45 protein-coding genes (1 of these 45 cut by a window edge) are annotated in these 45,527 nt (G+C 71.0%); 22 read left to right on the top strand and 23 right to left on the bottom strand.

Translation table 11 applies throughout. The features are described from left to right. Window positions 1-78 precede the first annotated feature (78 nt). The gene (locus tag ACTMTU_RS27560) at window positions 79-651 is read right to left on the bottom strand and encodes a cob(I)yrinic acid a,c-diamide adenosyltransferase (protein ID WP_441266148.1); all 573 of its coding nucleotides are present in this window, start codon (window positions 649-651) and stop codon (window positions 79-81) included. A gap of 243 nt (window positions 652-894) precedes the next feature. Here ACTMTU_RS27560 and ACTMTU_RS27555 point away from each other — a divergent pair, with 243 nt between their 5' ends. From ACTMTU_RS27555 to ACTMTU_RS27545, 3 genes are all read left to right on the top strand, one after another. Continuing rightward, on the top strand, window positions 895-1,743 hold the full coding sequence (locus tag ACTMTU_RS27555; protein WP_441266147.1) for a 3-hydroxyacyl-CoA dehydrogenase family protein: 849 nt from the start codon (window positions 895-897) through the stop codon (window positions 1,741-1,743). 194 nt (window positions 1,744-1,937) lie between these two features. Beyond that, window positions 1,938-2,261, top strand: coding sequence for an STAS domain-containing protein (locus tag ACTMTU_RS27550; RefSeq protein WP_018845393.1), 324 nt, complete (start codon window positions 1,938-1,940; stop codon window positions 2,259-2,261). 387 nt (window positions 2,262-2,648) lie between these two features. Next, a complete protein-coding gene (locus ACTMTU_RS27545; RefSeq protein WP_441266146.1) occupies window positions 2,649-5,075 on the top strand; it encodes an ATP-binding protein in 2,427 nt (808 codons plus the stop codon). 332 nt (window positions 5,076-5,407) lie between these two features. On the opposite strand, the gene nucS is transcribed toward ACTMTU_RS27545, so the two are convergent. Next, entirely contained in the window at window positions 5,408-6,070 is a 663-nt protein-coding gene (gene nucS / locus ACTMTU_RS27540) for an endonuclease NucS (RefSeq protein ID WP_037773735.1), read from the bottom strand. A 244-nt stretch (window positions 6,071-6,314) separates the two neighbouring features. Here nucS and ACTMTU_RS27535 point away from each other — a divergent pair, with 244 nt between their 5' ends. Further along, window positions 6,315-6,707, top strand: coding sequence for an SCO5389 family protein (locus tag ACTMTU_RS27535; RefSeq protein WP_005311822.1), 393 nt, complete (start codon window positions 6,315-6,317; stop codon window positions 6,705-6,707). Between the two features lie 98 nt (window positions 6,708-6,805). Here the strand turns inward: ACTMTU_RS27535 and ACTMTU_RS27530 are convergent, their stop codons facing one another. Next, on the bottom strand, window positions 6,806-7,837 hold the full coding sequence (locus tag ACTMTU_RS27530) for an LLM class flavin-dependent oxidoreductase (RefSeq protein WP_441266145.1): 1,032 nt from the start codon (window positions 7,835-7,837) through the stop codon (window positions 6,806-6,808). Window positions 7,838-8,051: 214 nt separating this feature from the next. On the opposite strand from ACTMTU_RS27530, the gene ACTMTU_RS27525 reads away from it, so the two are divergent. Next, entirely contained in the window at window positions 8,052-8,381 is a 330-nt protein-coding gene (locus ACTMTU_RS27525; RefSeq protein WP_441266144.1) for an ATP/GTP-binding protein, read from the top strand. An 8-nt stretch (window positions 8,382-8,389) separates the two neighbouring features. On the opposite strand, the gene ACTMTU_RS27520 is transcribed toward ACTMTU_RS27525, so the two are convergent. The 7 genes from ACTMTU_RS27520 to mce all read right to left on the bottom strand — a co-directional run bounded on the left by ACTMTU_RS27520 (window position 8,390) and on the right by mce (window position 18,120). Continuing rightward, window positions 8,390-9,217 carry an ABC transporter permease gene (locus tag ACTMTU_RS27520; protein ID WP_441266143.1) on the bottom strand — a complete coding sequence of 276 codons (828 nt, stop codon included), beginning with the start codon at window positions 9,215-9,217 and terminating at the stop codon, window positions 8,390-8,392. Continuing rightward, window positions 9,214-10,356 (bottom strand): ABC transporter ATP-binding protein, encoded by a 1,143-nt coding sequence (locus tag ACTMTU_RS27515; protein WP_441266142.1) that lies wholly within the window; start codon window positions 10,354-10,356, stop codon window positions 9,214-9,216. The genes ACTMTU_RS27520 and ACTMTU_RS27515 overlap by 4 nt, the downstream gene beginning before the upstream one ends. 124 nt (window positions 10,357-10,480) lie before the next feature. After that, entirely contained in the window at window positions 10,481-11,260 is a 780-nt protein-coding gene (locus ACTMTU_RS27510) for an ABC transporter permease (protein WP_441266141.1), read from the bottom strand. Window positions 11,261-11,263: 3 nt separating this feature from the next. Beyond that, window positions 11,264-12,259 carry an ABC transporter ATP-binding protein gene (locus tag ACTMTU_RS27505; protein ID WP_441266140.1) on the bottom strand — a complete coding sequence of 332 codons (996 nt, stop codon included), beginning with the start codon at window positions 12,257-12,259 and terminating at the stop codon, window positions 11,264-11,266. A 175-nt stretch (window positions 12,260-12,434) separates the two neighbouring features. Then, on the bottom strand, window positions 12,435-13,373 hold the full coding sequence (locus ACTMTU_RS27500; protein WP_005311808.1) for a cellulose-binding protein: 939 nt from the start codon (window positions 13,371-13,373) through the stop codon (window positions 12,435-12,437). Between the two features lie 113 nt (window positions 13,374-13,486). Beyond that, on the bottom strand, window positions 13,487-17,524 hold the full coding sequence (scy, locus tag ACTMTU_RS27495; protein WP_441266139.1) for a polarized growth protein Scy: 4,038 nt from the start codon (window positions 17,522-17,524) through the stop codon (window positions 13,487-13,489). 167 nt (window positions 17,525-17,691) lie between these two features. After that, window positions 17,692-18,120: a methylmalonyl-CoA epimerase gene (gene mce / locus ACTMTU_RS27490; protein ID WP_441266138.1), complete on the bottom strand. Its 429-nt coding sequence runs from the start codon at window positions 18,118-18,120 to the stop codon at window positions 17,692-17,694. A gap of 143 nt (window positions 18,121-18,263) precedes the next feature. On the opposite strand from mce, the gene ACTMTU_RS27485 reads away from it, so the two are divergent. Next, complete coding sequence (locus tag ACTMTU_RS27485; RefSeq protein WP_441266137.1) at window positions 18,264-19,466, top strand: acetyl-CoA C-acetyltransferase; 1,203 nt, start codon at window positions 18,264-18,266, stop codon at window positions 19,464-19,466. Between the two features lie 61 nt (window positions 19,467-19,527). After that, complete coding sequence (gene meaB / locus ACTMTU_RS27480) at window positions 19,528-20,484, top strand: methylmalonyl Co-A mutase-associated GTPase MeaB (protein WP_441266136.1); 957 nt, start codon at window positions 19,528-19,530, stop codon at window positions 20,482-20,484. Window positions 20,485-21,149: 665 nt separating this feature from the next. On the opposite strand, the gene ACTMTU_RS27475 is transcribed toward meaB, so the two are convergent. Next, window positions 21,150-21,773, bottom strand: a complete 624-nt coding sequence (locus tag ACTMTU_RS27475) for a PepSY domain-containing protein (RefSeq protein WP_441266135.1) — start codon at window positions 21,771-21,773, stop codon at window positions 21,150-21,152. Between the two features lie 132 nt (window positions 21,774-21,905). Here ACTMTU_RS27475 and ACTMTU_RS27470 point away from each other — a divergent pair, with 132 nt between their 5' ends. Together ACTMTU_RS27470 and ACTMTU_RS27465 are read left to right on the top strand one after the other, a co-directional pair. Continuing rightward, complete coding sequence (locus ACTMTU_RS27470; RefSeq protein ID WP_441266134.1) at window positions 21,906-22,574, top strand: response regulator transcription factor; 669 nt, start codon at window positions 21,906-21,908, stop codon at window positions 22,572-22,574. Then, window positions 22,571-24,040, top strand: a complete 1,470-nt coding sequence (locus ACTMTU_RS27465) for an ATP-binding protein (protein ID WP_441266133.1) — start codon at window positions 22,571-22,573, stop codon at window positions 24,038-24,040. Before ACTMTU_RS27470 ends, ACTMTU_RS27465 begins: the two co-directional genes overlap by 4 nt. On the opposite strand, the gene ACTMTU_RS27460 is transcribed toward ACTMTU_RS27465, so the two are convergent. From ACTMTU_RS27460 to ACTMTU_RS27445, 4 genes are all read right to left on the bottom strand, one after another. Beyond that, the gene (locus ACTMTU_RS27460) at window positions 24,037-24,513 is read right to left on the bottom strand and encodes a MarR family winged helix-turn-helix transcriptional regulator (RefSeq protein WP_159687071.1); all 477 of its coding nucleotides are present in this window, start codon (window positions 24,511-24,513) and stop codon (window positions 24,037-24,039) included. The two genes, ACTMTU_RS27465 and ACTMTU_RS27460, sit on opposite strands and share 4 nt — an antisense overlap. Before the next feature lie 123 nt (window positions 24,514-24,636). Further along, complete coding sequence (locus tag ACTMTU_RS27455) at window positions 24,637-25,419, bottom strand: AIM24 family protein (RefSeq protein ID WP_441266132.1); 783 nt, start codon at window positions 25,417-25,419, stop codon at window positions 24,637-24,639. Then, on the bottom strand, window positions 25,416-26,066 hold the full coding sequence (locus tag ACTMTU_RS27450) for an AIM24 family protein (RefSeq protein WP_441266131.1): 651 nt from the start codon (window positions 26,064-26,066) through the stop codon (window positions 25,416-25,418). The genes ACTMTU_RS27455 and ACTMTU_RS27450 overlap by 4 nt, the downstream gene beginning before the upstream one ends. After that, window positions 26,066-26,704 (bottom strand): AIM24 family protein, encoded by a 639-nt coding sequence (locus tag ACTMTU_RS27445; RefSeq protein WP_441266130.1) that lies wholly within the window; start codon window positions 26,702-26,704, stop codon window positions 26,066-26,068. The genes ACTMTU_RS27450 and ACTMTU_RS27445 overlap by 1 nt, the downstream gene beginning before the upstream one ends. A 166-nt stretch (window positions 26,705-26,870) precedes the next feature. On the opposite strand from ACTMTU_RS27445, the gene ACTMTU_RS27440 reads away from it, so the two are divergent. From ACTMTU_RS27440 to ACTMTU_RS27405, 8 genes are all read left to right on the top strand, one after another. After that, window positions 26,871-27,215, top strand: coding sequence for a DUF3817 domain-containing protein (locus ACTMTU_RS27440; RefSeq protein ID WP_159687063.1), 345 nt, complete (start codon window positions 26,871-26,873; stop codon window positions 27,213-27,215). Then, a complete protein-coding gene (locus tag ACTMTU_RS27435; RefSeq protein WP_441266129.1) occupies window positions 27,212-27,505 on the top strand; it encodes an MTH1187 family thiamine-binding protein in 294 nt (97 codons plus the stop codon). The genes ACTMTU_RS27440 and ACTMTU_RS27435 overlap by 4 nt, the downstream gene beginning before the upstream one ends. Window positions 27,506-27,640: 135 nt before the next feature. After that, window positions 27,641-28,330, top strand: coding sequence for a hypothetical protein (locus ACTMTU_RS27430; protein ID WP_441266128.1), 690 nt, complete (start codon window positions 27,641-27,643; stop codon window positions 28,328-28,330). Then, window positions 28,327-29,007, top strand: a complete 681-nt coding sequence (locus ACTMTU_RS27425; RefSeq protein ID WP_441266127.1) for a DUF4166 domain-containing protein — start codon at window positions 28,327-28,329, stop codon at window positions 29,005-29,007. Before ACTMTU_RS27430 ends, ACTMTU_RS27425 begins: the two co-directional genes overlap by 4 nt. Continuing rightward, window positions 29,004-29,636, top strand: coding sequence for a TetR/AcrR family transcriptional regulator (locus ACTMTU_RS27420; RefSeq protein WP_441266126.1), 633 nt, complete (start codon window positions 29,004-29,006; stop codon window positions 29,634-29,636). The genes ACTMTU_RS27425 and ACTMTU_RS27420 overlap by 4 nt, the downstream gene beginning before the upstream one ends. A 104-nt stretch (window positions 29,637-29,740) precedes the next feature. Next, complete coding sequence (locus ACTMTU_RS27415) at window positions 29,741-30,250, top strand: MarR family winged helix-turn-helix transcriptional regulator (protein WP_441266125.1); 510 nt, start codon at window positions 29,741-29,743, stop codon at window positions 30,248-30,250. Window positions 30,251-30,302: 52 nt separating this feature from the next. Beyond that, window positions 30,303-30,632 (top strand): DUF3817 domain-containing protein, encoded by a 330-nt coding sequence (locus ACTMTU_RS27410; RefSeq protein ID WP_441266124.1) that lies wholly within the window; start codon window positions 30,303-30,305, stop codon window positions 30,630-30,632. Between the two features lie 78 nt (window positions 30,633-30,710). Then, complete coding sequence (locus ACTMTU_RS27405; protein ID WP_441266123.1) at window positions 30,711-32,411, top strand: acyl-CoA mutase large subunit family protein; 1,701 nt, start codon at window positions 30,711-30,713, stop codon at window positions 32,409-32,411. Window positions 32,412-32,439: 28 nt separating this feature from the next. On the opposite strand, the gene ACTMTU_RS27400 is transcribed toward ACTMTU_RS27405, so the two are convergent. Then, complete coding sequence (locus tag ACTMTU_RS27400) at window positions 32,440-33,087, bottom strand: TetR/AcrR family transcriptional regulator (protein ID WP_441266122.1); 648 nt, start codon at window positions 33,085-33,087, stop codon at window positions 32,440-32,442. A 283-nt stretch (window positions 33,088-33,370) separates the two neighbouring features. Here ACTMTU_RS27400 and ACTMTU_RS27395 point away from each other — a divergent pair, with 283 nt between their 5' ends. The 5 genes from ACTMTU_RS27395 (at window position 33,371) to ACTMTU_RS27375 (ending at window position 38,046) form a co-directional block, all read left to right on the top strand. Beyond that, on the top strand, window positions 33,371-34,339 hold the full coding sequence (locus ACTMTU_RS27395; protein WP_441266121.1) for a tetratricopeptide repeat protein: 969 nt from the start codon (window positions 33,371-33,373) through the stop codon (window positions 34,337-34,339). A gap of 717 nt (window positions 34,340-35,056) precedes the next feature. Continuing rightward, a complete protein-coding gene (locus tag ACTMTU_RS27390; protein ID WP_441266120.1) occupies window positions 35,057-35,713 on the top strand; it encodes a DUF6230 family protein in 657 nt (218 codons plus the stop codon). Between the two features lie 97 nt (window positions 35,714-35,810). After that, the gene (locus ACTMTU_RS27385) at window positions 35,811-36,356 is read left to right on the top strand and encodes a DUF6114 domain-containing protein (protein ID WP_441266119.1); all 546 of its coding nucleotides are present in this window, start codon (window positions 35,811-35,813) and stop codon (window positions 36,354-36,356) included. Further along, window positions 36,346-37,677 (top strand): hypothetical protein, encoded by a 1,332-nt coding sequence (locus ACTMTU_RS27380; protein WP_441266118.1) that lies wholly within the window; start codon window positions 36,346-36,348, stop codon window positions 37,675-37,677. Before ACTMTU_RS27385 ends, ACTMTU_RS27380 begins: the two co-directional genes overlap by 11 nt. Before the next feature lie 138 nt (window positions 37,678-37,815). Next, window positions 37,816-38,046 (top strand): hypothetical protein, encoded by a 231-nt coding sequence (locus tag ACTMTU_RS27375; RefSeq protein WP_441266117.1) that lies wholly within the window; start codon window positions 37,816-37,818, stop codon window positions 38,044-38,046. A 225-nt stretch (window positions 38,047-38,271) separates the two neighbouring features. Here ACTMTU_RS27375 and ACTMTU_RS27370 read toward each other — a convergent pair whose 3' ends face one another. The 7 genes from ACTMTU_RS27370 to pta all read right to left on the bottom strand — a co-directional run. Continuing rightward, the gene (locus ACTMTU_RS27370; RefSeq protein ID WP_441266116.1) at window positions 38,272-38,448 is read right to left on the bottom strand and encodes a hypothetical protein; all 177 of its coding nucleotides are present in this window, start codon (window positions 38,446-38,448) and stop codon (window positions 38,272-38,274) included. 234 nt (window positions 38,449-38,682) lie between these two features. Continuing rightward, complete coding sequence (locus ACTMTU_RS27365; protein ID WP_441266115.1) at window positions 38,683-39,333, bottom strand: hypothetical protein; 651 nt, start codon at window positions 39,331-39,333, stop codon at window positions 38,683-38,685. Window positions 39,334-39,360: 27 nt separating this feature from the next. Further along, a complete protein-coding gene (locus ACTMTU_RS27360; protein ID WP_441266114.1) occupies window positions 39,361-39,750 on the bottom strand; it encodes a GntR family transcriptional regulator in 390 nt (129 codons plus the stop codon). Next, window positions 39,747-40,505 (bottom strand): hypothetical protein, encoded by a 759-nt coding sequence (locus ACTMTU_RS27355; RefSeq protein ID WP_441266113.1) that lies wholly within the window; start codon window positions 40,503-40,505, stop codon window positions 39,747-39,749. The genes ACTMTU_RS27360 and ACTMTU_RS27355 overlap by 4 nt, the downstream gene beginning before the upstream one ends. 183 nt (window positions 40,506-40,688) lie before the next feature. Next, window positions 40,689-42,119 (bottom strand): pyruvate kinase, encoded by a 1,431-nt coding sequence (pyk, locus tag ACTMTU_RS27350; RefSeq protein ID WP_441266112.1) that lies wholly within the window; start codon window positions 42,117-42,119, stop codon window positions 40,689-40,691. A gap of 106 nt (window positions 42,120-42,225) precedes the next feature. Next, window positions 42,226-43,479, bottom strand: coding sequence for an acetate kinase (locus ACTMTU_RS27345; RefSeq protein WP_441266111.1), 1,254 nt, complete (start codon window positions 43,477-43,479; stop codon window positions 42,226-42,228). Then, window positions 43,476-45,527: the 3' portion of a phosphate acetyltransferase gene (gene pta, locus ACTMTU_RS27340; RefSeq protein ID WP_441266110.1), read on the bottom strand. It continues 30 nt past the right edge of the window; the window shows 2,052 of its 2,082 coding nt (coding positions 31-2,082); the start codon falls outside the window, past its right edge; it ends in the stop codon at window positions 43,476-43,478. Before pta ends, ACTMTU_RS27345 begins: the two co-directional genes overlap by 4 nt.

Here is a 45,527-nt window from a genome sequence, read left to right as displayed (position 1 = left end):
CAACCACCACCGCGGACACACCGCACTGAAAGGCCACCCACCCGCCAGCCGCGTCCCCAACCTCACGGGTCAATACAGCTAGCGCTCCCCGCCCGGCACCCACAGCACGTCTCCGACCTCCTTGTTCGCCACCCTGGCGAGAATGAACAGGAGGTCGGAGAGGCGGTTGAGGTACGTCGCCGTCAGCGCGTTCATCGTCTCGCCGTGCACTTCCATCGCCGCCCACGTCGAGCGCTCCGCCCGCCGTACGACCGTGCACGCCTGGTGCAGCAGTGCCGCGCCCGGCGTGCCGCCCGGAAGGATGAAGCTGCGCAGCTTCTCCAGTTCCTCGAGGAAGCGGTCGCAGTCCGCCTCCAGCTTGTCGATGTACGACTGCTCCACCCGCAGCGGCGGGTACTTCGGATTCTCGACGACCGGCGTGGAGAGGTCCGCCCCCACGTCGAAGAGGTCGTTCTGCACCCGGACGAGGACCTTCACGACCTCCTCGTCCAGCTTCCCCAGTGCGATGGCCGAGCCGATGACCGCGTTGGCCTCGTTGGCGTCGGCGTACGCGGAGATGCGCAGATCGGTCTTGGCGGTGCGGCTCATGTCGCCGAGGGCTGTGGTGCCCTGGTCGCCGGTGCGGGTGTAGATGCGTGTCAGATTGACCATGTGGCCAGCCTAGTTAGGCACCGGGCCGGCGGCAGGTCCGTGTGCCCACCGTCACGGCCGGCGCCGCCGGCCCGCGGCGCCGAGGCCGCCCGGAGCGCGGTCCGGGAAGCGGGAGGGGCCGTCCCGGTGTGATGTCCGTCATCTGAGACGTGACGCGCATCTCTTCACGGTCACAGGGGCCCCTCACGACCGCTAATCTCCGGCAGAGAGCGCACATGTAAACAGTCGTTAAGGAGTGCCGCAGTGGCCAGGAAGCTCGCCGTCATCGGTGCCGGACTCATGGGTTCCGGAATCGCGCAGGTCTCTGCCCAGGCAGGCTGGGACGTCGTTCTGCGTGACGTCACCGACGAGGCACTGACCCGCGGCAGGGACGGCATCAAGGCGTCGTACGACAGGTTCGTCTCCAAGGGCAAGCTCGAAGCGGCCGACGCCGACGCGGCGTTGGCACGCATCACCACCACCACCGACCTCGACGCCGTCGCCGACGCGGACATCGTCGTCGAGGCGGTGTTCGAGAAGCTCGAGGTCAAGCACGAGATCTTCCGCGCGCTCGACAAGCTCGTACGGGACGACGCCGTCCTCGCCTCCAACACCTCCGCCATCCCGATCACCAAGATCGCGGCGGTGACGGAACGCCCGGAGCGCGTCGTCGGCGCCCACTTCTTCTCGCCCGTCCCGATGATGCAGCTGTGCGAGCTGGTGCGCGGCTACAAGACGAGCGACGAAACCCTCGCCACCACGCGTGAGTTCGCCGAGTCGGTCGGCAAGACGTGCATCGTCGTCAACCGCGACGTCGCCGGCTTCGTCACCACCCGACTCATCTCGGCGCTCGTCGTCGAGGCCGCGAAGCTGTACGAATCGGGCGTGGCGAGCGCCGAGGACATCGACATCGCCTGCAAGCTCGGCTTCGGACACGCCATGGGGCCGCTCGCCACGGCCGATCTGACCGGTGTCGACATCCTGCTCCACGCCACGAGCAACATCTACACCGAGTCGCAGGACGAGAAGTTCGCGCCGCCGGAGCTGATGCGCCGGATGGTGGATGCCGGTGACATCGGCCGCAAGAGCGGGCAGGGCTTCTACAAGCACTGACGCCGAAGAGGCGTTATCGACCGGTTCGACATCACCCGGCGGGGTGAATTCGGTATCGGTTCGCTTACAAGTAGCAACCCCTGCGCCTACGCGGCAGTCAGTTGTTGCAGGACAGAGAAGAACCGAAGAACAGTCAGCCGCACAGTCGACACGGGGCCAACACGGGGCACTGTAAGGAAACTCGGGGAGCGCATATGCACATCAGGGGCGACCACGCCGAGCTGGTCGTCGGGGGCCGCCTCGACGTCCGCAGCGCGGCGGACGCCCGTACGGTCCTGCACTCGGCCGTCGACGACGGAGCCGGCGACCTGGTGCTCGACCTGACCCACCTCGATTCCTGGGACGCCACAGGGCTCGGGGTCATCATGGGGGCGCACCGGCGGGCCGGCAGATGCGGTCGCCGGCTGGTGCTCCGTGGTGTGCCGCCGCAGATGCAGCGACTGCTCGTGGCGACGAGGCTGCACCGCATCCTCGCCATCGAGGGCGGCCTCGCTGCGGAATCGCTTCCTCGGGTGTGATCCCCGCCGCCGGTGGTGACCGGCGCGAGGCCGGCCACGGCGGCGGGGTGGGTACGGGTACGGCGACGCGGCCACGCGGCCGGCCGGCGGTCGGGGCCGCCGCGGAGGAAACGTCCCGTCATGTGTGACGGGGGCACGAACGGGGCGAGCAGCGCAATCCTCCTGAGACCGTGACGTCGGGGACGTGCGGCACCCCGAAGGTTTCGCGATGCGCGGCGAACGTCTAGGGTTCGATCGCCTGCCCTTTCGACGGACCCATGAGGCGGGCTCCGGACCGAGGCGACAAGACGTGCAGGAAGGCCGGGAGGCACCGCACGCGGCTTCGGCCCCAAGACAGTGATCTTGGCGGCGACAAGGCCGGGCGAACCTGATCTGGGAGCTTTGACCATGGACAACGACAGCTTCGGCGAGGGCGCCGGACCGGTGCGACCGCCGCGCGACGCCATCACGCCCGGACAGTCGACGCCCACGCCCCGGCGCACGGTCCAGCTCGTCTCCGGCGACTTCCTGCTCACGATCAACCCGGTCGACGGCAGCGAGATCGAACCCTGCCCGCCCGGAGGGCCCGTCCGGGCCGACGGCCAAGGGGGCGAGCAGCCCGGCCGGCCGACCCGCCGCAGCACCGCGCAACGCGCGGAGCTCCTCCGCGCCGCGCAGCCCCCCGTGCCGCCCGGCCCCGCCGCCCCCCGCCCGCCGCTGCTCGAACGCGACGAGGAACTCGCGCGGCTCGTACGACTCCTCGGCAGCGGCCGGTCCGTCCGGCTCACCGGCCCGGCGGGCTCCGGCCGCAGCTCGCTGCTCGACGCCGTCGCCGCGAAGTGCGGCGCCTTCGCACCCGACGGGGTCGTACGTCTCAACGGCCACCGCCGTACGCCCGCTGAGCTGCTCCACGAACTCTTCACGGTCGTCTACGACTCGCCAGGGATGCGCCCCGACCGGAACGCGCTCGCCGGCTTCGTGCGCGACATCGGAGCCGTCGTCATTCTCGACGACCTCGAGTTCGGCGGTGCGTCCCTCGACGAGCTGCTCGACGCCGCACCGGAATGCGCGTTCCTCGTCGCGGCCACCCCGGACATCGCCGCACCCGGCGCGGGCTCGCACCTCGAAGAGGTCTTCCTCGGCGGCCTCGGCCGCGCCGCCGCCCTCGAACTGCTGCGCAAGGCCGTGGACCGGCCGCTGACAGAAGAGGAGTCCAACTGGGCGGGCGACCTCTGGTTCGAGTCGGAGGGCCTGCCCCTGCGGTTCGTCCAGGCCGCCGCCCTGCTGCGCCAGTGCGACGAGCTGCGGGCCGATCCGGAGGCCTTCGAGGAGTTCGCCCCCTTCGCGGCCGCCGGCGGCAAGGACGTACCCCTGCCGTCGCTCGGCGAGGGTGCCGCGCCCGCCTCACTGCTCGCCTCACGGCTCAGCGACTCGGCCAGGCAGACCCTGCGCTTCGCGGTCGCCCTCGGCGGCGAGGTACCGCACCAGGCACACCTGCCGGCCCTCGTCGGGGACACCCACGCCGACGCCGCACTCGGCGAACTGATGAACTGCGGACTGCTCTCCCCGGCCGGCCCGCGCTACCGGCTGGCGGCCGGTGTGCTCGCCCAGCTCCGCGAGAAGGGCTACGACGAGGACGCCGTCGGCCACGCGCACACCGCCGCGCAGCACTACGCCTGGTGGGCCGGACACCCCTCCGTCAGCCCCGAGCGGGCCGTGGCGGAGGCGGACGCCGTGCTGGCCGCCCTGAGCGCCCTGGTGCCCGGCCGGGACGCCGGACACCCCAGCACGGCCGTCCTGCTCGCCCGCAGCGCCGCGCCGGCGTTCGCCGCGGGACGGCAGTGGGCCGCCTGGGAGCGGGCCCTGCGGATGGGCTCAGAGGCCGCGCGCATCGCCGGTGAGGTCGCGGAAGAGGCCTACTTCCACCACGAGTTGGGCGTCCTCGCGCTGTGCACCGGGAACGTGGACCGGGCCAGGGCCGAGCTCGAGGCGTCGATCGGTATGCGCGGCGCGCTCGCCGACAAGAGCGGCACCGTCGCCGGACGCCGGGCCCTCGCGCTCGTCGCCGACCGCGAGTCCGGACCGGCGCCGGCCGCCCCGGGCGAGGCGGGACCCGTGTCGCCCCCGAGGGGCGTGCCCGGCTCGGCGCTGACGAAGCGGCTGCCGCGGACCGGGTCGCAGGACCGCGGGACCAGCGCGCCGGTGACGGGGCACCAGCAGGAGACCCCGGCGGACGGCCCCGGCCGCCCGGCGGGCCGGGGCGCGGCCATTCTCATGGGCGCCCGCCGCAACCTCGTCGCCACGGGAGCGGGTGCGCTGCTCGCGGTGGTCCTCGGCACGGTGGTCACCCTGGGCATGACCTCCGACCAGGAGGAGCCGCCCGGGAGCGACGTACGCAACGGGCAGCCGGTGAACGAGGACGACGTCGACGACGACTGGACGGCCGAGGACCCGACGGCAGACGTCTCCGACGATCCGTCGGACGACAAGGACGACGCCAAGCCGACGGGCTCGTCCACGTCGGCCACGACGCCCGCGTCGACGGGCCGCCCGTCGGTACCGGGGGAGACCCCGTCGCCGAGCTCGTCGCGGCCGGAGAGCCCTTCGGACTCGCGCCCGCCGTCGAGTCCGAAGCCGCCGTCGAGCCCCAAGCCGCCGCCGGTCGCGACGCCGCCGACGGTCTCGTCCTCGCCGACGAAGACCCCGACCCCGACCCCGACTCCGACGCCCTCCCAGACGTCCACGGCCCCGGGCGGCAGCGCGTCCGCGAGCGAGCCGAGCGAAGCGACGATGACGAGCGACGGGCCGGCTTCCGCGTCGCCGCCGATCATCTGACGGGTCGCGTCTCGTCGGCGCGGCCCCTTTCCCCCACCCCGCCCCTCCCCGAAACGGGACCGGGCCTGCGCCCGCACATCGGGGCCAGGGCTGCGCCCCGAACCGCTGAGGGATTGGGCCTGAGGACCCCTGACGGAGCTGGGCCTGCGTCGCAAAGCCGGGCCGGGCTACGCCCGAAACCCCGGCGCAGCGGACCGGGCCCCGCACCGCTGAGGGGCTGGCCCGGGGTCCCTGGAGGGCTGCGCCCCGAACCGCGGCCCGGCCCGGGGAAGCGGCGCCACCGCGCGGGGTGCCGTCGGGCGGTGTGAAACGCGCCGGCGGGGGCGGCGGCGTCAGAACAGGCGGAGTTTGTCGTCCTCGATGCCGCGCATCGCGTCGTAGTCCAGGACCACGCAGCCGATGCCGCGGTCCGTCGCCAGGACCCGGGCCTGGGGCTTGATCTCCTGGGCCGCGAAGACGCCCTTCACCGGTGCCAGGTGCGGGTCGCGGTTGAGGAGTTCCAGGTAGCGGGTGAGCTGCTCCACGCCGTCGATCTCGCCCCGGCGCTTGATCTCCACCGCCACCGTCGCGCCGTCGGCGTCGCGGCAGAGGATGTCCACCGGGCCGATGGCCGTGGGGTATTCACGGCGGATGAGGCTGTACCCCTCGCCAAGTGTCTCGATCCGGTCGGCAAGGAGCTCCTGGAGGTGCGCTTCCACGCCGTCCTTGATGAGGCCGGGGTCGACACCGAGCTCGTGCGACGAATCGTGGAGGATTTCCTCCATCGTAATGATCAGTTTCTCGCCCGCTTTGTTCACGACGGTCCAGACGCTGTCGTCGCCCTCCTTCAATGTGCAGGGAGGGGACATCCAGTTCAGCGGTTTGTACGCCCTGTCGTCGGCGTGGATGGAGACACTGCCGTCCGCCTTGACCAGGATCAAACGGGGGGCGGAGGGCAGGTGGGCGGTGAGCCGGCCGGCGTAGTCCACGGAGCAGCGGGCGATGACGAGACGCATGGTCCGCAACGCTACTCGAAGGACGCCGCGCTGCGCGATTCGCCCCGGAAGCGCCCTTCGTTATTTGGCCGGTTGTGTGCCCAATCTCCTGGTGCGCTCAAGTCGGCGCACTTACCGTGGAAGACAGGAGGTCGTCGGCCGTGCACTCTGCGTCGCCGTACAGCATTGGTATGCCGTCGTTCGGTCCGCTTCCTCCTTCCCTGCCCGTAAGGCCCCGTTTTGCGGGGTCGCGAGAGGAGAACCCATGTCGCTCGACGTCTCACCGGCGCTGTTGGAACAGGCCGAGCGAGGCGAGGTCGACGAAGCAGCTTTCGTCGACTGCGTCCGGACCTCCCTGCCCTACGCATGGGAGATGATCAGTTCTCTGGTGGCTCAGCTGAAGGTGGACGGCGGCGAGTTCGCCGACAACCAGACGCCTCCGCCGGACGAGCAGGCACGTGGTCAGCTGCTGCGCGCGCTCGCGAGTGACGCGATTCGCGGCGCGCTCCAGCGGCACTTCGGAGTGCGACTGGCATTCCAGAACTGCCACCGCGTCGCGGTGTTCCCGCTGGACCCCTCGGTCGACGAGCGGCTCGCCCGCTTCACCTCGATCCGGGGTCAGTTGCTCAATCAGTCGCCCGAACTGCGCGACTGCTGAAGTCTTTTGCTGCCGCTCCGCATCATTGGAGGTGCACAGATGTCGGAGCGGCGGCACCGTCGGACCCGGAACCTCGCAACCATGGACACGGACGAGCGTCAGTCGAGCAGGGGCAGCACGTCCGTGCCCAGCCGCCGGACGTTCTCCTCGGTGGTGGCGAGGTCGCCGGAGCCCTCCGCGAGCAGCGCGAAACGTGTGATGCCGGTGCGCTCCGCGGTCGCCGCAAGGCGGTCCGCGGCCAGGCGCGGCGGCCCCACCGGATGCAAGGAACAGAGCAGCTCCGTGTACGCGACGGGGTCGCGCATCGCGCGGTGCCGTCCGTCGACCGTCACATGCGCGTCCAGGCCCTGCTTGAGCCAGCCGGGCATCGCCTTGACGAGGGTCTCCGCCGCCTCGTCCGCGCGGTCGGCGATCTGGACGACGCCGGCCGACACATGCCCGGCCGCCGCGACCTTCGCGGCCGGGTGTCCGGAGGAGAGGGCGTGCGTACGCCACAGGGCGACCATGTCCGCCTTCTCCTGGTCGCCGCAGTGCATGCCCAGCAGCATCGGCAGGCCTCGCTCCGCCGCGAGCCTGACGCTCTGCGGGGACGTGCACGCGACGACCACCTCGGGGCCTTCCGACGGCCCGTCGATCAGCTCGTCGGGACGGGGGACCACCGCGACCTCGCGGAAGGCGAACCGTTCGCCCTGCGCGCCGACGCGGGGTTCGCGCAGCCAGCGCAGCAGCAGGTCGAGGGATTCGGGGAAGCCCTGTTCGTACGCGGCCAGGCCGGCGCCGAACACCTCCAGGTCGACCCAGGGCCCGCCGCGTCCCACTCCGAGGGTGAACCGCCCGTCGGACGTGAGATGCAGCAGTGCGGCCTGCTCGCCCAGCGCCACGGGATGCGCGCTCGGCAGCACGCTCACCGCCGTGCCCACACGGATACGGCGGGTGCGGCCGAGCAGCAGCGCCGCGAGGGTCACTGCGGACGGGCACACCCCGTACGGTACGAAGTGGTGCTCGGCCAGCCACACGGCGTCGAGGCCCGCTTCCTCCGCCACCTCGGCGGAACGCACCGCCCGGTGCAGTGCCTCCCCCTGTCCTTGGCCCGGGAACTGGGCCGCCAGTACGAACGTTCCAACGCGCATCGCCTTCTGCCTCCTTGCGGCCGACGCGTCACTCCCCCTACAGGCAACAACGCCTGACACGTGCCAAAGGCACGGGCAGACGGGAAGTTGTTGCGATTTTCCGGTAACTGGCCCTGATGCAGGACGTGCGCGCACCCGTCGGAGGGACGGGCGCCGCGGCCCGGGCCCGTACGCTGTACGGGCAACTGTCCTGACTTGCCCCGTGAGGTGTCACGTGTCCCCGCGCCGCAACCGCCCCCGAGGCGGCGAGAAGCCCACCGAGCGAGCGAGCGACCCCGCAGGCCGGTACGGCGGCTTCGGCAGCAGCGAGTCCTGGCAGGGCGAGGAGTGGTCGGTGCGCCACGTCGCGGGTGCAAGTGCCGCCGGCAAGCGGTACCGCTGCCCCGGATGCGACCAGGAGATCGCCTCCGGCATGCCCCACGTGGTGGCCTGGCCCGAGCACGGCGGCGTGGACGACCGCCGTCACTGGCACAAGGCGTGCTGGAACGCGAAGGACCGCCGCACCTCGAAGGTGCAGCGGTCCAGGAACGCGCCGAGGTACTGAGCGCGCGGTCAGACGTCCCGGCTGCTCATCGTCGCGTACGCGCCGCCGAGCGCCACGACCGCGAGACCGAGCATGATCCACACCGGCTCCCAGCCGAGGGGACCGGAGGACCCGCCCGACGCAGCCTCCCCGTAGATGCCGATGAGCTGGCTCGGGATGGCCCACTCCAGCAGGAACTTCTGCAGGTCCTGCAGCGACTCGGAGAACATGAACATGGCCGCCACCAGCGGCAGCAGCATCACGCCGATCATGGTGGTGATCGCACCGGCCGAGTGCCGGATCATGGCGCCCACGGCCAGAGACAGCAGCCCGAGCGAGGCGATGTAGAGACCCACGCCGACGGAGGCGCGCAGCCATTCGTCACCGGTGGGCTCGGCCGCCTCCACCATCGCGTTCTGGATGACCGCGACGACGCCCGCTACCAGAGTCGTGATCGTGAGGACCAGGAGGAAGAAGACGGCGGCCTTGGCCGCCAGCACCCGGCCGCGGCTCGGGCAGGCCGTCAGCGTCGTCCGGATCATGCCGGTGCTGTACTCGGACGCGATGGTGAGCACGCCCAGGGTCATCACGCAGATCGAGCCGGGCAGGACGCCGAAGAAGCCCATGCCGAGGGCGGACGAGTCACCGATGTCGGCCGATTCGCCGGCGGCGGACACGAGCGCGGCGACACCGAGACCGATGCCGAGCATCAGCACGATCATCACGCCCAGCGTCCACATCGTGGAGCGCACGGAACGGATCTTCGTCCACTCGGACAGGAGCGCGTCACCGAGACTGGCCCCGCGCACCGGGATCGGGGAGGCGTACGAGCCGGGCTGCTGGTAGGGAGTGGTCATCGTGCGTCCTCGGGCTTGGTCAGGTCGGCGGGGGCGGCAGCCGGGGGAGCGGGGGCCTCGGCCGGGGCGGCGGCGGGCGGCGCGGCCGGCGCCGCGTACGGGTTCTGGCCGGGCTGGGGCGGCGGCGGGGCGTAGAAGCCCTGCTGCGGCACCTCGGGGACGTGCGGCTGCGGCGGGACGTGTCCCATCGGCGGCTGCTGCATGAGCCCGGACTTCTCGTCCGCCGTCGAGCGGTAGTCCACCGCGCCCTGCGTCATCCGCATGTACGCCTCCTCCAGGGAGGCCTGGTGCGGCGACAGCTCCCACAGCCGCACGTCGGCGCCGTGCGCCAGGTCGCTGATGCGGGGCAGCGGCAGGCCGGTCACCCGCAGCGCGCCGTCCGGCTCCGGCATCACCTGGCCGCCCGCCTCGGTCAGAGCGGCGAGGAGCTTCTCGCGCTGCTCGGGCTCCGTCTGCGGGGTACGGACCCGGGCGAAGTCCGCCGAGTTGTGGGAGATGAAGTCCTTCACGCTCATGTCCGCCATGAGCTGACCGCGTCCGATCACGATCAGATGGTCGGCCGTGAGGGCCATCTCGCTCATCAGGTGCGAGGAGACGAAGACCGTACGGCCCTCGGCGGCAAGCTGCTTCATCAGGTTGCGCACCCAGAGGATGCCCTCGGGGTCGAGGCCGTTGACCGGCTCGTCGAAGAGCAGCACCTGAGGGTCGCCCAGCAGCGCGGCGGCGATGCCGAGCCGCTGACCCATGCCGAGCGAGAAGCCCTTGGAACGCCTCTTCGCCACGCCCTGAAGGCCCACGACGCCGAGCACCTCGTCGACCCGGCGGTCCGGGATGCCGGAGAGCTGCGCGAGCGACAGCAGGTGGTTGCGGGCGGTGCGTCCGCCGTGCACCGCCTTGGCGTCGAGCAGCGCGCCGACCTGGCGGGGCGCGTTCGGCAGCTGCCGGAACGGGAGCCCGCCGATGGTGACCTGGCCCGACGTCGGCCGGTCGAGGCCGAGGATCATGCGCATCGTCGTGGACTTGCCCGCGCCGTTGGGGCCGAGGAATCCGGTGACGGCGCCCGGCCGCACCTGGAAGGAAAGGTTGTACACGGCTGTCTTGGCGCCATAGCGCTTCGTCAGGCCGACTGCCTCGATCATTCTCCAGCCCCATCGACTTTCGGGTCGTCGGGGCACAGGCGGTGCAGCCGTACGCCCCCGTAAGTGCTAGGAGGATAGCCGGGCCCCGATGGTTCCGCCCAAGCAGATACGGCTACGGGTCCGTTCAGGCGTCCCGCTTCTTCAGCACGAGGAAGCCGCCGAGGAGCGCCGCGGCCACCCACAGCAGCATGATGCCCAGGCCGCCCCAAGGGCCGTAAGGGGATTCCCCGCTGTTCATGGCGTTCGGGACCACCTGCATGATCTTCGCGCCGGCCTGGTCGGGGAAGTAGCGCGCGACGTCCTTGGCGCCCGGTACCGCGGAGAGGATCTGGGAGACCAGGAAGAAGAACGGCATCAGGATGCCCAGCGAGAGCATCGAGCTGCGCAGCATCGTGGCGACGCCCATCGAGAAGACCGCGATCAGGCCCATGTAGATGCCGCCGCCGATGACGGCCCGCAGCACGTTCTCCTCGCCGATCGTGGTGCGGTGCTCGCCGAGCAGTGCCTGGCCGAGGAAGAACGTGAGGAAGCTGGTCGCCATCCCGACCACGAGGGCCAGCAACCCGGCCACCGCGATCTTGCTGAAGATGAACGTGCCGCGCTGCGGTACGGCGGCGAGCGAGGTGCGGATCATGCCCGAGCTGTACTCGGTGCCGACGACGAGGACGCCGAAGACGACCATCGCGAGCTGCCCGAGCACCATCCCGGAGAAGCTGATGAGGGTCGGGTCGAACGTCAGCCGCTCGGCGTCCGGCAGATCGTCGAACGTGGCGTTCATCAGGGCGCACAGGGCCGCACCCATCGCGACGGTAACGGCGAGCGCGCTGATCAGCGTCCAGCGGGTGGAGGAGACCGTACGGATCTTGGTCCACTCGGACTGGATGACGGCGGGTACGGATGCCATCGGTCAGGCTCCCTCTTTGCGCGGGGCCCACTGCGGGGCGCCGTGGCCGGACGGCGGGGCTTCGACGCCGGGCGGTGGTGGTGCGCCCGCGCCGGTGGAGTGCGCGTGGTACTCCACCGAGCCGGCGGTCATCTGCATGAACGCCTCCTCGAGCGAGGCGCGTTGGGCACTGAGCTCGTGGAGCACGATCCGGTGCTCGGCCGCGAGCTCGCCGAGCTGCTCGGTGCTCCCGCCGTCGACCTCCAGCGTGCCGTTGTCCGTCTCGACGACCGTCATGCCCGCCCGGTGCACGGCGTCCCGCAGTTCCTCCTGCTGAGGGGAGCGGAGCCGCACATAACTGCGGGAGTTCTGCTGGATGAAATCGGCCATCGATGTGTCGGCCAGCAGCTTGCCCTGGCCGATCACGATCAAGTGATCGGCGGTCAGGGCCATTTCACTCATGAGATGAGAAGAAACGAAGATCGTCCGGCCCTCTTGCGCAAGGGCTTTCATCAGATTACGGATCCAGTGAATTCCCTCGGGGTCCAGACCATTGACCGGTTCGTCGAACATCAGGATCTCGGGATCACCGAGCAGTGCCGACGCGATTCCGAGCCGCTGGCCCATACCCATGGAGAAGCCCTTCGACTTCTTCCGGGCGACCGGCGTCAGTCCCACCACGTCGAGGACCTCGGCGACCCGGCTCCGCGGGATGCGGTTCGCCTGGGCCAGACACAGCAGGTTGTTGTACGCGCTGCGGCCGCCGTGCATCGCCTTGGCGTCGAGCAGCGCCCCGATGTACTTCAGCGGCTCTTCGAGCTCGCGGTAGTGCCGGCCGTCGATCCTCACGGTGCCGCTGGTGGGATTGTCGAGATCGAGCATCATCCGCATCGTCGTCGACTTGCCCGCCCCGTTGGGGCCGAGGAAGCCGGTCACCACCCCGGGGCGCACCTTGAAGGAGAGATGGTCGACCGCGACCTTGCTGCCGAAGTGTTTGGTGAGACCCTCGAGCTCGATCATGCGTTCACGCTACGGGGGCCGGGAAGCGTCCGCCACCGGGTTCCGGGAAGGGATGGAGTCCCTTCCGCATCAGGGTGACACCGGCGGGCAACAGGGTGAGGGGGGACGGGCCGGACGCACAGGTGCCCGGTGCCTGAACGGCACCGGGCACCTGTCGAAATCACCGGAGGGAGCGTCAGCGGGACTGCTGCGCCGGGACTCCACGGGAGATCGGCTCGTCGTCGGCGGGCGTGCCCGCCGCGGCGACCGCGGCACCGGTCAGCGTGGCCAGCATCTCGCGGACGTTGGTCAGCTGGGCGTTGATCGAGTCGCGGCGGTTGGTGAGCGCCGCCAGCTCGCGCTCCGATTCGCTGCGGATACGGTCGGCCTTGGCGTTCGCGTCGGCCACGATGTCCTCGGCCTGGCGCTGCGCGGTCTCCACCGTCTGGCGGGCACGGCGCTCCGCGTCCGTACGCAGCTTCTCCGCCTCGAGGCGCAGCTGCTCGGCACGGTGCTCGATCTCCGCGAGACGCTTCTCCGCCTTCGCCTGACGGGACGCCAGGTCCCGCTCCGACTGCTCCCGGCGCTTGGCGAGGTTGGTCTCGAAGTCCGCGGCGGCCTGGGCGGCCTTGGCGCGGGTCTCCTCGAAGAGCGCGTCCGCCTCCTCCCGCTTGGACTGCGCGTCCTTCTGGGCCTCGCTGCGCAGCGTCTGGGCGTCGCCCTTCGCCTTCTCGACGATGCGGATGCCCTCGTCCTCCGCCTTCGCCTTGCGCTCGGAGGCGAACGACTCGGCGTCGTTGCGCACCTGCTGGGCGGCGGACTCGGCGAGCTCACGGTGCTGCTCGGCGGCGCGACGGGCCTCCTCGCGCAGGTCCTTCGCCTCCTCCTCGGCGAGGCGGAGGATCTTCTCGACACGCGCACCGAGACCCGCGTACGACGGCTCGGCGTCGTTGACCTGGGCCTGGGCATTCTGCGTCTCGAGGTGGAGCTCCTCGATGCGCTTTTCCAGAGAGGTGATTCGGGCCAGAGCACTATCACGGTCGGCGACGAGTTTGGTAATGCGGTCGTCCACCTGACCGCGGTCGTAACCACGCCGCACGAGCTCGAAGCCGAAGGGGGAGGAAGTGTCGCTCATGGGGTTCCTGTCAATGAGACCGGTGAGGTGTTAGAGGGAATCCTAGGGGCCCGAGCGGCGTGTCATCGAGCGGATGCCGGTTTGATCTGGAGAATGTCCAGCCTTTTGAGTGGCTAGCCGTCGGATGACTTGCCACTCGAACGGGTAACCCCTGCTGTCGCACCGGCCTTGACGCCGCCGGAGCCGCCGCTCGCCCCGGACTTGCCGGCGGACGGGGCCTCGAACGACTCCAACGCCTCGAGCACGTCCTGAACACGGGAGATCTCCGCCTGGATGTCCTCGCGCCTGCGCACCAGTACGTCCAGCTCCCGCTTGCCCTCGTCGACCGTCCGTCCGGCCTCCCGGTCGGCCTCCGCCTTGGCGCGCTCGCCCTCGCGGATCAGCTCGGCCTTCTTCTGCTCGGCCTCCTTCAGGAGACCCTCCGCCTTCTTCACGGCGGCGATCCTGACCTTGCTCGCCTCCGAATTGGCCTCGGCGAGGAGCTCCTTGGCCTTCGCCTCCGCCTCCGCGCGCTGCTCCTCGGCGGCCTTCACCAGATTGTCGACACGCTCGCCGGCCGTCTTCATCTGCTCCGCGGTCTCCCGGCGGGCCCGCTCGTGCAGCTCCTCGATCTCGCTCTCCACCCGGGCCCGCAGCTCCTCGCCGCGTTCCCTTATGGCGGTCGCGTCCCGGCGGGCGCCGACAAGGAGCTCGTCGGCGTCCGTACGGGCCTTCTCCACCAGCGAGTTGCCCTCGACGGTGGCCTCGGAGACCAGCCGCTCCGCCTCGTTGCGGGCGGCGCCCACCATCGCGTCGGCCTGCGCCTCGGCCTCGGTGGCCGCGCGCAGCGCCTCCTCCTGGGCCTTGCCGATGAGCTGGTCGGCCTGCTCGGCGGCGTCCGCACGGCGCCTCGCGGCGGCCTCGCGTGCCTCGTCGAGCAACTGGTCGGCCTCCGCGCGGGCCTCGGCCCGCAGCCGCTCCGCCGCGGCCTCCGTCTCCGCCTTGAAGCGCTCGGCCTCCGCCCGGATCCGCTCCGCCGCCTGCTGGGCGGAACCGACCGTCTCCGCGGCCTCCGCACGCAGCCGCTCGGCGTCGCTGCTCGCCTCCGACCGCAGGCGTTCCGTCTCCGCGGCGGTCTCCGCCGTGATCCGCTCGGCCTCGCCCCTGGCCTCGCCGATGAGCTGGTCCGCCTGGGAGGCCGCGTCGGCCCGCCGCTTGTCGGCGGCCTGCCTCGCCTCGTCCAGCACCTGCTCGCGGTCGGCCCGCACGGCCGCCCGCATCTGCTCGACCTCGGCCTCGCCGTCGACCTTGATCTGCTCGGCCTCTGTGAGCAGCCGCGTCGCCTCGGCGTCCGCCGACGCGCGCAGTTCCGCGGCCTCGCCGCGCAGCCGCTCGCTCTCGCTCGTCGCCTCGTTGATCAGCAGGTCCGCCTGTGCGGCCGCCTCCGAACGGATGCGGTTGGCGTCCTCGCGGGCCTCCGCGCGGGTCCGTGCCGCGTCCTGCTCGGCGGTGGCGACGGCGTCCGAAGCCTCCGTGCGCATCCGCTGCACGTACTCGGCGGTGTCCGCCCGCAGCCGGTCCGCCTCCGCGATGGCCTCGGCGACGGTCCGTTCGGCGAGCGCCTGCGCCGCCTCCGTCTCCTCCTGGGCCCTGGACCGCAGCCGGGCGGCGTCCTCCGCCGCCCGCTCCCGCTCCGCGTACGCGTCGGCGCGGACCCGGTCCGCCTCCTCCTGCGCCTCGGTCCTGGTGCGCTCCGCCGAGTGCTCGGCGGCGCTGCGCAGCCCGGCGATCTCCTGCTCGGCCTGCTCCTGGAGCCCGCTGACGGCGTCCCGGACCTGCTGGGCCGTCTGCTCCGCGGAGGACACCATCTCGGTGGCACGCCGGTCGGCCTCCTCGACCAGCCGGTGCGCCTCGGTCTGCGCCTCTTCGACACGGTTGCGGGCGGACGCGAGGAGTTCCTCGCTCTGCTCGCGGGCCCTCTCGCGTTCCTGGCCGGCCTCTGCGCGCGCGGAGCCGAGGATCTCCTCCGCCTCGCGACGGCGGCGTACCGCCTCCTCCTGCGCGGCCGCCAGGGCCTCCGCGGCCTCCGTGCCCACGCGCTCGGCGGCGGCCGCCGCCTCCGCGCGTACCCGGTCGGCCGTCTCCTGGGCCTCCGTCCGCAGCCGCTCCGCCTCCGCGGCGGCGTCGCTCTGCAGCCGTACGGCGAGGGCCTCCGCCTCCGCGCGGGACGCGGAGGCGTCGGACGCGGCCTCGGTGCGCAGCCGGTCCGCCTCCGTCTCCGCCTGCTCCTGGAGCGCTCGCAGCCGCTCGCCGGCCTCCGCGCGCAGCCGCTCCGTCTCCTCCGCCGCCTCGCGGCGGATCCGCTCGCCCTCGGCGCGGGCCTCGGCCAGCCGCTCCTCGGCGGCGGTGAGCCGTGCCTCGGCCTCGGTGTGAAGGCGGGTCAGCTCCTCGGCCGCCTCCGCCTGGCGGGCCGCTATGCCGCGTTCGGTCTCCTCGCGCAGCTCGGCCGCGGCGGCCTCCGCCGCCGTCCGTACGCCGTCGGCCTGCTCCTCGGCCTCCGCGCGCAGTCGTTCGGCCTCCGCGCGGGTGCGCTCGAGGGTCTCCTCGGCCTGCTTGCGCAGAGTCGTGGCGCGCTCGATGGCCTCGGTACGGACCTTCTCGCTGTCGCTGCTCGCCCGGGAGCGCAGTTCGTCGGCATCGGTGCGCGCCTTGGTCAGCAGCTCCTCAGCGGTGCTCGCCGCCTCCTCGATCTGCTGGACGGCCTCGCGGCGGGCCTCGCCGCGGATCCGCTCGCCCTCGGCGACGGCCTCGGCGCGCAGCTGCTCGGCCTCCCCGCGCAGCCGGCGGGCCTCCTCCTGGAGCTCGACCGTCTTGGCGCGGTACTCCTTGGTGTCGTCCTTCGCGGCGCCCTTGAGCTGGTCGGCCTGCTCCGCGGCCTCGCCGCGCAGCCGGTCGGCCTCCGCCTCGGCCTCGCGCTTGATCCGCTCGGCCTCCTCGCTCGCCGCGCGGGTGGTGGCCTTGGCGTCCTCGGACGCCTTGGTCAGCACCTCCTCGGCGGTGCGGGCGGCCTTGGCAAGCGCGGCGGCAGAGTCCTCTGCGACGGCCGCACGGGCCTTCTCGGCCGCGGCCTCGACGAGCTTCTCCGCCTCGGCGCGGGCGTCGGCGAGCGCCTGCTCCGCCTCCGACTTGAGGGTCTCCGACTCCTTGGTCGCCTCTTCGACGAGCCGGGCGATCTGCGCCTTGGCGGTGCGGGTGCGCTGCTCGTTGACCGATTCGGCCGACGACAGCTGCTTGGCGGCGGACTCCTTCGCCTCCGAGAGCAGCTTCTCCGACTCGGCACGGGCCTCGCGGAGCTTCTCCTCCGCCTGCTGGAGCCGCTGTTCGGCGGCGCGGCTGAGCTCCGCGGCCTGCTGGCGGGCCTGGTCGGACTCGGCGGTGGTCGTCGAGCGCAGCTGCTCGGCGTGGGTGGTGGCCTCGTGCGCCTGGCTCGACGCGGCGTTCAGCAGCCGCTCGGCGTCCTTGCGGGCGCGCAGCAGGATCGCCTCGGCCTCCGCGCGTGCGGTCTCCGCCTCGCTGCCGAGCCGCCTGCGGGCCTCCTCCGCGATGCGGGCGGCCTCGGCGCGGGCGGCGGCCAGTGCCTGCTCCGCCTCCGCGCGGGACTCCTCGAGGAGCCGGTGGGCCTGCGACTCGGTGCGGGCCCGCAGCTGCTCGGCCCATGCGACGTTCTCGTTGACGTGCGACTCGACGGTCTGGCGGCGCTCGGCCAGCTCCTGGTCCAGACGCTGCCTGCGCTGGACGGCCTCGGCGTGCAGTTCCGCCTGGAGCCGGGCCTGGTGCTCCGCGTGCTCCTGCAGGATGCGCTGGGTCTGCGCGCGGGCCTCGCGCAGCTCGCGCTCGGCGTCCTGCCGGAGCTGATCGGCCTGGATCTGCGCGTTCCGCAGCAACTGCTCGGCCTGGTAGCCGATGTCGGCGCTGTCGTAAGCCGGACGGGAGGCGAGATTGCGCCGCGCCTCGTGAAGTTTGGCGCGCAATACCTCGACCTGGTAGCCGAGGTCCTCGGCATGCTGGACGGCCTTCTCCCGGTCGGTCTTCAGCCGGTCCATCTCGGCTTCGAACCGCGAGAGGTGGTCGTCGTCAGCTCGGTGGCTCTCCTGGCGTTCGTAGCCCCGCACTGCGCGGTCCCATCCGTCCCCTGGTCGCAACTGTCTCCAAACGAGCACCGTTCGCCGGCGAACGGCCCCCCGGGGAATGGTGACAGATCAACGACGGAGACGCGGCACGGCCCCGACCCGGCCCCGGCCCGGAACGGCCCACTCTACCGGGCCGGGAATCCTTAGGGTCAGTGCTCCGTTGCAGACGTGACGAGTTCGGTGAGTACGCCGTGGCAGTCCTTCGGGTGGAGGAAGGTGATCCGCGAGCCCATCGAGCCGATACGCGGCTCGTCGTACAGCACACGCACGCCCTTGTCGCGGATGTTCTGCGCGTCCGCGTCCACGTCAGCCGTTCCGAATGCGATGTGGTGAACACCTTCACCGTTCTTGGCCAGCCACTTTCCGACCGCGGAGTCCTCCCGGGTCGGCTCCAGGAGCTGGAGGTAGGAGGCGCCGCCGTCGGACGTCTCATTGATCTTGAGCATGGCTTCCCGTACGCCCTGCTCCTCGTTGACCTCGGAGTGGAACACCTCGAAGCCGTACGTGGCCCGGTAGAACTCGACAGTCTTGTCGAGGTCGAAGCAGGCGATCCCGATGTGGTCGATTCGCGTCAGCATTTGACCAGTGCAGCGCCCGGCGGCCGGTTACGCAACGTGCGCGCGATCACACCGGCGGCACGGTGACCCGGAGCCGTACCGCTCAGTACATTTGAGTAAACCCTCGTTCACTCCTCAGCTGCGGCTGGAAGGGGATCGTGCTCATGTCTGGAAAGACCGGCAACACCTCCGTGATCGTCGCGGGAGCCCGCACGCCCATGGGCCGCCTGCTCGGCTCGCTCAAGTCCTTCTCCGGCGCCGACCTCGGCGGCTTCGCCATCAAGGCGGCGCTCGACCGGGCGGGCATCGGCGGAGATCAGGTGCAGTATGTGATCATGGGCCAGGTGCTCCAGGCCGGCGCGGGCCAGATCCCCGCCCGCCAGGCCGCCGTCAAGGCGGGCATCCCGATGAACGTCCCCGCGCTCACCATCAACAAGGTCTGTCTGTCCGGCCTCGACGCCATCGCGCTCGCCGACCAGCTGATCCGCGCCGGCGAGTTCGACGTGGTCGTCGCCGGCGGCCAGGAGTCGATGACCAACGCGCCGCACCTGCTGCCGAAGTCCCGTGAGGGCTACAAGTACGGTGCGATCGAGATGCTCGACTCGATGGCGCACGACGGCCTGACCGACTCCTTCGAGAATGTCGCCATGGGCGAATCGACGGAGAAGCACAACACCCGCCTCGGCATCCCGCGCGGAGTGCAGGACGAGATCGCCGCGCTCTCCCACCAGCGGGCCGCGGCCGCCCAGAAGAACGGCCTCTTCGAGGCGGAGATCACGCCCGTCGAGATCCCGCAGCGCAAGGGCGACCCGGTCCTGTTCTCCAAGGACGAGGGCATCCGCCCGGAGACGACGGCCGAGTCGCTCGGCCGGCTGCGCCCCGCGTTCGCCAAGGACGGCACCATCACCGCCGGCACGTCCTCGCAGATCTCGGACGGCGCCGCCGCCGTCGTCGTGATGAGCAAGGCCAAGGCGGAGGAGCTGGGCCTGGAGTGGATCGCGGAGATCGGCGCCCACGGCAACGTGGCGGGCCCCGACAACTCGCTCCAGTCCCAGCCGTCCAACGCCATCAGGCACGCCCTGAAGAAGGAGGGCCTGGAGGTCTCGGACCTGGACCTCATCGAGATCAACGAGGCGTTCGCGGCCGTCGCCCACCAGTCAATGAAGGACCTCGGCGTCACCCCGGAAAAGGTGAACGTGAACGGTGGCGCGATCGCGCTCGGCCACCCGATCGGCATGTCCGGCGCCCGTGTGGTGCTCCACCTGGCGCTGGAGCTCAAGCGCCGCGGCGGCGGCGTCGGTGCGGCGGCGCTGTGCGGCGGCGGCGGCCAGGGCGACGCTCTCATCGTCCGCGTCCCCGCGAAGTAAGCAGGCGTAGCAGCAATCCGGGCGCCGAAGCCCGTACGCGCAGAACGATCGGAGCAGCACGATGGTGGACGTAGCCCAACTGGTCGCCCAGGCGAGAGAGGGCCGGCCGCGCGCCGTGGCCCGGCTGATCTCACTCGTGGAGGGGGCGTCGCCGCAGCTCCGTGAGGTCATGGCGGCGCTGGCCCCGCTGACCGGCGGCGCGTACGTGGTGGGCCTGACGGGCTCGCCGGGCGTCGGCAAGTCCACGTCCACCTCGGCGCTCGTCACCGCCTACCGGAAGGCCGGGAAGCGGGTCGGCGTCCTCGCCGTCGACCCGTCCTCGCCCTTCTCGGGCGGGGCGCTGCTCGGTGACCGGGTCCGTATGTCGGAACACGCCTCCGACCCCGGCGTCTACATCCGCTCCATGGCCACCCGGGGCCACCTGGGTGGCCTCGCTTGGGCGGCGCCGCAGGCGATCCGCGTCCTGGACGCGGCCGGCTGCGACGTCGTCCTGGTCGAGACGGTCGGCGTCGGCCAGTCGGAGGTGGAGATCGCCTCCCAGGCCGACACGTCGGTCGTGCTCCTCGCGCCCGGCATGGGCGACGGCATCCAGGCCGCGAAGGCGGGCATCCTCGAGATCGGCGACGTCTACGTCGTCAACAAGGCGGACCGCGACGGGGCCGACGCGACGGCCCGCGAGCTCAACCACATGCTTGGCCTCGGCGAGTCCCGGGGGCCGGGGGACTGGCGCCCGCCGATCGTGAAGACGGTCGCCGCGCGGGGCGAGGGCATCGACGAGGTCGTCGAGGCGCTGGAGAAGCACCGGGCGTGGATGGAGGAGCACGGCGTCCTCTCCGAGCGCCGCGCCCGCCGGGCGGCGACCGAGGTCGAGACGATCGCCGTCACGGCACTGCGGGAACGCATCGGCGACCTGCACGGCGACCGGCGCTTGGGCGCGCTGGCGGAGCGCATCGTCGCGGGCGAACTGGACCCGTACCGGGCGGCGGACGAACTGGTGGCGGGGCTGACGCAGTCGTAGCCGGGGTTTCCCGGGCCGCGCGCGGCGCGCTCCCGTCCGGCTCCGCCCGCCCGGTCCCGTCCGGCTCCGCCCGGCCCGGCCCGGGCGCGGTGCGGTCTCTTCCGGCCTCGGTCCGGCCGGCATGGCCCGGCCACGCGGCCGGTGCAGCATGCACCGGCCCAGGCGCGGCCCGGTCTCTTCCGGTCTTGGGCCGCCCGGCCCGGCCCGGCTCGGCATTCCCCGGCCGGGCGCGGCCCGGTCTCTTCCGGCCTCGGTCCGGCCGGCCTGGACCGGCGGCGCGGCCCGGCTCGGCCCCGGGGGTGCTGGCTGCGCCCGGGGGCGTCTTGCGGTGTGGCCGCTGTGCGGGGCGTTTCCCCTCCCCGACCCTTCCCGCTGTACCGATGTGCGGCTCCGCCGCGTGGCGGGGCGGCCCCGGGCCCCGTACCGCCTTGCGGGCGGCGTTACCGCGCTTCGCGCGGTGCGCTCAAACTCCCCCTACGGCCTGGCGGCCGTGGGAGGTGCCCCCAGGCGGGCTGGATTTCGCTCCGCGGAACCAGCCCCGCCGGCGGAGGCAACTCCAGCCTCGCCGGCGTTTGAGCCGCGGGGGTCCGGTGGGGGTCCCCCCACGCCGCCAGGCGTAGGGGGAGGATCCCCCGTTTTCGGGAAGGGGCGGGGTGGGGGAAAGGTCAGTCGTCCGCGGGCTCGGGCGTGACCGACGCCGTCTTCGCGTCGACCGTCAGGTCGCGCTCGCGCTCGTCGGCACCGTCCTCGCCGAGTTCGACCTCCCAGCGGCCCGCCCCGTCGTCCTCGAAGTCGACCGACGTCACCGTCGCCCCCGGGTGGGACCTGAGCGCAGCCTCCACCGCCTCGCGGGCGTCCACCGACGCGCCGCGCAGGGCGTCGCGGTCGTCGTCGCGGTCGTCGTTCTCCGCCTCGGCCTTGTCCTCCCGTACGGCGCCGGTCCGCACGTCGACGTGCAGTTCGTGCTCGCGGTCGTCCTTGCCGAGGACGTCCACCTCCCAGTGACGGTCCCCCTCGTCATCGAGTTCGACGGAGCTCACCGCGCCCTGCGTGTGCTCGAGGGCCGCGGCCACGGCCTGCGCCGCGGTGACGGACCCGGCGGGGGCCGCGGACCTGTCCTCGGACGCGTCGTCGCGGTCGTCACGGTCGTCACGGTCGTGGACCGTGACGGGCTCCGAGCCCGCCGCGGCGGGCGAAACGTCGTCGTCCGACACCGCCGCGGCCGTGTACGTACCGCCGCCGATCAGCACCGCCGCCGCGAGGGTCGCGATGACAAGCTTGCGCTTCATGAGGTTCTCCCGAGTCGTTGTGCCGAGTCGTGCTGCTGCGTCAGCAACGGGATCCACTCTTGCCGCGTCATGCTGAACGCAGCCTGAAGCCGCCTGAAGAGTTCTTCAGCTTCCGTTTGCGACCCTGGGCGCATGAGGTTGCTGATCGTGGAGGACGAGAGGCGGCTCGCGCTCTCCCTCGCCGCGGGCCTGACCGCCGAGGGTTATGCCGTGGATGTCGTCCACGACGGACTCGAGGGCCTGCACCGTGCCACCGAGGGCGTCCATGACCTGGTCCTGCTCGACATCATGCTGCCGGGCATGAACGGCTACCGGGTCTGCGCCGCTTTGCGCGCCGCCGGCCACGACGTGCCGGTCCTGATGCTGACCGCCAAGGACGGCGAGTACGACGAGGCGGAGGGTCTCGACACCGGCGCGGACGACTACTTGACCAAGCCCTTCTCGTACGTCGTCCTCGTCGCCCGGGTCAAGGCGCTGCTCCGGCGGCGCGGCAGGGCGGCCGGCTCGCCCGTGCTGACGGCGGGCGACCTGCGCGTGGACACCGCCACCCGCCGTGTCCACGCGGGCGGTGAGGAAGTCGCCCTCACCGCCAAGGAGTTCTCGGTGCTGGAGCACCTCGCGACGCGTACCGGCGAGGTCGTGGGCAAGCCCGAGATCCTCGAGCACGTGTGGGACTTCGCCTACGAGGGCGATCCGAACATCGTCGAGGTCTACATCAGCGCCCTGCGCCGCAAGCTCGGCGCGGACCGCATCCTGACCGTGCGCGGCGCCGGATACCGGTTGGTGGCGGTGGAGTCGTGAGGTCGGTCCGGGCCAGGGCCGCGCTGGGCGCCGGCCTGGTGGTCGCCGTGGCGCTGATCGCCGCCGGGACCGCCGTCCTGCTCTCCCTGCGGGCGAACCTGATCGACAGCACGGATCTTCAGGCCGAGGTCGCCGCCCGTGACGTGGCGTCCCAGATCGCACTCGGTGTGCCCTACGAAAAGCTGGAACTGCCCGACGAGGACGACGAACGCCCCGTCCAGGTCGTCGGCGACGACGGCCGGGTGCTGGCCGTCAGCGAGCATCTTCAGGCCGTCTCCGGGACCGGCAGCGCGGACGTCCGGGCCCAGGCGCCGCCGCGTGACGGCGACGGCGACGATGACGACGACCCCGGCCGGGGAGAGGTCTCCTCCGACGATCCGGGGTTCGCCTCCGGAACCGCCACCGTGGACGGCGACAGCGCCGATTACCGCTTCGCCTCCGTCGAGGTCCGCCTCGACGACGACCGGATGGCGACGGTGTACGCGGGAGCGCCGCTGACCACCGAGCAGGACGCGGTCACCACCGTGCGCGACGCGATGCTCATCGGCCTGCCGCTCCTGCTCGCCGTGGTCGGCTCGGTGACTTGGCTGGTGACCCGCCGTGCGCTCGGGCCCGTCGAGGGCATCAGGCGCGAGATGGCGGCCATCACCCGCTCCGAGGACCTTTCGCGGCGTGTGCCTGAGCCGGACTCGGGGGACGAGGTCGCGAGGCTCGCCCGTACGACGAACGAGACCCTGGCCGCCCTGGAGGCGTCCGTGGAGCGGCAGCGCCGTTTCGTCGCGGATGCCTCGCACGAACTGCGCAGCCCCATCGCGTCGCTGCGCACACAGCTCGAAGTGGGCGCGGCGCACCCGGAGTTGCTGGATGTGCCCGGCGCGGTGGAGGACACCGTGCGGCTCCAGCAGCTGGCGGCGGACCTGCTGCTGCTGGCGCGGCTGGACGCGGGGGAGCGGCCGGGATCGGCGGCCCTGGATCCGGCGCAGCTGCTGACGGAGGAGGTGGCGCGCAGGTCCGGCGACCGCGTGCCGGTCGAGCTGGCGGTGACACAGGGGTTGCAGGTGGCCGGTTCCCGCGCCCAGCTGGGCCGGGTGATCGGCAATCTGCTCGACAACGCCCAGCGTCACGCCGTCGCCTCGGTCACCGCTTCCGTCCGTCGGGAGGGTGGCCGGATCGTGCTGGCCGTCGCCGACGACGGCGCGGGCGTGCCGGAGGAACAGCGTGAGCGGATCTTCGAACGGTTCGTACGGCTGGACGACGCACGGACCAGGGACGAGGGCGGTGCCGGCCTCGGCCTGGCCATCGCCCGCGATGTGGCACACCGCCACGGCGGGACCCTCACCGTCGGCCGTTCACCGGCCGGCGGGGCGGTGTTCGAACTGGCCCTGCCGGACGCGGCCCGCGGTCAGCGTCGCCGGCCGGCCCGGCGCGAGGACGCGCGGGGCTCTGCCGCCGGACGCTTCCGCTAGAGCTTGCCGCGCCGTCCGCGCAGGTGCTCGGCGACCGGGGTCAGGGACTCCCGCAGTTCGGCGAGTGCCTCCGGCGACAGCAGGTCGATGAAGTGCTTGCGGACGGAGGCGACGTGGTGCGGCGCCACCTTCTGCATGGTCGCGACGCCTTCGTCGGTGAGCACGGCGTACAGCCCGCGCCGGTCGGACTCGCAGTTCTCCCGCCGGACGAGGCCGGCGCTCTCCATACGGGTGACCTGGTGCGACAGGCGGCTCTTGGACTGCAGCGTGGCCGCCGCGAGGTCGCTCATCCGCATCCGCCGGTCCGGGGACTCCGAGAGGTTCACCAGGATCTCGTAGTCGTTGTTGGTCAGGCCGAACGGCTGGAGGTCCTTCTCGAGCTGGTGCATCAGCAGCTTGTTGACTTCCAGATGCGTGCGCCAGGTGCACTGCTCGTCATCGGTAAGCCAGCGAGTGGCCGTCTCGGTCTCCATATATGGATTCTACCTAAGAAGTTGAAAAGCGGACGAAGTCGGGGGGTGTGACGCCTGGCACCCTGCGCACCAGGGAGTGCACAGGGGCGCAGACGTTCGACGTCACACTCCGCAGACTACCGCTCACAGCCCGAAGCGACGCTGGAGGTCCCCCAGCTGGCCGGGAAGGCGCGGTGCGGAACCGTGCTGGCCGGCGCCCCCGGCCGGCCCGTGACCGCCCGGAACGCCGGGCTCCGCCCCGACCACGCCGGTCGCCTGCTCCGGCATCAGCGCCTCGCTCGACTGCAGGAGCACCGTGCCCGCCCCGACGAACTCGAACTGGTGCTCCTCGCCCGACGCGCCGCCGATGCCCGTCAGCGCCCGGACGCCGCCCATGACGCCGGTCATGTAGCCGTGGTCGTAGTGGTGGCAGGGCGACGGGCAGTCCGCCCACCCCACCAGTGCCTGCGGATCCACGCGGACCGGCGGCTCCATGAACACCACGGGCCCGTTCGACGCGGCCACGAACTTCCCGGTGCCGATCAGGGTCAGGAAGCCCGGCACGATCGACTGCTTCAGCGCCAGCGAGGGCTGGTACGCCAGCAGGTTGCCCGCGCGGATCGTGAGGTTGCCGTCGTCCAGGTCGAAGGAGTTCACGTCGAAGGCGCGGTCGGCGAGCAGCATCTTGCCGCTGCCCTCCGCCACCACCCAGTCGCTCGCGTGCAGCGGGGAGTGGAACGACGTCCGCAGCAGCCGGTCGAGGCGGCCGTGGCCGATTCCGTTGAAGTCGATGCGCCCGTAGTAGGCGATCATCTTGCCCTTCTGGAGGAACCACTGGGAGCCCTTGAGTTCCACGCAGAAGGTGTACGCGTTGACGTTGTCGTCGCTCGGCAGCGTCGTCGGGTCGAAAACCGGGGGCGTGCTCACAGCTTCTCCTCCGACGCCTGGACGTACACCGCACCGCTGCCGCTGAGCTCCAGCTGGAAAGCCTCACCGGAGCCGCGCCCCACCATGTCGCGCCAGCCGAGCGCCGTGGAGAGCTTGTTCCGTACGTCGCCGTGGTGGGCGACGTACGCCTGCGGGTCCACATGGACCGGCCGGGCGGGGGTGATCGGCAGCTCGATCACACCGCCGTGCGCCATCACCGCTACCGCGCCGTGGCCCTTGAGGGTCGTGGTGAACAGGCCCTGGCCCGTCACCTGGCCGCGGACCATGCCCATGACCCCGCCCTGTGAGCCCATGAACATCGTGCCCTGCTGGAGTGTGCCGTCGAAGGCGAGCAGCCGGTCGGCCTCGACGTAGAGCGTCTCGCCGGTCAGATGTACGACCTGGATGTGGTGCCCGCCGTGGCCGAACATCACCGTGCCGTTGCCCTCGACGGTCATCAGCGGCGTCGCCTCGTTCGCCACGCGGCGCCCGATCATCGACGCGAGCCCGCCCTGGCCGCCGGTGATGTTCGGCGTGAAGCTGACGTCGCCCCGGTAGGCGAGCATCGCGCCGCGCTGGCTGAACATCTTCTGGCCGGGCGTCACGGTCGCCTCGACCATCTTGGAGTTGATCTCACGGAACGGCATCAGACGTCCCCTCCGACGGTGTTGCGCTCGCTCGGCTGCACGTAGACCAGCCCGTCACCCTCGAAGCGGATCTGGAACGCCTCGCCGCCGCCCTCGCCGAGGAAGGTCCGGAACGTCACGCCGGACTGGAAGTCCTGGCGCAGATTTCCCTGGTGGGCGATGTAGGCCCCCGGATCGACCGAGAGCGGGTACTGGGGCGTCACGCGCAGCGCCACGGCGGTGCCGTCCGACATGATGGCCGCCTGGCCGGTGCCCTCGACGGTGGTCGTGAAGAGGCCGTTGCCGCTCGCGCCCCCGCGCAGTCCGGTGAAGGTCGTGCCGGTGCGCAGTCCGCCGTCGGTGCACAGCAGATTGCTCGACTCGACGTAGAGCTTGTCGCCGTGCAGTTGCACGAGGTTGATCTCGCTCGCGCGGTCGGCGAAGTAACAGGTGCCCTGCCCCTTCACCTCCATCATGGTCATCTGCTCGCCGGTGAGCCGGCGGGTGACCATCCCCCGGATGCCCTCACCGCCGCCGGACATCTTCTTGAAGGCCATCTGGCCGTCGTACGCGACCATCGACCCGTTCTTCGCTCTGACGGCGTCACCGGTCATCTCGACCGCGAGCACCTTGCTCCCCTGGAGCCGAAACGTTGCCACGGGCCGACGTTATCCGGTGAAACCTGCCCCGAACAGCGTCCTAGGGGATGATCCGGACCCTGACAAAGACTTCGCAAAGTGGCCTGCCACAATGGTCCGCGAGCTTGTGCATGCGTTCACAAGATCCATGCCCCCCGACCATCCCCCTCGCCACCGAAGGTGACCCGTGGACATCAAGACCGCCTCCTCCCTCCACCGCCTCCGTCTCGTCTCCGCGCCGGAGGCCGTCTCGTTCCTCCTGCTGCTCGTCTGCTCGGTCCTCAAGCGCACGACGGACTTCAATGCGGTCCCGGTCATGGGTGCGATCCACGGTCTGCTCTTCGTCCTCTACGTGCTCTTCTGGCTGGACGCGTGGAACCGCACCAAGTGGGACCTGAAGACCGCGGCGCTCTACTTCGTCCTCTCGGTGCTGCCCTTCGGCGGCTTCTTCGCCGAGCGCAAGCTCAAGCGTGAGGCCGACGACGCCGTCATCGCCTCCCGCGCCCGCCGCGAGAACGTGGTCGACGCGTGATCGTCGCCTTCTCCGTCACGCCCCTGGGAGTGGGTGAGGACGTCGGCGAGTACGTCGCCGACGCGGTCCGCGTCGTGCGCGAGTCGGGGCTGCCGAACCGCACCGACGCGATGTTCACCTCGGTCGAAGGCGACTGGGACGAGGTGATGGACGTGGTCAGGCGCGCGGTCGCCGCCGTCGAGGCGCGTGCCCCCCGCGTCTCGCTGATCCTCAAGGCCGACATCCGGCCGGGCGTCACCGACGGGCTCACCTCCAAGGTCGAGACGGTGGAACGCCACCTCGCGGACTGACCCGGTCCTCTGCCGCGAAGCCCCCGGTCGTACAGCGGCCGGGGGCTTTCCCGTACCCCGGGTCCGGCGACAGCTCGCCCCCGGCTAACCTCTGTTTTGAGCAGTCGCTCAAAAAGGACTGGAACAGGGGGCGGGATGAGGCTGTACGTCGAGACGCGGGTCCGCGTCGACATGGAGAGGCTGTGGGACCGCACGCAGGAGCCGTCCCGGCACCAGCGGTGGGATCTGCGCTTCACCCAGATCGCCTACCTGCCGCGCCCCGACGGTGAACCGCAGCGCTTCCGCTACGCGACCCGTGTGCTGCCCTTTCTGACGATCGCCGGCACCGGCGTGAGCGCCGGCGAAAGGCGCCGCGACGGCGACCGGGTCTCCGCACTGCGCTTCGCCTCGCCGCATCCGCTCTCCCTCCTGAAGGAGGGCAGCGGCTACTGGCGCTACGTCCCGACCGACGACGGCATCCGCTTCCTGACCGGCTACGACTACCGGCCGCGATGGGGGCGCTTCGGCACGGCGGCGGACCGTCTCGTCCTCCGTCCCCTGATGGGCTGGGCGACCGCATGGTCCTTCGACCGGCTGCGGCTCTGGTGCGAGAAGGGCATCCGTCCCGAGCGGCTGCTGGCGCACGCCCTGGCCGAAGCGGCCGTACGGCTGCTCGCCGTCGTCCTCGCCGCCGCGTACACGCCCCCGGCCACCGCGGCTGTGACGGCCGCCGCCGCCCTGTTCCTGCCGCCCTCTCCCGTCACACCCGCGGCCCGGCGCTGTCTGCGCACCCCGCCGGCGCGCACGTCGGAGCCGGGCCTCCTCGGCACCCTGGAGCACTCATGACCTCGATCTTCCGCACCGCCATGGGGGAGACCTTCGAACGGCTCCACCCCCAGCTCCGGCGGCGCTTCTCCGTCGGGCTCGACAGCGGCGAGGCCTGCACGGGGCACGGGGTCATGGACCGCATCTGGCACGGTCCCGCCTTCGTCAAACCGTTCCTCGCGCTCGGCGGCAGCCGCAACATCCTCGTCCCCCGCACCGGCCGCGATGTCCCCTTCACCATCGAGAACGTCCCCTACGCCGACTCCCACGGGCGTGAGACCGTGACCTTCGTCCGCACCTTCGCCCTCCCCGGCGGGCCGCGCCGGTTCGACGCCACCATGGTCCTCGCCCCCGAGGGCGACCGCGTGCTCGACTACCTCGGTACGCATCAGCACCTGGCCAGCGATCTCCATCTGTCCGCGGAGCCGGACGGTTCGCTGCTCATCCGCTCCGGGGAGCACCGCTTCCGCGAAGGACCGGTCGACGTCCGTGTACCCGGCCTGATCGGCGGCGACGCCGAGGTCCGCGAGTCGTACGACGACGCCACGGGCCGCTTCCGTATCCGGGTGCGGGTGACCAACCGCCGCTTCGGGCCGCTCTTCGGCTACGAGGGCTCGTTCACCGCCCACTACAGCGACGTACGCTCGCACGGGGTGCGCGCGGGGCTGCGCCCGGTACGCGAGGAGATACGGGCGTGAGCCAGGAGACCAGGCGGAAGCTGCTGGAAGGGGCTCTGCGCACCCTGACGGAACAGGGCTTCGCCAAGACCTCCGCCCGCGCCGTGGCCGCCGCGGCGGGCGTGAACCAGGCGCTCGTCTTCTACCACTTCGGCTCCGTCGACGAACTGCTCGCCGCCGCCTGCCGTCACGGCGCGGAACAACGCGTCGCCCGCTACCGCGACCGTCTCGCGGCGGTCACCACCCTTGCCGAGCTGCTGGAGTTCGGCCGCCGGATGCACGAAGAGGAGCGGGCGGGCGGTCATGTCGCCGTTCTCTCCCAGCTGTTGGCAGGCGCCCAGACCCACCCCCGGCTCGCACCCGCCACCGCCGCCGGACTCGATCTGTGGATCGCAGAGATCGAGAAGGTGCTCACGAGGGTCCTCGCCGGGACCCCGCTCGCCGAGTTCACCGACCCCGCCGGACTGGCTCGTGCCGTCGCCGCCTCTTTCGTCGGTCTGGAGCTCTACGAGGGCGTCGACCCCGACGGGGCGGAGCGCGCCCTGGACGCCCTCGGGCAGCTCACCGTCCTGGTCGCCGCCCTCGACGAACTGGGGCCCGTGGCGCGGCGCGCCGTCCGGCACCGCCTCGGGCGGTCCGCGCACCGGTGAGGTCCGGACGGCAGGGGCGACCGGAGCGCTGGGCCGAAAGACTGAATCGACCGAAGAGCGAGACAGGGCTGACCAGCATGTGACCAGTCGGTAAGGTCGGTGCCGTGCCGAAGCCGCTCAGCCTTCCCTTCGATCCCATCGCCCGCGCCGACGAACTCTGGCAGCAGCGCTGGGGACCCGTGCCCTCGATGGCAGCGATCACCTCGATCATGCGCGCGCACCAGATCCTGCTCGCCGAGGTCGACGCCGTCGTCAAGCCGTACGGCCTGACCTTCGCCCGCTACGAGGCGCTGGTGCTGCTCACCTTCTCCCGCGCGGGCGAGCTGCCGATGTCCAAGATCGGCGAGCGGTTGATGGTGCACCCGACGTCGGTGACCAACACCGTGGACCGGCTGGTCAGGTCCGGCCTGGTCGACAAGCGGCCCAACCCCAACGACGGCCGCGGCACGCTCGCGTCCATCACCGACAAGGGCCGTGAGGTGGTGGAGGCCGCCACCCGCGACCTGATGGCGATGGACTTCGGCCTGGGCACGTACGACGCGGAGGAGTGCGCGGAGATCTTCGCGCTGCTGCGTCCGCTGCGGGTCGCGGCCGGCGACTTCGAAGAGAAGTAGGTCACGCGCCCCGCGGGACGACCGCCGCGGCCGCCCGGTTACGCTCGATGCCATGAAGGCGAATGTGCTTTTCCGTTACCGGGTGATGGCGTACGTCACCGCCGTATGGCTGCTGGTCTTCACCGTGGCGATCGTCGCCAAGTACGGCTTCGACACCGGCGACACCATGCTGATCTCGCAGGTCCACGGCGTGCTCTTCATCATCTATGTCGTCTTCGCCTTCGACCTGGGCTCCAAGGCGAAGTGGCCGTTCGGCAAGCTGCTGTGGGTGCTGGCCGCGGGCTGCATCCCCTTCGCCTCGTTCTTCGTCGAGCCGAAGATCACGCGTGAGGCGCGCGCCCTGATCGCCGGTGACGCCGCCCCGGCGACGGCCGACGCGTAGCACCCCCGAAGCGCCGCGAGCACGGCTCGCGGCGCTTTGCCATCGACATTTACTAGGACGTCCTAGTAAATTTGGAGTATGGACGCTGACGCGATCGAGGAAGGCCGCCGACGCTGGCAGGCCCGTTACGACAAGGCCCGCAAGCGGGACGCCGACTTCACCACGCTCTCCGGGGACCCGGTCGAGCCCGTGTACGGCCCCCGGCCCGGGGACCACTACGAGGGGTTCGAGCGCATCGGCTGGCCCGGTGAGTACCCCTTCACCCGCGGACTGCATCCCACCGGCTACCGGGGCCGCACCTGGACCATCCGCCAGTTCGCCGGCTTCGGGAACGCCGAGCAGACCAACGAGCGCTACAAGATGATCCTGGCCGCCGGCGGCGGCGGGCTCTCCGTCGCCTTCGACATGCCGACCCTCATGGGCCGCGACTCCGACGATCCGCGCTCGCTCGGCGAGGTCGGCCACTGCGGTGTCGCCATCGACTCCGCCGCCGACATGGAGGTCCTCTTCAAGGACATCCCGCTCGGCGACGTGACGACGTCGATGACCATCTCCGGTCCCGCCGTGCCCGTCTTCTGCATGTACCTGGTAGCCGCCGAGCGCCAGGGCGTCGACCCGGCCGTGCTGAACGGCACGCTGCAGACCGACATCTTCAAGGAGTACATCGCGCAGAAGGAGTGGCTCTTCCAGCCCGAGCCGCATCTGCGCCTGATCGGCGACCTGATGGAGCACTGTGCGCAGGGCATCCCCGCGTACAAGCCGCTGTCGGTCTCCGGCTACCACATCCGTGAGGCCGGCGCGACGGCCGCACAGGAGCTCGCGTACACCCTCGCCGACGGCTTCGGCTACGTGGAGCTGGGCCTCTCCCGCGGCCTGGACGTCGACACCTTCGCCCCCGGCCTGTCCTTCTTCTTCGACGCGCACCTCGACTTCTTCGAGGAGATCGCCAAGTTCCGCGCCGCACGCCGGATCTGGGCCCGCTGGATGAAGGAGGTGTACGGCGCGAAGACCGACAAGGCCCAGTGGCTGCGCTTCCACACCCAGACCGCCGGTGTCTCGCTCACCGCCCAGCAGCCGTACAACAACGTGGTGCGCACAGCGGTCGAGGCACTGTCCGCGGTCCTCGGCGGTACCAACTCCCTGCACACCAACGCCCTCGACGAGACCCTCGCCCTGCCCAGCGAGCAGGCCGCCGAGATCGCGCTGCGCACCCAGCAGGTGCTGATGGAGGAGACCGGCGTCGCCAACGTCGCCGACCCGCTGGGCGGTTCCTGGTACGTGGAGCAGCTCACCGACCGCATCGAGGCCGACGCGGAGAAGATCTTCGACCAGATCAGGGAACGCGGCCGCCGGGCCCACCCCGACGGGCAGCACCCGATCGGCCCGATCACCTCCGGCATCCTGCGCGGCATCGAGGACGGCTGGTTCACCGGCGAGATCGCCGAGTCCGCCTTCCGCTACCAGCAGTCCCTGGAGAAGGGCGACAAGAAGGTCGTCGGCGTCAACACCGCGACCGGCTCCGTCACCGGCGACCTGGAGATCCTTCGGGTCAGCCACGAGGTCGAGCGCGAGCAGGTGCGGGTGCTGGCCGATCGCAAGGCCGGCCGCGACGAGGCGCTCGTGCGGTCCTCGCTGGGGGCGATGCTGACCGCCGCGCGCGACGGCTCCAACATGATCGCGCCGATGCTCGACGCCGTACGGGCGGAGGCCACGCTGGGCGAGATCTGCGACGCTCTGCGCGACGAGTGGGGCATCTACACGGAGCCGCCCGGCTTCTGAGCCCGTCGCGGGCCCCTCGCCGCCCGGCTCAGCGGGGCAGGGCGGCGAGGCCCGACACCAGCAGCGACGTGAAGCGCCGCGCCCACTCAGCGTCCACCGGCTGCGCGCTCACCAGCGCCCGGTGGACCACCGCGCCGGCCACCACGTCGAAGATCAGGTCCGTGTTGCGGGCCTCCGCCTCGGGGTCGGCCTCGTACGGAAGCTCGCCGCGGGCCTGAGCGCGTTCCCGGCCCTCGACGACGAGCCGCTTCTGCCGCTCGACGATCGCCGACCGGATGCGTGTCCGCAGCGCCTCGTCGCAGGTGGACTCCGCGACGACGCCCATCAGGGCCGTCTTGGTCTCGGGCTGCCCGAGCAACTCGGCGAACTGGAGCACCACACCCTCCACGTCCGCGACCAGGCTGCCGCGGTCGGCGAGTTCGAGCTCGTCGAAGAGGACCGCCACGGCGTCGACGACCAGCTCGTTCTTGTTCGCCCAGCGGCGGTACAGCGTGGTCTTGGCGACCCCCGCCCGCGTGGCGACGTCCCCCATGGTCAGCTTCGACCACCCCAGCTCGACGAGGGAGGCGCGGGTCGCCTCCAGGATCGCCGTATCGGCCTCGGCGCTGCGAGGCCGTCCCGTACGACCGGTACGGGGTGCTGCGGGGTGGGTGCTGCTGGACATGCCCGCGACCATACCCGCCGGTAAGGAGAAAGGAGGCTGTGAGGCAGCTCACCGGAAAATGCTTCACACTGCCGGACCCACGCAGATACGCTACGACCCGTAGCGAAAGCCTCTGACCGGCTCGTCGCGACAACCACAGGCGCCATGGTGGGGACCCGGCGCCGACATCTCGGAATCGCAGGACCGGCCGCCGAGTCGATCACGGTCGACGGAGGGGTCGCACCCCGGGGCCGCCTGCCGGCGGCCGGGGAGAGCGGCTTTTTATTTGTGCGCGCGGAAGGGGGAGGATGTACTCATGCAGCCTAGGAACATGTCCATGAGCGGCGTCGTCGACCTCGCCGCGGTGAAGGCGGCCAATGAGGCCAAGGCGAAGGCGGAGCAGGCGAGGGCCGAGGCCGCCCGTCAGGGTGGCGGTCAAGCCGTGTCCCCTGCCGGCCTGGTGATCGACACCGACGAGGCGCGCTTCGAGCGCGACGTCCTGCAGCGCTCCACCGAGGTCCCGGTCGTCATCGACTTCTGGGCCGAGTGGTGCGAGCCGTGCAAGCAGCTCGGCCCGCTGCTGGAGCGCCTCGCCACGGAGTACAACGGCCGGTTCGTTCTCGCCAAGGTCGACGTCGACGCCAACCAGATGCTGATGCAGCAGTTCGGGATCCAGGGCATCCCCGCGGTGTTCGCGGTGGTGGCCGGCCAGGCGCTGCCCCTCTTCCAGGGCGCCGCGCCGGAGGCGCAGATCCGCCAGACGCTCGACCAGCTGGTGCAGGTGGCCGAGGAGCGCTTCGGCCTCACCGGCATCGTGGTCGACCCGGACGCCTCGGGGGAGACCGCACAGGCCCCCGCCCCGGCCGGCCCTTACGACGCACTGCTGGAAGCGGCCGTACAGGCCCTGGACGCGGGCGACTTCGGCGGCGCGGTCCAGGCGTACAAGAACGTGCTGTCCGACGACCCGGGCAACACGGAGGCGAAGCTCGGCCTCGCGCAGGCCGAACTCCTCGGCCGCGTGAAGGACATGGACCCGCAGAAGGTCCGCGACGCCGCTGCCGCCGACCCGGCCGACGCCACGGCGCAGATCGCCGCCGCGGACCTGGACCTCGTCGGCGGACACGTCGAGGACGCCTTCGGCCGGCTCGTGGAGACGGTGCGGCGCACCGCCGGGGACGAGCGCGACACGGCACGGGTGCGGCTGCTGGAACTCTTCGAGGTGGTCGGTCAGGACGACCCGCGGGTGACGGCGGCCCGGCAGGCGCTCGCGCGGGTGCTCTTCTGACCCACTCCTGTGATGTCGCCGAGGTTTCGGCGGCGTCTCACCGGGCCCCGGCCGGACGTTCATTGACAGCCGTTATGACAAGGGTGTCCTGAGGGTGGCGATCTGACGGATTTGCGGCGGTGGCGCTGACACGGCGTCACCGCCGTTTTGGCGACACAGTGACAAAACACGGCGCGGCTTTGCCAAAACTTGGTAAACGGGTGGCCGGGTTACTCCGAGTACAGCAACGGCCTTGTTCTGTCCGGTTATCGATGGCTATCGCCCTCTGTGTCGGCGGTGCGGACGGCACCCAGCGTGCTCGCGCGACATCGCGCGGTCGTGGCGCGGTTATCAGGCCGTTACTAGCCAGTAACGAACCCCCTTGTGCCCTGGCGTGGAATGGACCACGATCGGCGACGCTCGGTCCAATACCGCACCAGCCCGGCTCCCAGTCGTGCCGCGGCCCATTGGGTCCCCACCGGGCCGATCGGCGTCCCAGGCGCCGGTCGCGGACAGGGGGGTTCCTGCCACAGAACGGCAGGGCCTGTCCGGCAGGTTGTGCGTGACGAGTCAGGCGCGACCAGTGGTTGTCGCTCGGGGGTGATCGCCGGTGTTCTTCGGACGCACGTCGCGCCTGAAGACCAGGCGCTCTCCTTCCCGAGGACGTAGCACTTCTCCCATCCCAGGACGGGCCCGAGGGTCCGGACCGGAGATGTACGTCCGAGAAGGAGGAAAGTCATGGAGTCTATGGCTCGCGGTGGAACCAGATGGAAGCGGTTCGCCCTTGTCATGGTGCCGAGCGTGGCCGCGACGGCTGCGATAGGCGTCGGCCTGGCACAGGGGGCGCTCGCCGCGTCCTTCGCGGTGTCGGGCCAGGAGTTCAAGGTCACGGCCGGAAAGCTCGTCGGATCTGGGTTCTCCCAGTACGGCGGCGTCGACATGGGGTACAAGGACCTCAAGGGTGACGAGAAGGTCGCGCACCCCGTTGCGATCTCGACGTTCAAGAACGCGTCGATCACCAAGATGTGCCAGTCGGTCGTCACCGACGTCCCGTTCGTCGGCAAGATCACGCTGAAGCTGACGGCCGGCGACAAGGGCACGGCCGTCCAGGCCGAGAAGCTCTACCTGGACGTGTCCGAGCTGGACGCGAACGCCAAGTTCAAGAACATCGACATCGGCGTCGCGGCCAAGGACACCGACAACCCGGGCACCGGCAAGGGCCCGGCGGTCAAGGACACCTCGATCCTGCCCAACGGGTTCGCCCAGCAGGCGGAAGAGGTCGAGCTGACCGGTGTCGAGCAGAAGGCGTGGGCGACGACCGCCGGCACCTTCGAGCTCAGCGGTCTGAGCATGCGCCTGCACAAGGGCGACGGCCCCAAGGTCGAGTGCTACTGACGGTAGCCCCGTCCGGGCGGGCGGGTGAGACTCTGGCAGCTTCGCCCGCCCGCCACTCTCTTCACACAGCAACGCCAGTACCAGGGAGCTGTTTTCCATGAGCGCCGAGACTGCAGTGTCACAGGGGCGGGACGAGCACTACATCCGCGTCCTCCGGCGGAACTTCCGTACCTGGCGGGGGCAGCGGCCCTTCTGGGCGGGTCTGCTGACCCTGCTCGGCGGGATCCCCATCGCCTACTTCCCGTATGCGACCTTCAAAATCGGCCACATGAACCTCGCGATGCAGACGACGGCGGGGGCCGGCTCGCTGATCATCGGCGTGCTGCTGGTGACGCTGGGTCTGACGATGTGGTTCCAGCACATCGTACGGGTGTTCGCGGGTGTCGCCACGATTCTCCTGGCGCTGGTGTCCCTTCCGATCGCCAACCTGGGCGGCTTCATCATCGGGTTCGTCCTGTCCCTCACGGGCGGCGCGCTCTCGCTGTCGTGGGCGCCCGGGAAGCCCGTGAGCGCCGACGATGCGCCCGCCGTCCAGCAGGCCGCGCCCGACAGCCCCGCCGTACCGGAGCAGCGTGACGGCTTCGGCGCGGACATGCACGAGACATCCATCGAAGGCAACGGCGGGAGGAACAGTGCCGGGTGACGTGACACCACCGCTGACCGCGGACGCGGGCGGCGACGGCTCGCGGGAGAGAAAGGGGCCGCGCCACGCCGCGCCCAGGAAGTCTCTGTTCCACAAGTTCCAGATGCCCGCGAGCAAGGCGATAGCCCTGGCCGCGATGCCCACCGCCGTCTTCGTCGGCATGGGGCTCACCCCGAAGCTGGCCCTGGCCGACGACAAGGACATCCCCTTCGCTCCCGGCCCGTGCGTGACCCGCTCCGACGAGCCTTCGGAGTCGCCGTCACCGTCCGCGTCGGAGTCTGAGACGGCGAAGCCGTCCGAGTCACCGTCCCCCTCAGACACGGCCGATCCGGAGCCGACGCCGAGCCCCACGTCCGGAGCCGGAACGGGCGACGGGGCGCAGGAGCCGAAGCCTGCCGAGAGCCCGTCCGCCTCCGCGGCCGGATCCGAGCAGGCGGCGCCCGCGCCGGAGCCCACCCCGAGCCAGTCGACCAACCCGCTCGACCCGCTGGGCGTGGGCGACAAGGTCAAGGAGATCATCGACGGCATCGGCGACACGCTGAAGGGCGAGCCGTCCGAGACGCCGTCGCCGAGCGAGACCGCGACGCAGCCGGCCGAGGAACCCTCGGCCGCCCCGTCGGAGGCGCCTTCGGAGGCACCGGCGGAGGAGCCCGCGGAGAAGCCCGCCGACGCGGTGGGCGACACGGTGGACGAGACGGTCGACAAGACCAAGGAAGCGATCAAGGACGCGGCGGACAAGGCCGGCGCCGAGGTCGAAGAGCTGGACGAGGACGTCAAGGGACTCGACCCCAAGCAGGACGAGGCCATCCCGGACGGCGCCAAGCCGCGCTTCCCGTGCCCCACCCCGGACCCGGAGGCCCTGGCCGACGCCCAACTCGAGCCCGGACGACCGCTGCTCCCGGACGACCCGTGGATCCTCGAGAGCTCCATGCTCACGCTGACGGGACTCGACTACCACGGCATCGTGGAGGTCAAGACCGGCAGCGGCAAGATCAAGAAGGTTCTGAAGTTCACCGCGACGGGCGTGGACATCAAGGACCTGCACCAGCTCGTGGTCGGCCCGAACGGCACGACCGCGCACGTCGAGGCCGCCAAGGGCTCCACCTCGACGATCCGCGACGGTGAAGTGACCATGTACACGGAGGAGCTGAAGGGCAACCTCTTCGGCATCATCCCGATCACCTTCAGCCCGGAGACCCCGCCGCCGCTGAACGTCCCCTTCGCCATGTTCACCGACGTGAAGGTCACCCAGGCCGGCCAGTTCGGCGGGACGCTGACGGTCCCCGGCCTGCACAACTACTTCACCGGCGCGAAGGGCTGACCCCCGAACCACCGGGAGCCGCGAAAGAGGCTGTGGGCCGCACCCGTTCAGGGGGGTGCGGCCCTCAGTCGTTCCCGGAAGAGGCCCGCCCGAGCCGCGCCGATCTGATGAAGTACATCCTGGAGAACTGGTAGGCAGATGAGGATCCGAGTAGCGGCCGCGGACGATCCGCTCACGGTGCAGTTCGAACCGTCGGGGATGGAGTACGAGCTGTCCCCGGGCGAGCATCTGGACGTCGAGTGGCCACCGGTCGCCCCTGGTGAGATCGCTGGGGACATCGACTACGGAGCCGACCTGGTGACCATCTCGGCACGCGGCAGCGGGTTCGCCCGCGCCTGGAACACGGAGGGAGTCGAAGTCACGACCTGAGCCCGTCTCCGTAGTCCCGGCGGATCCGGGCCCGGACGGAGCGATGGAGGGCGGCACCGCGATGCGACACGGTGCCGCCCCTTCGGCACGGTGCCTTGGACCCAGCGCGGCCGGTGCCGCCGGGATGTGTCAGTGGTCGTGCAGCACGGTCGGACGTGTCACTGGCACGCGGGCCGAAGTCGTTGCCGCACTTGCCTGTGTCTCAGTCACGTGGCGCGAGCGCTTTCATGCCCGCATCCTTTGCCGCCGCGGCGAGCCGGTCGTCACGAGAGCGGTGAGCTCCGCACCGAGGAGGCGCGCCGTTGCCAGGTGAATGGAGTCCAGGGAGTGAAGCATGCGGGCCGGCTCGTTCATGGCGGCGCCGGCGATGTCGTCATCGATGCTGATGAAGTCGAACGCCAACAGCGGGTCACGGGCATCTGGAAGCGCCGCCGGCATCATGCGACAGTCGCGAAATCAGCGCGGGGTGATCTCGGGTTGTGCGTTCATACCGTTCATGGAACGAGCCCCATGGGTCGTGTGACACCAGGTGCTACGGAGTGTTCAACCGCCTGGCCGGCCGAACCGACGATGGGCGGCTCCCGGACCCTGAGGGTGCTTACGTGAGGCACATGAAGCCGGTGAGGGGGCGGCGGTTCAGAACCTCCCGTACAGCATCGCCGGATCCACCAGGCCCACATCTCGCGACGCTTCAGCCGCCGCACGGGCCTTGCCGTTGAAGCCTGCACCGCTGAAGCACAGAAGCCGCGTGTGCGTCGTGTCGTAACGCCCCGATCGTGTGATCAAGTCCCGCACGTGCTCGAGGCGCTGAATGTGAGCCGCGCCGATCTCATCGTTCCACTTGGCCTCGCCGATGGCCAGCAACGGTGGCTTGCCGCTGCCTTCCGGAATTCCTGCGACCGCGACGTCCACCTCGTGACCCTTGCGCGTCGCAGCGTCGTGAACCACGCCGTGGCCCACGCGCGCCGGGAGGCCCCCGAGCCATTCCGGATCGGCGTGGTGCAGCGCCCACTCGCGACAGACCTGCTCGAAGTGCGGACCGAGAACGTTGCTCACGAAACGGCGGCGGCTCGCCTGCCAGACGCGGGCGGCGCTGCCTGGACGTTCCAACTGGTCCCAGACGGGGCGCATAACGGCGTGGTAGAAGGCGATAAGGGGTTCGGCGATCCGGTAGGTGGAGCGGTTCTCACGGAAGGCATCCGCATCCCGGTGGAGAAGCCCGGCGTTCTCCAGGACCGTGATGGGATGTGCGATGTCCGTCGCTTTGCGCTCCAGGTAGCCGGCCACGCTTTTGTAAACTGCACCCCTATAAACTCAGACGCTGTCCGTCGACGCCAGTGCGTGCCGGATCGCCGCGAGTGCCTCCTCGTCCGTCGCGTTGAGTCGGCGTGCCGCGATTGCGAAGAGGCCGGCCTGTTCCGCGAGTTTCTCCTTGGAGTCGGCGATCGACGGGGGCGCGATCACCTGGGTGCCGGAGCCGCGGCGGGTTCTGACCAGGCCGGCGGTCTCCAGTTCGCGGTAGGCGCGGACCACCGTGTTGTTGGCGAGGCCGAGGTCGGCGGCGAGCTGGCGGACGGAGGGCAGCCGGTCGCCCTGGCGGAGCCGGCCGACGGAGATGAGGTCGGCGAGCTGGGCCCGGACCTGTTCGTAGGGCGGGACGGGCGCCGCGTGGTTGACGGTGATGCGGACGCTGTGCGCGGTCATGACTTCGCCTCCGTGTAGGCCTGGGGGATCAGGAGGACGCCCAGGCAGTGGCAGCCGCTCAGTGCCGAGGTGAAGGCGGTGAGGGCGAGCGCCGTCAGGGCGAAGACCTTCGCCACGCCCGCGCAGGACAGGCTCAGTACGACGACGGCCATTGTGAACGAGACGGCGAAGAGCGGGGCCGTGACCAGGACTCCCCAGGCGCCGACCGCCGCGCGCGCCTGGATCCGGCGCTGGTCGTCCGTCTGGGAGCGCAAGGTCACGCGGCGCAGCAGCAGCGCACAGGCGACGGTGCCGAGGGCCATGCCGCCCAGTGCCGGCCAGGCGTAGTAGAGGCCGGGCCAGGGGCCGAGAAGCTGGGACCCGGCCGGGCACTCGACGGCCAGGGCCCTTCCGGAGCGGCCCTGGGAGTCCGCCGAGGCCGTGCTCGCGGCGATGACGACGAGCACCGTGAGGATCAGCGCCTGCGCGGCGAGGAACGCCGCGAGGGCGCGGGGCACATGGTCGCGGACGCGGCGGGGTCTCACTTCCGCCACCCGTATCCAGCCGCGCCGTGGGCGGGCGATCAGATCGGCCGCCAGGACGCCGGCCATGACGCAGAGTCCGAACGCGGGGAAGGCGTGGAGGAGTTGGACGTCCGGCTCCGGGCTGAAGTCGACGAGTGCGCCGACCGCGATGCCGGCGGCCGCGCCCGCCCATCGGACGGGGGTGTCGATCCACGTGCGCCAGGTGCCTTCCGCCGTCGAGGCAGCAGACATGCCGACCACCTTTCTCCGTCCGTCAGGTGTATCAAGGTAGTGACACAATTGCCCAGCTCCCGGACTGTGTCAAGGAGTTGATACGCCTGTTCGGGGTCCGGAGGGGGTGGCGGCGGGGGGACGCAAGAAGACGGCCCCCCGGCCGTGAAGGCCGGGGGGCCGCCTGTGGGCAGGGGAGCGGGGTCAGCCGCGGGCCTCGCCGCCGAGGTGGTGGACGCGCACCATGTTCGTCGTGCCCGGGACGCCGGGAGGCGAGCCGGCCGTGATCACCATGACGTCACCCGCGTTGTAACGCTGGAGCTTGAGCAGCTCGGCGTCGACGATCTCGACCATCGCGTCCGTAGTCTCCACGAACGGCGCGAGGAAGGACTCCACGCCCCAGCTCAGCGTCAGCTGGTTACGGGTCGACTGGTCCGTCGTGAAGGCGAGGATGGGCTGCTCGGCGCGGTAGCGCGACAGACGGCGGGCCGTGTCACCGGACTTGGTGAACGCGATCAGCGCCTTGCCGCCCAGGAAGTCCGCGATCTCGGCGGCCGCACGGGCGACCGAACCGCCCTGGGTGCGGGGCTTCTTGCCGGGGACCAGGGGCTGGAGGCCCTTGGAGAGCAGCTCCTCCTCCGCCGCGGCGACGATCTTCGACATCGTCTTGACCGTCTCGATCGGGTACGCGCCGACCGACGACTCCGCGGAGAGCATGACCGCGTCCGCGCCGTCCAGGATCGCGTTCGCGACGTCGGACGCCTCGGCGCGGGTGGGGCGGGAGTTGGTGATCATCGACTCCATCATCTGGGTCGCCACGATCACCGGCTTGGCGTTGCGACGGCACAGTTCGATGAGGCGCTTCTGGACCATCGGCACCCGCTCGAGCGGGTACTCCACCGCGAGGTCGCCACGGGCCACCATCACGCCGTCGAAGGCCATGACGACGTCCTGCATGTTCTCGACCGCCTGCGGCTTCTCCACCTTGGCGATGACGGGGACGCGGCGGCCCTCCTCGTCCATGACCTTGTGGACGTCCTTGACGTCGCTCGCGTCACGGACGAAGGAGAGCGCGACCATGTCGCATCCCATGCGCAGTGCGAAGCGCAGGTCCTCGACGTCCTTCTCGGAAAGGGCGGGGACGTTGACGGCCGCGCCGGGCAGGTTGATGCCCTTGTGGTCGGAGATCACGCCGCCTTCGACGACGATCGTCTTGACCCGCGATCCGTCGACCTCGACGACGCGCAGCTCGACGTTGCCGTCGTTGATCAGGACCTGGTCGCCCTTGGAGACGTCTCCGGGCAGGCCCTTGTAGGTGGTCCCGCAGATCGACTTGTCGCCGGGGACGTCCTCGGTCGTGATGGTGAACTCGTCGCCGCGGACCAGTTCGACCGGTCCCTCGGCGAAGGTCTCGAGGCGGATCTTGGGACCCTGGAGGTCGGCCAGCACGCCCACGGCGTGGCCGGTGTCCTCTGACGCCTGGCGGACGCGGTGGTACCGCTCCTCGTGGTCGGCGTGGGTCCCGTGGCTGAAGTTGAAACGGGCCACGTTCATACCGGCCTCGATGAGCGCTTTCAGCTGCTCGTATGAGTCGACGGCGGGGCCCAGTGTGCAGACGATTTTGGAACGGCGCATAAGGCGGATCCTATCGGTTTGTTTCCCTGCGGAATATTCCGTCTGGTGGAATGTACAAATGGGCGCCGGCCCGCTCAGGCGTTCAGCCTTCCGGCCTTCCAGCGCTTCAGGCTGTCGGGCTGTCGGGCACCTCCTTCTTCCCTTCTCCCGTCACCAGCTCGAAGGTCTGTCGCGCGATCTCGAGCTCCTCGTCCGTCGGCACGACGGCGACCGCCACCCGTGCGTACTCCGGCGAGATCAGCCGCGCCGTGTCCGACCGGGCGGCGTTCAGCCCGGGGTCCACCACGAGGCCCATCTCCTCCAGACCCGCGACGGCAGCCTCTCGCACCGGGGCGGCGTTCTCCCCGACACCCGCCGTGAACGCCACCGCGTCCACCCGCCCGAGCACCGCGTAGTACGCGCCGATGTACTTCTTCAGCCGGTGGACGTAGATGTCGAACGCCAGCCGCGCCCGCTCGTCGCCCTCGTCGATCCGCCGGCGGATCTCCCTCATGTCGTTGTCCCCGCACAGGCCCACCAGACCGCTCTTCTTGTTGAGCAGTGCGTCGATCTCGTCGATGCTCATGCCGGCGACGCGCTTCAGGTGGAAGGTCACCGCCGGGTCGATGTCACCGGAGCGCGTACCCATCACGAGACCTTCCAAGGGGGTCAGCCCCATCGAGGTCTCCACGCACCGGCCACCGGCCACCGCGGACGCGGACGCGCCGTTGCCCAGGTGCAGCACGATGACGTTCACCTCGGACGGGTCCTTGCCGAGCAGCGCCGCGGTGGCCCGCGAGACATAGGCGTGCGAGGTGCCGTGGAAGCCGTAGCGGCGGATACGGTGCGCGTCCGCCGTCTCGACGTCGATGGCGTACCGGGCGGCGGCCTCCGGCATCGTCGTGTGGAAGGCGGTGTCGAAGACGGCGACCTGGGGGAGGTCCGGGCGCAGCGTCCGGGCCGTGCGGATGCCGGTGATGTTCGCCGGGTTGTGCAGCGGCGCGACCGGCACCAGGCGTTCCACCTCCGCGATCACCTCCTCGGTGATCACGGTCGGGGCGTGGAACTTCAGACCGCCGTGCACCACTCGGTGGCCGATCGCTGCCAGCGCGGGGGAGTCCAGCCCGAACCCGTCCTGCGCGAGCTCCTCGGACACCGCCTTGAGCGCCGCGTCGTGGTCCGCGATCGGACCCGTGCGCTCGCGCCGATCCCCGCCGCCCCCGAGGGGCGTGTGCACCAGCCGCGAGGTCGCCTCGCCGATCCTCTCCACCAGACCGACCGCCAGCCGGGACGCGTCGCGCATGTCGAGCAGCTGGTACTTCAGCGACGACGAGCCGGAGTTGAGGACGAGGACGCGCGTGGGGGAATCCGGGGCGGTCATGCGGGGAGCTCCTGGGCCTGGGACTGGATCGCGGTGATCGCGACCGTGTTGACGATGTCGCTGACCAGCGCGCCGCGCGACAGGTCGTTGACCGGCTTGCGCAGACCCTGGAGCACCGGTCCGACCGCGACTGCGCCCGCCGAGCGCTGCACGGCCTTGTAGGTGTTGTTGCCGGTGTTCAGGTCCGGGAAGATCAGGACCGTCGCCCGGCCGGCGACCTCGGAGTCCGGCAGCTTGGTGGCGGCGACGGAGGGCTCGACCGCGGCGTCGTACTGGATGGGCCCTTCGACGTGCAGGTCCGGACGCGACGCGCGCACCAGCTTCGTCGCCTCGCGCACCTTGTCGACATCGGCTCCGGAGCCCGACGTGCCGGTGGAGTACGACAGCATCGCGATCCGCGGCTCCACGCCGAAGCGGGCGGCCGTCGCGGCCGACTGCACCGCGATGTCGGCGAGCTGTTCCGCGTCCGGGTCCGGATTGATCGCGCAGTCGCCGTAGACGAGCACCTCGTCGGCCAGGCACATGAAGAACACCGACGAGACGATCGACGCCTCGGGCTTCGTCTTGATGATCTCGAAGGCCGGGCGGATGGTGGCGGCCGTGGAGTGCACCGAGCCCGACACCATGCCGTCGGCCAGGCCCTTGTCCACCATGAGCGTGCCGAAGTAGTTCACGTCCGCCACCACGTCGTACGCCAGCTCGACCGTCACGCCCTTGTGGCCGCGCAGCTGGGCGTACCGCTCGGCGAAGGGCTGACGCAGTTCGGACGTCTGCGGGTCGATCAGCTGGGCGGCCGACAGGTCGATGCCGAGGTCGGCGGCCTTCTTGCGGATGACCTCGGTGTCGCCGAGGAGGGTCAGGTCGCACACGTCGCGGCGCACCAGGACGTCTGCCGCGCGCAGCACCCGTTCCTCCGTGCCCTCCGGCAGTACCACCCGGCGGCGGTGGGCACGGGCCTGCTCCAGCAGTTCGTGCTCGAACATCATCGGGGTGACCCGGCCGCTGCGGGCCACCGCGATCCTGGCCAGCAGGTCGCCGGTGTCCACATGACGCTCGAAGAGACCGATCGCGGTCTCCGCCTTGCGCGGCGTGGAGGCATTCAACTTGCCCTCCATCGCGAACAGTTCCGCCGCCGTCGGGAAGCTGTTCCCCGTCACGGAGACGACCGGGGTGCCGGGCGCGAGGCGGGCCGCGAGGGTCAGGATCTCCTCGCTGGGACGCTCGTTCAGCGTCAGCAGCACGCCCGCGATGGGCGGCGTTCCCGCGGAGTGCGCGGCGAGGGCGCCCACGACCAGGTCGGCACGGTCGCCGGGGGTGACGACCAGGCAGCCGGGGGTCAGGGCGGGCAGGAAGCTCGGGAGCATCGCGCCGCCGAAGACGAAGTCGAGGGCGTCGCGGGCGAGCCCCGAGTCGTCGCCGAGGAGGACCGTGCCGCCCAGGGCGTGCGTGATCTGGGCGACCGTGGGGGCGGCGAGCGCGGGCTCGTCGGGGAGCACGTAGCAGGGAACGGGGAGACGGGCCGCGAGCCGCTCGGCTATGCCCACCCGCTCGTCGGGGGTGACCCGGTTGGCGACCATGGCGAGGACGTTGCAGCCGAGGGCCTCGTAGGCGCGGAAGGCGTTGCGCGTCTCCGCCCGTACGGACTCCGGGGTCTGGCCCTTGCCGCCCACCACCGCGATCACGGAGGCGCCGAACTCGTTGGCGAGCCGGGCGTTGAGCGCCAGCTCGTCGGGCAGCTGGGTGCCCGCGTAGTCGGTGCCGAGGACCAGGACCACCTCGTAGTCCCTGGCCACCGCCAGGAAGCGCTCGACCAGACGCGAGACCAGCTCGTCGGTGCCCTGCTCCGCCTGGAGCGCGGCCGCCTCGTCGTAGTCCATTCCGTAGACGGAGGCGGGGTTCTGGGAGAGCCGGTAGCGCGCCCGCAGCAGCTCGAAGAGCCGGTCGGGGCCGTCGTGGACGAGGGGGCGGAAGACGCCCACCCGGTCCACCTGGCGGGTCAGGAGCTCCATGACCCCCAGCTCGACCACCTGCCGGCCGTCTCCGCGGTC

It is taken from the genome of Streptomyces sp. OZ13 (assembly GCF_052068155.1).
Lineage (GTDB): Bacteria > Actinomycetota > Actinomycetes > Streptomycetales > Streptomycetaceae > Streptomyces.
The sequence above is the reverse complement of the archived record's forward strand: the minus strand, read 5'-3'. Positions and strand labels throughout refer to the sequence as shown.

Excerpts from the sequence above, each read along its gene's own strand:
- ACTMTU_RS27345 (WP_441266111.1), bottom strand. The coding sequence starts at position 43,479 with ATGACCGCCCCGGATTCCCCCACGCGCGTCCTCGTCCTCAACTCCGGC.
- ACTMTU_RS27460 (WP_159687071.1), bottom strand. The coding sequence starts at position 24,513 with ATGGAGACCGAGACGGCCACTCGCTGGCTTACCGATGACGAGCAGTGC.
- nucS (WP_037773735.1), bottom strand. The coding sequence starts at position 6,070 with ATGCGTCTCGTCATCGCCCGCTGCTCCGTGGACTACGCCGGCCGGCTC.
- ACTMTU_RS27530 (WP_441266145.1), bottom strand. The coding sequence starts at position 7,837 with ATGCGCGTTGGAACGTTCGTACTGGCGGCCCAGTTCCCGGGCCAAGGA.
- ACTMTU_RS27450 (WP_441266131.1), bottom strand. The coding sequence starts at position 26,066 with ATGCCGTTCCGTGAGATCAACTCCAAGATGGTCGAGGCGACCGTGACG.
- ACTMTU_RS27360 (WP_441266114.1), bottom strand. The coding sequence starts at position 39,750 with ATGACCGCGCACAGCGTCCGCATCACCGTCAACCACGCGGCGCCCGTC.
- ACTMTU_RS27395 (WP_441266121.1), top strand. The coding sequence starts at position 33,371 with ATGCAGCCTAGGAACATGTCCATGAGCGGCGTCGTCGACCTCGCCGCG.
- ACTMTU_RS27390 (WP_441266120.1), top strand. The coding sequence starts at position 35,057 with ATGGAGTCTATGGCTCGCGGTGGAACCAGATGGAAGCGGTTCGCCCTT.
- ACTMTU_RS27400 (WP_441266122.1), bottom strand. The coding sequence starts at position 33,087 with ATGGTCGCGGGCATGTCCAGCAGCACCCACCCCGCAGCACCCCGTACC.
- ACTMTU_RS27385 (WP_441266119.1), top strand. The coding sequence starts at position 35,811 with ATGAGCGCCGAGACTGCAGTGTCACAGGGGCGGGACGAGCACTACATC.
- ACTMTU_RS27375 (WP_441266117.1), top strand. The coding sequence starts at position 37,816 with ATGAGGATCCGAGTAGCGGCCGCGGACGATCCGCTCACGGTGCAGTTC.
- ACTMTU_RS27470 (WP_441266134.1), top strand. The coding sequence starts at position 21,906 with ATGAGGTTGCTGATCGTGGAGGACGAGAGGCGGCTCGCGCTCTCCCTC.
- ACTMTU_RS27535 (WP_005311822.1), top strand. The coding sequence starts at position 6,315 with ATGTCGCTCGACGTCTCACCGGCGCTGTTGGAACAGGCCGAGCGAGGC.
- ACTMTU_RS27545 (WP_441266146.1), top strand. The coding sequence starts at position 2,649 with ATGGACAACGACAGCTTCGGCGAGGGCGCCGGACCGGTGCGACCGCCG.
- pyk (WP_441266112.1), bottom strand. The coding sequence starts at position 42,119 with ATGCGCCGTTCCAAAATCGTCTGCACACTGGGCCCCGCCGTCGACTCA.
- ACTMTU_RS27520 (WP_441266143.1), bottom strand. The coding sequence starts at position 9,217 with ATGACCACTCCCTACCAGCAGCCCGGCTCGTACGCCTCCCCGATCCCG.
- ACTMTU_RS27510 (WP_441266141.1), bottom strand. The coding sequence starts at position 11,260 with ATGGCATCCGTACCCGCCGTCATCCAGTCCGAGTGGACCAAGATCCGT.
- ACTMTU_RS27355 (WP_441266113.1), bottom strand. The coding sequence starts at position 40,505 with ATGTCTGCTGCCTCGACGGCGGAAGGCACCTGGCGCACGTGGATCGAC.
- ACTMTU_RS27505 (WP_441266140.1), bottom strand. The coding sequence starts at position 12,259 with ATGATCGAGCTCGAGGGTCTCACCAAACACTTCGGCAGCAAGGTCGCG.
- ACTMTU_RS27475 (WP_441266135.1), bottom strand. The coding sequence starts at position 21,773 with ATGAAGCGCAAGCTTGTCATCGCGACCCTCGCGGCGGCGGTGCTGATC.
- ACTMTU_RS27405 (WP_441266123.1), top strand. The coding sequence starts at position 30,711 with ATGGACGCTGACGCGATCGAGGAAGGCCGCCGACGCTGGCAGGCCCGT.
- ACTMTU_RS27560 (WP_441266148.1), bottom strand. The coding sequence starts at position 651 with ATGGTCAATCTGACACGCATCTACACCCGCACCGGCGACCAGGGCACC.
- ACTMTU_RS27515 (WP_441266142.1), bottom strand. The coding sequence starts at position 10,356 with ATGATCGAGGCAGTCGGCCTGACGAAGCGCTATGGCGCCAAGACAGCC.
- mce (WP_441266138.1), bottom strand. The coding sequence starts at position 18,120 with ATGCTGACGCGAATCGACCACATCGGGATCGCCTGCTTCGACCTCGAC.
- ACTMTU_RS27410 (WP_441266124.1), top strand. The coding sequence starts at position 30,303 with ATGAAGGCGAATGTGCTTTTCCGTTACCGGGTGATGGCGTACGTCACC.
- ACTMTU_RS27485 (WP_441266137.1), top strand. The coding sequence starts at position 18,264 with ATGTCTGGAAAGACCGGCAACACCTCCGTGATCGTCGCGGGAGCCCGC.
- ACTMTU_RS27425 (WP_441266127.1), top strand. The coding sequence starts at position 28,327 with ATGACCTCGATCTTCCGCACCGCCATGGGGGAGACCTTCGAACGGCTC.
- ACTMTU_RS27430 (WP_441266128.1), top strand. The coding sequence starts at position 27,641 with ATGAGGCTGTACGTCGAGACGCGGGTCCGCGTCGACATGGAGAGGCTG.
- ACTMTU_RS27500 (WP_005311808.1), bottom strand. The coding sequence starts at position 13,373 with ATGAGCGACACTTCCTCCCCCTTCGGCTTCGAGCTCGTGCGGCGTGGT.
- meaB (WP_441266136.1), top strand. The coding sequence starts at position 19,528 with ATGGTGGACGTAGCCCAACTGGTCGCCCAGGCGAGAGAGGGCCGGCCG.
- ACTMTU_RS27550 (WP_018845393.1), top strand. The coding sequence starts at position 1,938 with ATGCACATCAGGGGCGACCACGCCGAGCTGGTCGTCGGGGGCCGCCTC.